Here is a 54,612-nt window from a genome sequence, read left to right as displayed (position 1 = left end):
GTCTGGGAAAAGCCGACCAGCTTCTCGAACTCGGCCTCGGAAATGTCACCGCGTCGGATCTTGGACGACGACACGTCGGTCTGCTCGGAAATGATACGCGTGGCCAGCTGTTCGGAGGACATTTCGAGCGAATAGAAACCGACGACGCCGCCGTTGCGCGCCTTGAACGATCCGTCGGCCTGAACCTCCGGTTCATAGGCATGCGCAACGTTCCAGGCGATGTTGGTGGCAAGCGAGGTCTTGCCCATGCCCGGGCGTCCGGCCAGCACGATCAAGTCGGAACGCTGCAGGCCGCCCATGCGGGCATCGAGCGACTGGATGCCGCTGGAGATGCCGGAAAGGTGACCGTCGCGCTCGAAGGCCTGCCCGGCCATGTCGATCGCCAATGCCACGGCGTCATTGAAAGCCTGGAAGCCACCGTCGTAGCGGCCGGTTTCGGCCAGTTCGAACAGACGGCGTTCGGCGTCTTCGATCTGGCTCTGCGGCGGCATGTCGAGCGGCGCGTCATAGGCGATGTTGACCATGTCCTCGCCGATGGTGATCAGCGAGCGGCGCAGCGCCAGATCGTAGATCGCCCGGCCGTAGTCTTCCGCATTGATGATCGAGACAGCTTCGGAGGCGAGGCGGGCGAGATATTGCGCCACCGTCATGTCGCCGACTTTCTCGTCGGCCTTCAGGAAGGTCTTGATGGTCACCGGATTGGCCGTCTTGCCCATGCGGATGATGTCGCCGGCGACCTCGAAAATCTTGCGGTGCAGGGGTTCGTTGAGATGGACGGGCTTCAGAAAGTCCGAGACTCGGTAGAAGGCGTCGTTGTTGACGAGGATAGCGCCCAGCAACGCCTGTTCCGCTTCAAGGTTGTTCGGCGCCTCGCGATACTGTGCTTCGGCCTGATCCTTGGCGATGGGTGCAAATTTGCGCGCGATCTCGTTCATGGCGTCCCGTCTCTGTCTGTCGTCATTCTCTGGTGTGCTACCGGTGTGCGGGTCTTGCCGCCAAGCGTCAATGACCTGGCTGCAACAGTGGCCGCCGCATTGGCAGCAGTGGCAAGCCGTCACCGTTGTTCACAGGGGCTTATGGTCGAACTCGAAAAATCTGTCGATGGCGCTATTTCCTATTGACCGGATTTCATCCGAATCGGTGTCCGCCAATGGATTTCCGCATTCTAGCCCGGTTGGCGGCGGTTTACACGGTTTTTGGCCCGGACCGGATCAGCGGCTTGAAAGACGGGCATCGTTCAACTAAATAGGATGGAAATAGGTAGTATACTACTAATATGAAAAAGGTACGAAATGCTCAACTCTGCCGTTAACCGCGAACTCTTCGATGCGCTGGCTTCGGTGAACCGCAAGCTGCGGGCGCTGTTTGATGCACGGGTGAAGGAGCGGGGACTGACGCTGTCGCGTGCGAAGGCCCTGTTTGCCCTGTCGAAGCGCGACGGCCTCAACCAGCGCGAACTGGCTGACGAACTCGGCATCGAAACGCCGACGATCGTGCGCCTGCTGGACGGCATGGAGAAGCAGGGGTTCATCGAGCGGCGGGTCGAGGCAACCGACCGGCGGGCCAAGCAGATCCACATGACAGCCCGTGGCCGCGACATCGCCGGCGAAATCGACAAGCTGGCTTGCGAGATCCGCGAACAGGTTCTGGGCGGCGTCGATAACAAGGACAAGGCCATCGCCTTGCAGGTTGTCAGCCTGATGGCCGGCAATCTTGTTTCCATCGGCAGGGATTGAGCGGCAGATGAGCAAGGTGGCCCCAGGCAGCGCGAACGACAACCGCATCGCGCCCGAAGCGCCGGCCGCCGAGCCCGTGCTGCAACCCATTCAGCCACCGCCAGAACCGATGCGCCCGGCAAGGGCCGCCATCTATATGGCGTCATCGCTGCTGCTGTTCCTGACGCAAGGGTTGGGCATGAACCTGCTCAACGCCAACATCTACCAGCTTCAGGGTTCGCTCTCGGCAACGACATCGGAAATCGCCTGGCTCTCGGCCGCCTATATCGCCCCCTATGCGTCGATGTCGATTGCCCTGTTCAAGATCCGGATGCAGTACGGTCTTCGGCGGTTCGCCGAACTCAGCATCGTCTGTTTCGTGCTTGCCTCCGTTCTCAATCTCTTCGTCTCCGACCTGCATTCGGCAACCGTCGTCCGGTTCCTCAGCGGCATGGCCGCAGCGCCTCTGTCGACGCTCGGCTTCCTCTATATGCTTGAAGCGTTTCCGGCGGCCCGCAAGCTGTCGGTGGGTCTCAGCCTTGCCTTGATGAACACGACGCTTTCGGCGCCGATCGCCCGCATCATCTCGCCGCCGCTGATGGATCTCGGCGGCTGGCATGCGCTCTATACGTTCGAAATGGGGCTGGCGCTGATGGCGCTGCCGGTCGTCTACCTTCTGCCGCTGACGCCGCCGCCCCGTGCCAACGTCATCCAGAAGATGGATATCCTCAGCTATCTGCTGCTTGCCATCGGTTTCGGCTGTCTCGCCGTTTTCCTGACGCTTGGGCGGCTCTACTGGTGGTTCGAGGTGCCGTGGCTCGGGCTGCTGTTGGCCGGATCCATCGCCGCGTTGACGCTGATGGTTGCTCTTGAATTGCCCCGCAAAATGCCGTTGATCGATCTGCGCTGGGTCTTCTCGAGAGAGAACATGCACATGGCCGGCATCCTGCTTTTGTTTCGCGTCGTCAGCTCCGAGCAGACGACGACGGCGGCAAATTTCTACATGCAGCTGGGCTTGCTCAACGACCAGACGCAGACCATGTATGCGATCATCCTTCTGGCGTCGATCGCCGGTGGGCTGGTCTGCACGGTTCTGATGCTGACACGCTATGTCGAAACGGCGCATGTGCTGGCACTGGTATTGATCGCCACCGGTGCTTTCCTCGATAGCCAGTCGACCAGCCTCACCCGGCCGGAGCAGATGTACCTCAGCCAGGCGATGGTTGCTGCGGGCGCCGCCATGTTCCTTCCGCCGGTCATGTCGAAGGGATTTGCTACTGCGCTCGCCAAGGGCGCCCCCTTCCTCGTCAATTTTCTGGTGATCTTCCTGTTCACCCAGAGCATTGGCGCCCTCGTTGCGCAGGCAGCACTCGGTACGTTCGTAACGCTGCGGGAAAAGTTCCATTCCAACGTCCTGGTCGAGCATATCCTGCTCACCAATCCCTTCGTCGCCCAGCGCGTGTCGCAACTCTCGGGGTCCTATGGCAAAGTCATCGCCGACAAGTCACTGCTGAATGCCGAAGGCCTGCAATTGCTTGGCCAGCAGGTGACGCGCGAAGCCAATGTCCTTGCCTATAACGACGCGTTCCTGGTCATTGCCATTGCATCCGCTACCGGTCTCGTCCTTCTGCTTAGCCATCTGGCCTGGCAGCGTCTTATTCCGCACACGTCAACTGCACCTGCAGTTGCCGCCCAGTCCTGATCCGTCCAGAGTATATTTGATGCTGAAAACACTGCGTTCCCCAACCACTATCCTGACGCTGCTGGCCGGTTTTGCCGGCGTGCTCCTGGTTCTCTATGCCTGGCGGCTGCCGCCATTCGCCACCACCGTCGAGATGACCGACAACGCCTATGTCCGCGGTTATGTGACCATCGTCAGCCCGCAGCTGTCCGGCTATGTCGCCGCGGTCCCGGTCAAGGACTATGAGGCGGTCAGGGCAGGGCAGGTTCTGCTGAAGATCGACGACCGGATCTATGCCCAGAAGCTGGCGCAGGCCAAGGGCACGCTGGATACGCAGAAGGCGTCGCTGTCAAACTCCTATCAGCAGGAGCTTTCGGCAAAGGCCAGCATCGCTGCCAGCGAGGCGCAACGCGACAGTGCCGTCGCGACGCTGACGCGGGCCCAGCAGGCGTGGGACCGTATCAAGCCGCTGGCGGAAAAGGGCATCGCCACATCGGTCGATCTCGATACGGCACGGGCAACCCTTGAACAGGGAAGGGCAGGTGTCGATCAGGCGACGGCGGCCATCGAAGTGTCCCGCCAGAACCTTGCCACCACCATCGGCTCGCGGGCGGGGCTTGAGGCGGCGGTGCGCAGCGCCGAAGCTGCCGTTCAGCTGGCGCAGATCGATCTCGACAATACCACCATCACGGCACCGCAGGACGGCACGCTCGGCGAGGTCGGTGCGCGGCTCGGCCAGTATGTCACCGCTGGCACGCAGCTGATGGCCATCGTCCCGAAGGATGTCTGGATCATCGCCAATTTCAAGGAAACCCAGCTCGACGGCATGAAGATCGGTCAGCCTGTGGTGTTTACTGTCGATGCGCTCAACAAGGCACGATTGAACGGCCATGTCGAGCGGTTCTCGCCCGCCGCAGGCTCCGAGTTCAGCGTCATCCGCGCCGACAATGCCACCGGCAATTTCACCAAGGTCGCCCAGCGTGTCGGCGTCCGCGTCTCGATCGATCCCGGCCAGCCGCTGGCAGACGCTTTGGCGCCGGGCATGTCGGTGGAAGTTCATATCGACAAGGCGGCCAAGCCGCAGGCCGTCAAGTAACGGCGATCATCCCATGAAATGCGAAAAGCCCGCGATATCAATCGCGGGCTTTTCGTTTTGTCTATGAGGCGAACGGGGCACCGCGAAGGTGCCCGTCGCTCTGACGATTACTCGTCTTCGCCGTCGAATTCGGCTTCCGGGTTGAAGAAGTCTTCCGGCTTCAGGGCATCTTCGTCAACGCCGTAGATGGCGTCGGCCGATGTCAGGCTTTCGCCCTTCTGCTGGCGTTCTGCTTCTTCGGCCGAACGGGCAACGTTGATCTGAATCTTGATTTCGACTTCGGCGTGGAGGTGCAGCACGACTTCGTGCAGGCCAATGGTCTTGATCGGGTTGTTGAGATCGACCTGGTTGCGGCCGATGTTGAAGCCTTCGGCAGCCAGAACGTCGACGATGTCGCGAGCAGCGACCGAACCGTAGAGCTGACCGGTTTCGCCGGCCGAACGGACGACGATGAAGGACTTGCCGCCGAGGGTTTCGGCAACAGTCTGGGCTTCGGACTTGCGCTCGAGGTTACGGGCTTCAAGCGTCGAACGCTCGGCTTCGAAACGCTTCTTGTTGGCTTCGTTGGCGCGCAGGGCCTTGCCGAGCGGCAGCAGGTAGTTACGGGCAAAGCCGTCGCGAACTTTGACGGTCTCGCCCATCTGGCCGAGCTTGGCAACGCGTTCGAGAAGAATGACTTGCATGATAGTGTCCTTTCGTTTGTCTGTTTTAGAGGTCTTTTGTTTCAGTCTCAGTGGTTTTCCCCGCCGGTGACAGCGCGATGGCGCGCCGCGTGTCCATCAGACCCGACAGCAGAAAGAAGAATGCCGGGATCGTGAAGATCAGCACCGACAGATAGCCAAGCCACAACACCGGAAGCCGCCAGGACTTGCCGCGTGTGCGGAAATGAAAGACGGCAAAGCCGGCCAAAAGGAAGCCGGCGCCGAACGTGCCGCAGACGAGTGCGCCGACGATCGCCGGAACGCCGCCCATGAAGGCGAGCAGCAGGCCGCCGAGGAAGGCGAAGATCGAGAAGCGGTGCATGCGCAGCGTCGACGGCATGTCTTCGCGCGGACGCAGGCTCTTGCCGGAGGTCTGGACAATGCGGGTGGCGATGTAGTAGGCGGCAAACAGCATCAGCACCCAGATGGCGCCCTGAACCATCGGCAAAGCGGCGGAAAAGATCGACTTGATCTGGGCGATCGAGGCGGCATCCGGATTGTAGCCGGGTTCCTGCGCCTTCAGCGCGTCCATGACGATATCGATCATCCGGTCGGACATGGTGCCGTCATAGCCGATGATGACGCCGACGATGAGCATGCCGATCGTCACCAGCACGGCGAGATTGGTGAGGATATCGGAGAGCGGATACCAGGCCATCGCCCCATCCGGTCCGCCAAGCTCGGATGCCGGCCGGGCCAGATTGGCAAGGTGGCTGAGCCATGCGGCCGGGATCAGCGTGATGACGGCGATCAATAGGGCGAAATAGGGGGAGACAAGCACGGTGCCCGTCAGGCCGGCGACGACGACGGCGGTGATCGCCGCGGTATTGCCCCAGCCAAGGCCGGCAATCAGGATCGGCAGCGCAGACGCGGCATAGAGCACGATCGCAAACGACGACTGCGTGTTCGCGCCAAGCGAAAGCAAGGCGGCGGTCACGCCGGCGAATGCGCCGGTCAACAGCGATGTCTGGTCCAATGTTTTCACGGTTCGCTGTCCTGCTATCAAGCAGTTAGAGGCGTTTCCTTACTAAGGAACCAAGCCCCAACATGGGTTTTAGCGCTGAATGCGCCGGTGTTTCCGATCCACGCCCAACGCGGAAGGGAGAAGGTGAGGCGACGCCATCGGCTGTTCGCCTCACCTTGAGTCAGTGTCCGTCGGGTCAGAGACCTAACGGATCGTCAAGTCTTAGGACATGACGTAAGGCAGGAGGCCGAGGAAGCGGGCGCGCTTGATGGCCTGGGCCAGTTCGCGCTGCTTCTTCTGGGACACTGCCGTGATACGCGAAGGAACGATCTTGCCGCGCTCGGAAATGTAGCGCTGCAGCAGACGGATGTCCTTGTAGTCGATCTTCGGAGCGTTGGCGCCGGAGAAAGGGCAGGTCTTGCGGCGGCGATGGAACGGGCGGCGTGCCGGAGCGGATAATGTATCAGCCATAATGTCTCTCCTTATGCCCGGTCTTCGCGCGGACGGCGCGGACGGTCTTCACGGTCGCCGAAGCCACCTTCGCGCGGCGGACGCGGGCCACGGTCGCCGAAGCCACCACGGTCAGGACGGTCGCCATCGCGGCGCGGACGGTCGTCGCGATCACGCTTCTGCGTCATGGCGGACGGGCCGTCTTCGTGCTTCTCGACAGCGATGGTCATGTAGCGAAGAATGTCTTCGTTGATGCGCATCTGGCGCTCGATCTCGTGAACGGCCGGTGCCGGAGCATCGATGTCCATCAGAACGTAGTGAGCCTTGCGGTTCTTGTTGATGCGGTAGGTCAGGGACTTGAGGCCCCAGTTTTCGACGCGCCCGACTTTTCCGCCATTAGCTTCCAGTACACCCTTGTACTGTTCGACGAGAGCGTCGACCTGCTGTGCGGAAATATCCTGCCGGGCAAGGAATACATGTTCATAAAGAGCCATGAGGCTTTGCCTTTCTTGCGTTAATCGTCACCCGGAAATCGGCGGCTAAGCCTCAACGACTGTTCAAGTGGCTGCAAGCAGCCGGCAAGAAAGTGTTGTTTCGAGACGGTCGAGAGCGGAGACACGGGAGGCTGGACCCCTATAGGTCCTGACAGGTCTCTTAAGGGAAACCGGCCCTCCGTTCAGCCACCAGCCAGAAGACCGGGTGTTGCGAACAGCGCGCTTATACGCATTTTCGGGCAGGAAGCAAGGGGCGGAGGGAAATTAGGGGGCAGGTGAGGTTTGCCCGGTCTTTCCCTCCCCCCCCTTGCGGGGAGGGTGGCCGGATGGGCAGGCTCCGGGTCGGGAGGGGTTCTCCTGCTGTTTTACCCTCCCCTCGAGGGGAGGGTCGGAGCGAAGCTCCGGGGTGGGGTGATTTGCGGCATAGGCAATTGTCTGTTGTGCTCGCGGTGGTCACCCCCACCCGCGACTGCGTCGCGACCTCCCCCCTCAAGGGGGAGGTGAATTTCCCTCTTCTCCCCGGCAGGGAGAAGAGGGAGTTCGCGGCAGCTTCAACGGCCTATGGCCACGCCCGGAAAATCCGCCGTGGTTTTGCTGATGCTTAATTGGCCGGGGCGCTGGAAAGTGCCGATGACTAAGTAATTTATATGACGCCTTCCGGCGCCCCGTTCAGTGTCTTTTGCCGCGCTTCTCAGGTTCTTCTGCGCTTTCCTCTCTGACAGGAAAGCCTCCAATGCCCCAGCCCGGCCGCTTATCCGCTGGGCTTTTCAATGCGGCGGGGTTTAGCCCTGGACCGTCCGAAGACGGTGTGACCACCCGGCACGCCCGGTCCGCTTTCGCGAACCGGAGGAGAACCGCCTTTCACGCAGCCCCGGGGATTTCGCGCGCGTTTCGCCAAACCATCCGGGCACCGGCCCCATCTCGCCGGCAACGCTTTCCGGTGTATCCGTGGTGGGACGGGAAGAAGTATCGCACGGGTTTTGAGGGCGGGGATTTGCGGGGATGATTCTGGCGCAAGATGATGCTCCGGACCCGGCTGCGCCGCCTGTTGCAGCCATTGTAACCGTAACGTACTTCCCCGTCTGGTGGCAAAGTGCTCCGGTGGATCGGCACCCACAGGAGTACCTGCCATGAGACGGATGTTCCTCGCCACCGCGATCGCCACGGCGATGATTTCGACGGCCGCTTCGGCTTTCACGCCTCAGGAACTGGCTGGCCGCACTATCGAGCGGCGTGCTGTCGAAGCCGCGATCTGGGGTATCCCTGCCGTCAACTACGATCTGATGCTGCAGGAAATGCTTGCCAAGACGAAGGGCAAGGTCAACCAGATCGTCTATTGGTCGCGCCCTCTCGATTGGCACAATCAGACGCTGACGCCCAATCCGGATGCGATCTATCTGATGACCTTCACCAACACGAAGGAGGCCGGGCCCATCGTCATTGAAGTGCCGCCTGCGGACGGCGGCTCGATCAACGGCAACATCGTCACTGTCTGGCAGATGGCGCTTGAAGATGCCGGGCCGTCCGGCGCCGACCAGGGGAAAGGCGGCAAATATCTCGTCCTTCCTCCCGGCTACACGGACGCCGTTCCTGAAGGCTATATCCCGCTCAGGTCGGATACGTTCGGGGGATACGCTCTGCTGAGGTCGAATCTGTCAAGTCATAGCGAAGCCGACATCGCCAAATCGGTCGCGTATGCGAAACGGCTGAAGGTTTACCCGCTTTCACAGGCGGCTAGTCCTCCGGAGACAGTTTTCACCGATGCCAAGGACGTGATTTTCGATTCCACCATCCGCTACGATGCCAGCTTCTTCGAATCGTTGAACAGGATCGTTCAGACCGAGCCGTGGTTGTCCCGCGACCGAGTCATGATCAACCAGCTCAAGTCTCTGGGTATTGAAAAGGGCAAACCGTTCAATCCGACAGCTGCGGTCGGAAAGCAGCTTGAGGCTGGAATCCGCGAGGGCCGTGAATGGCTGGAAACGGCATATGACACGGGCCTGCTTCCCTTTTATGAAGCCAGCAGGTGGAACTATGCCGGAAATCCCGAGCTGGTGAAGAGTGCGCAGGCGTCCTACAACGAACCGGACACCTATCCCGTCGATCTGCGTGCCGTCGCGTATAGTTATGCTTTCGTCGGGCTGAAGCGTCTGGGAACCGGCCAGTTCTACCTGATCTCGATCAAGGACAAGGACGGCAAGGACTTCGACGGAGCAATGACCTACCGGCTCAAGGTACCGGCCAACGTGCCGGTCGAACAATACTGGTCGCTGACCGCCTATGACCGCCAGACCCATGCGCTGATCCGCAACATGAAGCGCGCCAGCCGCTCGTCGCAGATAGCGGACCTGATGAAAAATCCTGACGGTTCGGTCGATCTTTTCCTCGGGCCGAAAGCCCCGCACGGCAAGGACGTGAACTGGATACCGACCGATCCGAAGCGCGATTTCGAGGTGATGTTCCGGTTCTACGCACCGACCAAGGCCTTGTTCGACAAGGCATGGGTCCTGCCCGACATCGAACGGGTCAAAAAATAGCCTGAGACGCAATGTTAGGGAGAAGGCATATGCAGAGAAGATTTCTTTCCGCAGCCGTTTTCGCGGCGCTTGCCACCACGACACCAGTGTCAGCCAAGGACGTTCTGAGCGGGCGCGTTGAAACCCATATCGGACGGATCGAGCTTCAGGGCGGCTATCCCAGCGCCAGCTCCGTCAAGAAGATCTATGACGAGATGGATTTCCAGCGCGCCTCGCAGGCCTATATCTGGGCAACGCCGATCGTGGCCTTGGAAGCCATCAGGCGGGCCAACAAGCGTGACTGGGGCGTCGACTACAACGAAGTCGGCCTTGTCGATGGCTACACCACGCCGGCCGTCATCGCCCTGACCGGCAACAACACCACGATCTATGCAGCGGTGTTTGCCGATCTGCAACGCGATGGCCCGGTCGTTATCGACTCTCCGTTGGGTGTCTATGGGGTTATCGACGACTTCTGGCAGCGGCCCGTCGTCGAAGTGGGACCGTTTGGCCCCGACAAGGGCAAAGGCGGAAAATTCCTGCTTCTGCCTCCGGGCTATACCGGCACCGTTCCAGACGGGTATCTGACTGCGCAGTCGAAGACGAACCAGGTGATTTTCATCGGCCGGGCCTTCGTCAAGGATGGCGATATCAAGTCGGCGGTCAACACGTTGACGGGCATCAAGGCTTATCCGCTTTCAAAGGCCGGAAATCCGCCCGAAACGCGCGTCGTTCGTGCGGGCGAGCGTCCGCTGAATTCCGTCGCTCCCAGAGGTTTCGAATATTGGCAGTTTCTTGCCGATGTTCTCGACCGAGAGACAGTGGATGAGCGGGACCGGTTTTTTCACGCCATGCTGAAGCCGCTCGGCATCGAAAAAGGCAAGCCGTTCAAGCCTGACGCCCGGCAGAAGAAGATCCTGACCGATGCAGCCCAGGTCGGCTTTCTGATGGCGCAGACGATCAGCATGGCGCCGCGTCTGGACAATGCCTCGTCCTATCCCGGTACGCACTGGGAGTGGGTCCTGACCCTCGACCCGACCCAGGAGACGGCAAACTACAGCCAGCTCGACGAGCGGACCGACTACACTTTTGAAGCCATAACCGTCGCTGAAGGCATGGTGAAGCAGATCGTCGGGGCGGGCTCCCAGTATATGAGCGCTGCAAGGGACAAGGATGGCGCATGGCTGCAAGGGGAAAAGAACTACACCTTGCATGTTCCCGCCAATGTGCCGGCCAAGGAATTCTGGGCGGTGACGGTCTACGACGTCCTGACCCGGTCCATGGTGAAGACCGACACGATGACGGCGGGCGTCTCCAGCCAGGACAAGCTGAAGCTCAATGCGGACGGCTCCGCGGATATTCATTTCGGCCCCAAGTCTCCCAGGGGCGGCGGCAACTGGGTCAAGACCATCCCCGGCCGGGGATGGTTCGCCTATTTCCGCTGGTACGGCCCGACGGAACACTTCTTCGACAAGAGCTGGACGTTGCCCGATATCGAGCGGCGGGGATGAACGTCATCGGGGGGCGGTTTGCGAAAAGCGGCCCCTCAGATCGGTGCCGGATAGATCTTGTGCAGCTTGGCAATGCCCTTCAGCACGTCGGCCGGCAGCACCAAATCTTTTGCGCCGATATTGGTCTTCAGTTGTTCCATGCTGGTGGCGCCGATGATCACTGCGGTCATGAAGGGGCGGGTGAGGCTGAAGGCGAGCTGCATCTGGGCGAGGTCGAGACCGTGTTCGCGGGCAAGGTCTGCGTAGGCCTGGACCGCGGGCTCCTGGTACTCGGTGTAGCGGCCGCCAAGGTCGCCGTTGATCGACAGGCGCGATCCTTCAGGATTGGCGCCGTTCAGGTATTTGCCGGAGAGCAGACCGGCAGCCAGCGGCGAATAGGCCAGCAGGCCGACATTCTCGTGGTGGCTGACTTCGGCAAGGTCGAGATCGAAGGCGCGGTAGAGGAAATTGTACTCGTTCTGCAGCGAGGCGATGCGGGGGCTCCCAAGTTTTTCGGCAAGCGCCAGCATCTTCATCGTGCCCCAGGCGGTATCGTTGGACAGGCCGATGGCGCGGACCTTGCCTTCCTTGACGAAGGCACCGAGCGTTTCGACGACGGCGGCGAGGTCTTCGAGCGTCGCTGATGTGTCCTGATGCGAGGGATCGTAGGTCCAGGCCTGGCGGAAATGATAGTGGCCGCGGTTCGGCCAGTGCATCTGGTAGAGATCGACATGATCGGTCTGCAGGCGCTTCAGGCTGGTCTCCAGCGCCTCGCGCATGGTTTTCGGGCTGGCCGGCGTGCCATTGCGAATATAGGGGCGGCCGGGGCCGGCGACCTTGGTGGCGACGACGATCTCGTTGCGCTTGCCGCTCTTCTTCAGCCAAGTGCCGATATAGTCCTCGGTCAGGCCCATGGTTTCGGGACCGGCCGGGGTGACGGGGTAGAGTTCGGCGGTGTCGAAGAAGTTGACGCCCTGGCTGACGGCATAATCCATCTGCTCATGCGCCTCCGCCTCGCTGTTCTGCGTGCCCCATGTCATGGTGCCCAGGCAGATTTCCGAAACCGTGATGCCGGTGCGGCCGAGTGTGTTGTATTTCATGGTGCTCAACGTGCCTCAAAACTTGTTCGGCGGCGAATGTAGAGGCTGTTTGCTGCGGCGCAAGAGAAAAGCGGTTGCCGTGCACAGGAGCGGCCTTTGAGCCTCAAAAGCTTGACTCGCGCGCCAGGAATGTGAATGGAGAGGAAAAAGCCTCTGCCTGCCATATGTTTGCCGGCAACGAGTTGGAATGAAACGGCGCGGCTCGACCGCGCATGACGAGGAAAAACCTCATGGCAATTGCATTTACATTTCCAGGACAGGGCAGCCAGGCGCTCGGCATGGGCAAGGACCTGGCCGATGCTTTTCCCGAAGCAGCTGCCGTCTTTGCCGAAGTCGATGACGCGCTCGGCGAAAAGCTCTCCGACATCATGTGGAACGGCCCGGAAGAAACGCTGACGCTGACGGCCAACGCCCAGCCGGCGCTGATGGCCGTGTCGATCGCGGCTCTCAGGGTCCTGGAAGCCAAGGGGCTCGACCTGAAATCCAAGGTTTCCTATGTCGCCGGCCATTCGCTCGGCGAATATTCCGCGCTCTGTGCCGCCGGCACGTTTTCTCTGGCAGACACGGCCCGGCTGTTGCGCATTCGCGGCAATGCCATGCAGGCGGCAGTTCCTGTTGGTAAAGGCGCGATGGCGGCGATCATCGGGCTCGAGCACCGCGATGTGCAGGCTATCTGTGATGGCGTCGGCGAGATCGGCTCCTGCCAGATCGCCAATGACAATGGCGGCGGCCAGCTGGTGATATCCGGCGAGAAGGCAGCGGTCGAAAAGGCCGCGGCTTTGGCCACGGAAAAGGGCGCCAAGCGCGCCATCCTTTTGCCGGTCTCCGCTCCCTTCCATTCGACGCTGATGGCGCCTGCAGCCGATGCCATGCGCGCGGCGCTAGCAATTGTTTCCAAGCACGATCCGGCCGTGCCGCTGATCGCCAATGTGCGCGCGGCCCCGGTGACCGATGCCGGCGAGATCGCCACGCTTCTGGTCGAGCAGGTCACCGGTCAGGTCCGTTGGCGCGAAACCGTCGAGTGGTTTGCAGCCCATGACGTGACGACGCTGTACGAGATCGGTTCCGGCAAGGTGCTGACCGGTCTTGCGCGCCGCATCGACAAGACAGTTACCGGCATTGCCGTCAATTCTCCCGCCGACATCGACGCGGCGATTCAGACTTTGCTCGCTTGAACTGAGGCGAATAGCGAATAGCGAATAGAAAGCTGACGCGTATTTTCTCTTCCTATTCGCTACTCCCTATTCGCTATTCGCTCTAAAAAGAGGAAACCAACCATGTTCGATCTGTCTGGCCGCAAGGCCCTCGTTACCGGCGCATCCGGCGGCATCGGCGAAGAGATTGCCCGCATCCTGCACGCGCAGGGCGCTATCGTCGGCCTGCACGGCACCCGCGTCGAAAAGCTGGAAGAGCTGGCCAATTCGCTTGGCGAGCGCGTTCACCTGTTCCCGGCAAACCTGGCCGACCGCGATGCCGTCAAGGCGCTCGGCGAAAAGGCGGAAAGTGAACTCGGTGGTGTCGATATCCTCGTCAACAATGCCGGCATCACCAAGGACGGCCTGTTCGTTCGCATGAGCGACGCGGACTGGGATGTTGTTATCGAAGTCAACCTGACCTCGGTCTTCCGGCTGACCCGCGAGCTGACCCATCCGATGATGCGCCGCCGCCATGGCCGCATCATCAACATCACCTCGATCGTCGGCGTCACCGGCAATCCGGGCCAGGCCAATTACTGTGCCGCCAAGGCCGGCATGATCGGCTTTTCCAAGTCGCTCGCCCAGGAAATCGCCACCCGCAACGTCACGGTCAACTGCGTCGCGCCCGGCTTCATCGAAAGTGCGATGACCGGCAAGCTGAACGACAAGCAGAAGGACGCCATCATGGGCGCCATCCCGATGAAGCGGATGGGCACAGGCGGCGAAGTGGCGTCTGCCGTCGCTTATCTGGCTTCGAATGAGGCCGGTTACGTCACCGGCCAGACCCTCCACGTCAACGGTGGCATGGCGATGATATGATCCCTGGTACGGGCCGTCAAAGGCCTGTGCCGCCGCGTTTTCGCATCAATCGCAGACGTGGGGGCGAAATACCGGGAATTGCATGTTGACCAAGCCATTCCCGGCGATTTTCGGACTTTGCGGCAGACTTAAACCGTGTTAAGCGGGCCATGGCTGTGCGCAGTCGATCGGAAGATATGCGGTATACGATGGCTTCGGCCGGCGTGGTTTGCCCGCTTCCGATTGAACGAATTGCCGGGCGGATCGTCTTGATCTACCAGGCGTTAATAGGGTACCGATGTCAGAACGGCATCGTTGAGAAAAACAAAGGTCGAGGAATCCGACATGAGCGACGTAGCAGAACGCGTAAAGAAAATTGTTATTGATCATCTTGGCGTCGATGCCGAAAAGGTTTCGGAAGGCGCAAGCTTTATCGACGATCTGGGCGCTGACTCGCTCGACACCGTCGAATTGGTCATGGCATTCGAAGAAGAGTTCGGCGTCGAAATTCCCGACGATGCAGCGGATTCGATCCTGACGGTCGGCGACGCCGTCAAGTTCATCGAAAAGGCACAGGCCTGATATCAGGCCGTGTTGCGGCGGGCCGCCTCGCGGCCCGCCCTTCGTCCCTGCAAGGGACCGGCTCCCCATTACGGGAGCGAAAGGCGTGGTCAAGGAAAGCCTGATGGCTTCCGTCCCTGAGATCACGCAGTAAAGCATCACGGAAAAGGATGTACGGATCCGGTTTTTTGCGCAAGGGTCCGGTCCGGTTCTGGAACGAACAGGCAGGATGGATCACGGGCATGAGACGTGTCGTTATCACCGGTACCGGCATGGTATCTCCCTTGGGCTGCGGAACTGAGATATCCTGGTCGCGGCTCATCGCCGGCGACAATGCCGCCCGCAAAGTCACCGAATTCGAAGTCGAAGACCTGCCTGCAAAGATCGCCTGCCGCCTGCCGTTCGGCGATGGCAGCAATGGCACCTTCAATCCCGACAACTGGATGGAACTGAAGGAGCAGCGCAAGGTCGACAGTTTCATCATCTATGCGATGGCCGCCGCCGACATGGCGCTTGCCGATGCCGGCTGGCATCCGAAGACCGACGAAGACCAGATCGCCACCGGCGTGATGATCGGCTCGGGCATCGGCGGTCTCGAAGGCATCGTCGAAGGCGGCATCACGCTGCGGGACCGCGGCCCGCGCCGGGTGTCTCCCTTCTTCATTCCAGGCCGCCTGATCAACCTTGCCTCCGGCCAGGTGTCGATCCGCCACAAGCTGCGCGGCCCCAATCATTCCGTCGTCACCGCCTGTTCGACAGGCGCCCACGCCATCGGCGATGCGGCGCGCTTCATCATCATGGGCGATGCCGACGTAATGGTCGCCGGCGGTACGGAATCGCCGATTTCGCGCATCGCGCTGGCCGGCTTTGCCGCCTGCAAGGCGCTGTCCACCCAGCACAACGACGACCCGACCAAGGCATCGCGCCCCTACGACAAGGATCGCGACGGTTTCGTCATGGGCGAGGGCGCCGGTATCGTCGTGCTGGAAGAGCTCGAACATGCCAAGGCGCGTGGCGCCAAGATCTATGCCGAAGTGGTCGGCTACGGCCTGTCCGGCGACGCCTACCACATCACCGCTCCGGCCGAAGATGGCGACGGTGCATATCGCTGCATGCAGATGGCCCTGAAGCGCGCCGGGCTGCCGGCATCCGAGGTCGATTATGTCAACGCCCATGGAACCTCGACCATGGCCGACACGATCGAGCTCGGTGCGGTCGAGCGCGTCATGGGCGCGCATGCAGGCAAGGTCTCGATGTCTTCGACCAAGTCGGCGATCGGCCACCTGCTCGGTGCTGCCGGTGCCGTCGAGGCGATTTTCTGCGCGCTGGCGATCCGCGACAATGTCGCGCCGCCGACGCTCAACCTGGATAACCCCTCGGTCGAAACCGAGATCGACCTGGTGCCGCATGTGGCGCGCAAGCGCGAGATCAATGTCGCGGTGTCGAACTCGTTCGGCTTCGGCGGCACCAACGCCTCGCTGGTTCTGCGCCGCTACGCCTGATCCGGACGTGACGGGCCTGCTGGATGGCGGCCCGTTCGTCAACGCCGTCAGGGGCCGGCGTGGCCCCGCAAACACGATAATTCTCCCGCTATCGTGCTTTTGCCGCATTGCTCGGTTCAAACATGGCATATGGACGATTGCGATTGAGCCGATATCGTCAGTCCATGGCTTTCTGGCCATGCTGACACAAGGCCAGGCGCTTAACGTCGCTGTAATCGTGACAAGGTGATTCTCATTCCTGTTTCTCTTCTGGAGTTCGCATCAGGGATGGAGACGTGCATGACGCGAATTCCAGACCCAGGACACCAGTGAGCGACGCAAACGAAAACAACGCAGCGCCTTTCGGCCGCAACGAGGCGGGCAACAACGGCCCGATCATCCCGAAATCGGCGAGCGAAGCTCTTCGTCCGGAAAAAGTGCCGCAGCCGCCCAGGCGGTCGCGCAAGGCAAAAAGCCAGGTCGTTATCTTTCTGAATTTCCTGATGACGGTGATCGTCTGCCTGACCATCGCTGCGGCCGGGACGGTGTATTATGCGATGTCCGCCTATGAGGACAAAGGTCCGCTGACCGCCAATACCAATTTCATCGTGCGCAACGGCGCCGGCATCCAGGAGATCGCCAGCAGCCTCGAGCGCAACAATATCGTCTCCGACGGCCGCGTCTTCCGTTTCATGTCGGAAGCCTATCTCGAGGACAATGATACGCTGAAGGCCGGCGAATACGAGATCAAGGCCGGCTCCTCGATGCAGGAGATCATGCAGCTGCTGAAATCGGGCAAGTCCATCCTCTACTCGGTGTCGCTGCCGGAAGGCCTGACGGTCAAGCAGATGTTTGCCAGGTTGAGCAGCGATCCGGTTCTGGAAGGCGACCTGCCGGCGCAGGTGCCGGCAGAGGGCACGCTTCGTCCGGATACCTACAAATTCTCGCGCGGCACCAAGCGTGCGGAAATCGTCGCGCAGATGGCGGCGGCGCAAAAACAGCTGGTCGATCAGATCTGGGACCGGCGCGATCCGGACCTGCCGATCGCCAGCCGTGACGAATTCGTCACCCTTGCCTCGATCGTCGAAAAAGAAACCGGCATTGCCGACGAACGGTCGCGCGTCGCGTCCGTCTTCATCAATCGGCTGGAAAAGGGCATGCGCTTGCAGTCCGATCCGACGATCATCTACGGCATCTTCGGCGGCGACGGCAAACCGGCCGACCGGCCGATCCTGAAGTCGGACCTGGAGAAGGACACGCCCTACAACACCTACCTGATCAAGGGCCTGCCGCCGACGCCGATCGCCAATCCGGGCCGGGCAGCGCTTGAAGCGGTTTCCAACCCGTCGCGTACGTCGGATCTCTATTTCGTCGCAGACGGCACCGGCGGGCATGTGTTTGCCGCCACGCTCGACGAGCACAACAACAATGTCCGCCGCTGGCGCAAGATCGAGGCTGAAAAGGCCGCTGCCGCGAAAGCGGCCGAGACGGCACCGGCAGCGGAATAAGTCGACCCCATCAGGCTTGTGGATGACACGGCTCCGGTACGCTTGACCCTTGCGGTTGACCGTACCGGGGCCGTACACATTCATGATCAATTCAACGTTCCGCATCCTCTTCGCCTGTTTTGCGCGCGGACACTGGCGGGGCCGGAGGACAAGACGATGCCGCTGCAATCCATGACGGGATTTGCCCGCCGCGAAGGCACTTGCGGACGCTACCGCTGGGCGTGGGAACTGCGCTCGGTCAACGGCAAGGGGCTGGATCTGCGCCTGCGCCTGCCGGCGGGCACCGAGCATCTGGAGACCGAAGTCCGCAAGCTGGCCGGCGAATGCTTTTCGCGCGGCAACATGCAGGTCAATCTCAATGTCAGCGCCAGCGAGACCGGCGTCGAGCCGGTGATCAACCAGGGTGCCCTTTCCGCCGTCCTGTCGCTGCGCGAGCAGTTGCGCGATGTCATCGATCCGTCACCGCTGCGTCTCGACACGCTGCTGTCCATTCGCGGCATCGTCGATTTCCGCGAGCCGGAGGAACAGGAAGGCGAGCGCGTTGCGCGCGACGGCGATATCCTCTCCGGGCTGCGGCAGGCACTTGCCGATATGACATCGATGCGCGAAGGGGAGGGCGTGGCGCTCTACCGCGTGCTTCTGGAGCAGATCGACAGGATCGAGATGCTGACCGGCGAGATCGATGCCGATCCGTCGCGCAGCGTTGCCGCGATCACCGCCCGCCTTGCCAGCCAGATCGCCTTGGTGATGGACGGCGGCTCGAAGGTCGATCCGGATCGCCTGTATGCCGAGGTGGCGATGCTGGCGGCCAAGGCCGATATCCGCGAGGAGATCGACCGCCTGCGCACCCATGTGACGGCTGCCCGCGACCTTTTGAAAAAAGGTGGGCCCGTCGGCCGCAAACTCGATTTCCTTTCCCAGGAATTTAACCGCGAATCAAATACCATCTGTTCCAAGTCGAATACCGCTGCCGTGACCGCCGCCGGTATCGAACTGAAGGTCGTTATCGACCAGTTCCGTGAACAGGTCCAAAATCTGGAGTGACCATGAGCCCCGCGAGCCAAACCTCTGTCAAAGCCATTCAGCGCCGCGGCCTCATGCTGGTGATCTCGTCGCCTTCGGGCGCCGGCAAATCGACGATTGCGCGCAACCTGCTCGAATCCGACCCGCACATGAGCATTTCGGTCAGCGTGACGACGCGCAAGCGGCGTCCGAGCGAGATCGATGGACGGCATTATTTCTTCAAGTCGATCCGCGAGTTCGAGGGGCTTCGCCAGACCGACGCCCTGTTGGAATGGGCCGAGGTGCACGGCAATTTCTATGGCACGCCGCGCGACGCCGTCGAGGCCGCGATGTCGGAAGGGCAGGACATGCTGTTCGATATCGACTGGCAGGGCGCCCAGCAGCTGCAGGAAAAGATGGGCGGCGATGTCGTCTCGATCTTCATCCTGCCGCCGACCATGGCCGAATTGCAGTCGCGCCTGCACCGCCGCGCCGAGGATACCGAAGAGGTCATCGCCACGCGGCTGGCCAATTCGCGCTCCGAGATCGAGCACTGGCTGGAATACGACTATATCGTCGTCAACGAGGACCTCGACAGCGCCTTTGCCTCCGTCCAGGCCATCGTCGAAGCCGAACGCCTGCGCCGCGACCGCCGCCCCGGCCTGTTCGAATTCGTCAACGGGCTTCTGACGGAAACGCCGAAGATCGCTTGATCAAGCTGATGGCCGAGCCGTCATTTGAGGGGAACGTGCAGTATCCTCTCCCTTCTCCCCAGCGGGGAGAAGGTGGCCCGTAGGGCCGGATGAGGGGGCGGCAGGCTCAGAGCTTGCGGCCCCCTCATCGCCTCGCATCCGCTCGGCACTTCTCCCCGCTGGGGAGAAGAGGGAGACCGGAGCTGCCATCAAAGACAATTCGCCAGCCGGCAGAATTCTTCCACCGACAACGTTTCGGCGCGGCGCTTGGGGTCGATCTCCGCCTTGGCCAGCAAGGCTTCGCCGCCGATCGACTTGACGCTTTGGCGCAGCATCTTGCGGCGTTGGCCGAAGGCGGCCATCGTCACTTTTTCAAGGTCTTTGGACGAGCAGGGGATGGGATTTTCGATCGGCTCCAGATGAACCACGGACGATGTGACCTTCGGCGGTGGCGAGAAGGCCTGGGGCGATACGTCGAAGGCCATGCGGGCATTGGTGCGCCAGCCGCAGAGCACGCCGAGGCGGCCGTAATGGTCGTCATCGGCATCGGCAACGATGCGCAAACCCACCTCGCGCTGAAACATCAGCGTCATCGACTGGTAGAACGGCGGCCATGCCTTTGGTAGCAGCCAGTTGACCAGAAGCTGGGTGCCGACATTGTAGGGCAGGTTGGCGATGATCTTGACGGGGCCTTCGGTGACAAGATCCTCGAACGTTATCTTCAGTGCATCGCCCTCGATCACCTCGAGGCGGCCGGGGTAGAAATCGGCGATTTCGGCAAGGGCCGGCAGGCAGCGGGCGTCGCGCTCGATCGCAATCACCTTCTTGGCACCCAGCGACAGGATGGCGCGGGTGAGGCCGCCGGGACCGGGGCCGACTTCGATGACGGTCACGCCCTCCAGCGGACCGGCCGTGCGGGCGATCTTCTGGGTCAGGTTGAGATCGAGCAGAAAATTCTGGCCGAGCGCTTTGTTCGCGTCGAGCCCGTGGCGCGTTATCACATCGCGCAGCGGCGGCAGGCCGTCGATCGCCGCCATCAGTTTTTCCCTCGCGCGGCGTTGCCGGCCAATTGCTGGGCCATCCGCAGGGCTGCCAGCAGGCTGTCGGCGCGGGCGATGCCCTTGCCGGCAAGGCTGAACGCCGTGCCGTGGTCCGGCGATGTGCGGATGAATGGCAGGCCAAGCGTGACGTTGACGCTGTCGTCGAAACCGAGCGCCTTGGCGGGGATCAATGCCTGATCGTGATACATGCAGATCGCCACGTCATAGGTGGCGCGGGCGCGGTCGTGGAACATGGTGTCGGCGGGCAGGGGACCGGTAATGTCGATGCCTTCGGCCTTCAACCGTTCGATGACGGGGCGGATGATCGCATCGTCTTCCACGCCCAGCGCGCCGTTTTCGCCGGCATGCGGATTGAGACCGGCAACGGCGACACGTGGAGAGGCAAGGCCGAAGCGGTCCTTGAGGTCACGCACGGTGATGACGCAGGTCCGGTAGATCAGGTCGGCGGTCAGCTGTTCAGGCACATCCTTCAGCGGGATATGGATGGTGACGGGCACGGCCATCAGCTTCGGCCCGGCGAGCATCATCACCGGCAGCAGTTCCTCCCCGGTCAGGCGCGCGCCAAGATCGGCGAGAAATTCCGTATGGCCGGGAAATTTGAAGCCGGCGTCGTAGAGCACCGACTTGGCGATCGGATTGGTGACGATGGCAGAGGTCGAGCCTTCCATGGTCAGCCGCACGGCGGTTTCGATGGCCCCGGTGATCGCACCCGCATTGGCAGAAGCCGGGATTCCCGCAGTGACCGGGGCGGCGCACGCCACCGGCAAAACCGGCAGCGCACTCTCAAAGATGGTGGAAGCCTCCGTGCAATTGGTCTCGCGGATCGCGATCTCATGGCCGAGAGCCCAGGCGCGCTGCTGCAGGGCTGCGGGATCGCCGATCAGAATGAACGGCGGTGTCCGCAAGGTCTGCCTGTTGATCCAGGCGTCAAGACTGATGTCGAGGCCAATCCCGGCGGGATCGCCCATGGTCAGGGCGAGCGGCCTGTCGCGCATCTGGCTCATGCTGCTGCTGTTACTTTTCGATGATCTGCGCACGCTTGCGCAGTTCCTCGATGTAACGCTTGCTGTTGGGTTCTTCGCCGTCGGTCTTCTTGCCGAGATCCTCGGCACGGAAAACGATTTCGGCGGCCAGATCGTCGGAAACTTCGCGCTTCTTGCAGATGGCAAGATATTCGACGCCGCGTTCGGTGACGCGCGTTGCGGTCGTGCCGCTGTCGCCGGCCTTTTCGATCAGCGGCTTCCAGTCGGCTGGAAGCTCCTGCGCCATCATCCGGCCCAGATTGCGGATCGATACGTCGCGCATCGTGGCGGCAAACACCTTTGCCTGTTCGCAGCCCGGATATTTCGGCCGCGACGCATTGGCTTCTGCCTGGCGCTTGCCGATGATAGCGTTGCGTTTGGAGGCAGGCACGACGAAGATCACCTGCTGCAGGAAATATTCCGTGGTCACCGGCTTGGTGCCGCCAGCTTCCTGCATGCGCCGGACGAGATCCTCGTTCGACAGGCGTCCACCGCCACCGCCGCCGAAACGGGCGTTGACGACCCGCGGCCAGCTCATGGCGACGGCGACATAATTTCTGAAGTGATCGATGCCGACGCCTGCCTGGTCGAGGACCTGCGACAGCTGTTGAACGGAAAGCTTGTTGCCGGCCGCGAATCGTCCGACGGCACCTTCGACTTCGGTGGTGCTGACGGAAGCACCGACGCGCAGGACTTCCTCGCGCTTGAGCGCTTCATCGATCATTTGCTGGCGGGCCGCGCCTGGGCCACCGCTTTGCCTTTGCAGGCGCATGAAGGCAGCACGCTTGGCGATGTCGCCGGACGTGATCGGCGAACCGTTGACGACGGCAACCACCTTGCTCGCGGCGTAGGTGGCCGGCGCGGAGGAAAGTGCCAGGCCGCAGGCAAGGATCATTGTCGAAACCGTGCGCGTGATCGAAAGCTTCCCGCCCATTCTTTAGTCCTTTTCATCTTCCGCCGGACATCGCGTGTCCGGGGCTATGGTCTTCATGCCAAGCGCCAGCATCCTGCGCATTTCTGTGCAACAGATGCATAATACATGCGGCCGAACAATGACAAGACCTGCCGAACGCCGCAAAATAGCGCCTCGGCCGTCGATTCCCCGCCACAGCGCGTTTAAAAAACGGCTGCCGCAGGAGAGACGAGGGCGCCGTCAGGGCGGCGCACCTCAGTTCAAGCCGTCGAACTTCGTGTCGCCGACATCGATGTCGCCGAGCGTACGGAAACTGATACGCGCGCCGATCGACCAGTCGTTGGCGACGGATTGATCGCTGTCGCGCTCTTCCTTGTAGACCAGCGAGAAGATCGTATCCCGGTCGTCATAGGTAATGCCGATGCCATTGCGGGTGACGACATTGCTGTTCAGATCGTAGGTGACCGAGCCGAACACCGACCAGTAATCGGCGAACTTGTAGGCGGCTGCGGTCTGGATCTCGTCCTGGTCCTTGATCGAGCCGTAGAGCGGTTGTGCCTGGATGCTGGTATAGGTCACCGCCGTCTGCCACAGGATGCCCTGATAACCGAGCGTCGCATCGGCGCGGCGCAAGTCGAGATCGCGCTCGTCGAAACGGCTGCTGAAGCTTGCCGTGAGACCCGATGGGGCATCGATGCCCACCATGGCCACATAGTCGGACCGGTCGGTTTCGAGGCCGGAATTGGCACCGGCCTTGACCAGATCGTCGGTCGCAAACGAGTTCACGCCGCCAAGATGGAACGATTGTCCGGCAATGGCGCGCAGGGCATAGCCGTTACCAAGGGCGCCGGTATAGCGGACGCCAAGGTTGGCGCGGGTTCCGCCTTCGATGCGGTCATAGCCGGAGAACTTGTCGCGGTCGAACAGCGATGTCGCGTCGAACACGAAGCTCTGCGCATCCTCGTTCGGCAGGCCGCCGGCATATTCCTCATTGGGCCGGGCGAAGATCTGGGCGATCGGCTCGATGATGTGGCTGCTGTAGTCCGTCGTCAACAGGATCGGGTAGCGCGCGTCGATACCGGCCGTCAGCATCCGGCGCGTTGCCGCGTCGTCATTGTTGAAGTCACCGGTATAGCCGGTGCCGGGATCGGCCATCGATGATCCGATCAGATCGCCGCGGGCGGCCAGGATCGGCGTCAGCGACAGGCCGCCTGGAACGATGAAGTTGCGCTTCCATTCGAGGTCGGCAGTCAGGCGGTGATAGGTGCCTTCAAGGCCGCGGAAGCGATCGACGATACCCGGTATCTCAAATTCGTCCTCGCGGTTACGATTGACGTTGGTCAGGTTGATATCGGCCGTCAATTCTCCGCCGAACACCGGTTCCGGGTGGGTATAGGAATAGTCGAGAACCTGGGCGACGGCCTGCTTGTTTTCGGCGATGCTGTCCGGATCCGCATCCTGGATATCGAAGTAGAAGGCGCGCGCGTCGAAGGAATTGCGCTTGCCGAGACCCGACAGGTAGACCTGGTTCGTAAAGGTCGTGCCGTCGAAGGTCGAAAGCTCGTAGGTCTTGGCGAAGTTGTTGTCGCTCTGAACGAGAACATCCCAGCCGAAGGTCCAGCGCGGGTTGATCTCGAACTTGGCCTTGGAACCGATCATCCCGCGATTGGTTTCCTGGGCATCGACGGTGTTGCCGGTGAAACTGCTGCGGTTCAGCTGGCTGATGCCGGCCATGCTGAGAATATGTTCGCCGTTTTCGAAGCGCTGGCGGAATTCGCCCTGCAGCAGGAAGCCCTGGCGGGTGAGGCCGGTGCCGGTCACCGTCGCATCCATATAGGGCGAAATCGCCCAGTAGTAGGGAACGCTAACGCCGGCGCCGAGCTTCTGCGTATAGCCGAATTTCGGGAACAGGAAGCCGCTCTTGCGCTTAATCGTCTGGTCCGGAACCTCGAGCACCGGCAGGTACAGGATCGGCCTGCCGAACAGCTCGAACTTGGCATTCTCCATGCGAATCGTATGGGTCTTGCCGTTCTGGACGATGCGTTGCGCCTTGACGTGCCAGAGCGACTTGTGATCGGGATCGGTCGCGCACGGCGTGCAGGCCGTATAGACGGCGTTGTTGAGGATCATCTCCTCGCCATTGCGCCGCTCGCCGGTGACGGCGGCAAGCTTGGTCAGGTCGGTGGTTTCGACCCGCAGACGCTCGATAAAGCCGTTGCCGAAATCATCGGTCACGTCCATCTGGTCGGCATAGACCCTGTTGCCGCCCGGTTCGATCAGCTCGATTTCGCCGGTCGCGATGATGCGCCCGGTCTTCTGGCTGTATTCGACCTGCTGGGCGACCATCTGGTAGCCGCCGTAATTGATCTGGACGGCGCCGCGCACGATCACGCGCTCAGCGTCCTTGTTGTAGACAAGTTCATTGGCCGACAGAAGCATCTTGGCGTCTTCGGGCATTTTCGGATTGAACGAATCGATCTTGGTTTCTTGTGCCCATGCGGGTGCGATCGGGGTCAGCGCCTGGAGCGCAACACCGGAAAGCAGAATGGCCGCCAGCAGCCTGATATGTTTGCGGTTGCCTGCCGCCACTAGCCATCCTCCTCATGCAATAGAATCGTCGAGCCCAGCGCCATCGCTACAACAACTGGCAACCAGGCTGCAACGAACGGAGGCACTATGCCGCTGCTCCCGAATGCTTTGACAAGCACGGTGACGACATAAAGCACGAAGCCCGACAGGATTCCACCGAGAATTACCGGTCTCGATTGGTTAAACCGGCTAAATTTTAACGAGACGCTTGCGGCGATCAGAGTCATGGCGACCAGAAGCAGCGGAAGCGCCAGCATGGAGTGGAATTGGGTTTCCATCGCATTGGTCGGGAAGCCAAAAGACTTGGCGACTGCAATTTTGCGTCTCAAGTCGAAAAATTGAATAGAATCAGCCTTCGTCAACGTTTCCTGGACAAATTCCGGCTTCAGGTGAGTCGGCAATTGTACCGTTGCGAGGCGACGCGGCAGTTCGCCGTTGCGGGTTTCCATCACCCCGTTAAGAAGCCAGTAACCATCTTCCAGTTTTGCCGACGCGGCGTCCTGTCTTAAAACGATCGTGCCGAGCGGATCGAAATGGATCACTGTCACATTGACCAGCGTCTTGCCTTCATCCTGAACGGACCGCGCGCCGATGATCGTATCGTCTTTTCCGTAGATCTGACGCAGCCAGGGGATGGAGATTGCCGATACGGCCGAGGACGAGCTGCCCCATTCGGCCTCAAGCGCCTCGGCCTGTTTCGTCCCCCAGGATGCGATCGGATTGAGCGCAATAACCGTGGCAATACCGAACAGGAACGCGCCGATCACGAAGGGCTGCAGAAACTGCCAGGCGGAGATCCCGGCCGCACGCGTCACCACCAGTTCATAGCGCCGATTGAGCGAGATCAGCGACGCCATGCCGGCAAACAGGGCGACGAACGGCACCGTCTGCTGCAGGATCATCGGAATGCGGAACGTCGTCATCAACAGCGCCCCGGTGACCGAATAGCGCGGCAGTTGCGACATGCGGTTCGACAGTTCGCTGAAGTCGATGATGAAGATCAACGCGAAGATGCCGGCGAGGAACCAGAATGTGGTGATCGCGTAACGCTTGAAAAAATAACGCCCGAGCGTCGTGGAGATCATTTCACCTGGTTCCCGTCAGATGCCGGGTTGGCCTTGGTCAGGCGCAGGCGAACCAGAATCTCGTTGACCTTCTGCTCCAGCGTGAGCGGAATTTCAAGCCGCCTGTTGCCCACCAGCTGGCGTATCGCCAGATAGCCGGTGCCAAGCGGGATCAAATACATGATCGGGATGAAGAACCGCGATTCCTCGGCGCTGTTGGCCGCATAGAATGTGGTCCAGCGAATGAACAGGCATGTCAAAAGCGCCGTGATCATCGGATGCACGCGGGCTTCCCGGTGCGACCGGGCATCGCTGCTGAAGACCAGTGCGATCAGGGCAAACAGCAGGGGATAGGTCCATTCCGTCAAGCGGCGATGCAGTTCCGCGGTGAAGGCTTCCGGATTTTTCTCGTAGACAGGATCCTTCGGATCCGGATTGATCAGGAACGGCAGGTCACGGTCCTTGGCTCTGATCGTCGCCTGGCCGGTCATCTTGGTCATGTCGGTCAGGTCGAAGGCGTAGCTGTCGAATTTGATGATCGAGACATTGCCATCCGGCAGTTTGCGGTGCACCTCGCCGTCTTTCATCACCAGCGCCGAGCCGCTGTCGTCGACCGCGCCTTCGCGGGCGTAATAGACGAGCTCATAGGCGGGATCGCGCGAATCGGCGACGAAGATGCCGTGAAGCACGCCGCCGTTGCGCCGCGAGGCGACCTGGACATAGAGACCATCGGTAATCTTGCGGAAGGTGTTTTCCTGGACGACCGACGACAAGAGATCCGCGTGAGCGGTGGCGATCATCTTGCGCACGGCCATGCGCGAATAGGGCTCGACGAAGTTATCGACGGTGAACGATACCGCGCTGAGTGCAAGGCCGAGATAGATGATCGGCCGGATGATCATCATGCGCGAACTGCCGGCCGCGTTCAGAACTGTCAGCTCCGAATCGGCATTCATCGCCGTCAGCGTCTGCGCTACGCCGATCACCAGCGCGAAGGGCAGGATGAGCGGAATGATCGAGGGCAGGATGAGTGTCGCAAGGCGCATGAAGGCCAGCGTCGACTGGCCGCTATCGGTGACCAGATTGACGCTGGTCAAGGCCTGCGTCGTCCAGACGATCGCCATCAGCGGCAAAAGCGTGGCAAAGAACATGCCCGTTGCCCGCTTCAGGATATAGCGTTCGATCAACTTCATACGGGGTCCTGGCCCATCTTCCTGCCGTTTGTCCGGTTCGCTACCGCCGGCCCGGACATGGCCGAGCCGAATGTCCCTATTGCGCTGAATGAACCGGTTTGCATGTTTTCCACGATAACGAAATTGTAAAGGAGCAGGGCTAAGGCTCGGCAAAGAATGATGGTTAACAGCATGTAAACATAAGGTGGCGCCTTGCCAAGGTCATCGAAACCAACAACGGTGCATGAACCTGTTTCCGGGCTTGCGGTTGATGGCGAATGTTTGCCACTGTAACCCCCATGTAACAGACTGGCGTCGGGCCAGGGCAATTCTGGAGTTCTTCATGTCATTGAAATTCGAAATCGGTTTCAGCAAGTCAGCGCGCCTGTCGGGCGGCCTTGCGATCCTGCTCAAGACTCTTGACGGAAAAGAGGCGGCAGGGGCTGCGGAAGCCGATCCGGATGAAATCATTGCCAAGGCCGCACGCATCGCCAAGTTCAAGGCGAAATCTCTGCGCGCCCTCGACATCGTCGCGCCGCAGGGCGCCCCCGTCGATCGTATTCTGGTGCTCGGTATCGGCGACGGCGCCGGCCTGACGGCGCATGACTGGCTGAAGGCTGGCGGTGCTGCGGCATCGAAAGTCCGTGGTGCCGAAAAGGTGGCGATTTTCCTCGATGCGCCCGGCGTCGAAGTGTCCGGAAAGGCTGCCGCCGATTTTGCCCTGGGCATGGAAATGAACGCCTACAGCTTCGACACCTACAAGACGACGAAGAAGGATGATGACGACCAGAAAGGACTGCCGAAGCCGATAAAAGTGACGATCGTCACCGGCGCGGCGATCGCCGCCAAGAAGGCGGCCACCCATTCGCAGGCGATCGCCGAAGGTGTGTTCATCGCCCGCGACCTCGTCAACGAACCGGCCAATATTCTCGGGCCCGTCGAATTCGCAGCCAAGGCGAAGGAGCTGGAAAAGCTCGGCGTCGAGGTCGAAATCCTCACCGAACGGGACATGAAGAAGCTCGGCATGGGCGCGCTGCTTGGCGTGGCACAGGGCTCGGTGCGGCCGCCACGGCTGGCGATCATGCAATGGAAGGGCGGCAAGCCGAAGGACCGGCCGGTCGCCTTCGTCGGCAAGGGCGTGGTGTTCGACAGCGGCGGCATCTCGATCAAGCCGGGCGCCGGCATGGAGGAGATGAAGGGCGACATGGGCGGTGCGGCCGCCGTCACCGGCCTGATGCATGTTCTGGCAACCCGCAAGGCCAAGGCGAATGTCGTCGGGATCATCGGCCTTGTGGAAAACATGCCGGATGGCAACGCCCAGCGTCCGGGCGACATCGTCACCTCGATGTCCGGCCAGACCATCGAGATCATCAACACCGATGCGGAAGGCCGGCTCGTGCTCTGTGACGCGCTGTGGTATTGCAACGACCGCTTCAAGCCGCAGTTCATGATCAATCTGGCCACCTTGACCGGCGCCGTCATGGTGGCGCTCGGCAGCCATTATGCCGGCCTGTTCACCAATGACGACACGCTGGCCGGCCAGCTGACGGCGGCGGGGCTGACGACGCAGGAAAGGCTTTGGCGCCTGCCGCTCGGCAAGGAATATGACAAGATGATCGACAGCAAGTTTGCCGACATGAAGAACACCGGCGGCCGCTATGCCGGCTCGATCACCGCCGCCCAGTTCCTCAAGCGCTTCGTCAAGGACACGCCCTGGGCGCATCTGGATATTGCCGGTACGGCGATGGGCTCGCCGACCGACGAGATCAACCAGTCCTGGGCCTCCGGTTTTGGCGTGCGGTTGCTCGATGAACTCGTTCGCTCCAATTACGAGAGCTGACGGCGACGTGACCGAAATCCTGTTCTACCACCTGACGGAATCCAAGCTCGAAGACGCGCTGCCGCCGCTGCTCGACCGCTGTGTCGAGCGTGGCTGGCGCGTCGTCGTGCAGACGGTGGCCGACGAGCGCCGCGACATGCTCGACAATCACCTCTGGACCTATCGCGACGACAGTTTTCTCCCGCATGGCACCGACGCGACGGAGTTTTCGAGCGATCAGCCGATTCTCTTGACCGCTGGCGAAGATAACGGCAACAACGCCACCGTCCGCTTCATCATCGACGGCGCCGTGCCGCCGCCGGTCGGCGCCTACGAGCGGGTGGTGTTCATGTTCGACGGCTATGACCAGGCCCAGCTGGAAGGCGCGCGGGCGCACTGGAAGGTGCTCAAGGGCGAGGGCCATGCGCTGACCTATTGGCAGCAGAATCAGGACGGGCGCTGGGTGAAGAAGGCTTGATCAACCGTTTCGAAGAATGCTCAGTCCTCTTGAGAGAATGTAACATTCCTGCCGCGATGGAATATGCGCATGATGGTGACAACATCACCCTTGATGCGGAAGGCTATGGTTGCCCGGCGGCGGAAGCCCACTAAGCGCAAACCCGTCCTTCTATCCGAACGGCTGCCTCGTTCGGGAAAGGTGGCGAAAGACACGCAGTAATCAACGATCTCGTTAATATACACTCTGGCGTCACGCGGTCCGGCGCGCGGCAGCAGATAGTCATATAAGTCGCTGAGATCGGCCTCTGCCGCCACGTCGAAGATAATGGCGTGGCTCATGGGCGGCCAGGTTGTTTTTGTTCCTGACGTGCATCCATATGATCATGAAGCCGCTTTCGGACCTCTTCAACGGAAAGCGCGCGGCTCGGGTCGGCATCATGAGCGTCAATGGTCGGCACGACCTCCTCGATCAGCCATTTCTCGATGGCCGCGTCGCGCGCGGCAAGCGTGCGCAATCCATCCCGGATCACTTCGCTTTCGCTGGCATATTCGCCCGACGATACTTTCGCCTTGACCATTTCGGCCATTTCGATGGGAAGGGTTATGCTGAGGGCTTGTGTTGTTCGCATTGCCTGATCCTCCATTTCACAGGATTTTAGCATGCAGTACGATTTAATCATATTACGCCTGTCACAAAAAAAGGCCGCGCACCGAACGGTGCGCGGCCTTCATGATTCTTGAAACGCTCAATCGAAGAACGCATCCACGAACTTGCGACGACCGAGCATGAAGGCATCGGCGACGTGCCGCAGCGGCGCCAGATCGACGTCTGACGTCTTTGCCTTGATGATATCGGCGAAGCGGGCGTAGAGCGCCGGGTATTCCTGTTCCGGCTCGTCATGAACCAGCTTGCCGTCGATCGACAGCTTGGCGCCGCCTTCGGAGAGGACCATCATGCCGGCATCGGTTTCGGCAACGATGTCCCAGCTCTGATGGCCGGTCTGGCGCCAGTCGAATTCGGCCGAAACCGGCAGGTTTTTGGCGTCGCTGAAGACGATAGAGGCGGCGATCGGCGCGTCGCGGTTTTCCGGGAACTCAAGGGTTGCCGAGGTGATGAACAGCGGGTTCGGCAGGATATGGGTGACGATTGACAGGGCGTTGATACCGGGATCGAAGACGCCGAGGCCGCCGGCGGCCCAGATCCAGTCCTGGTTCGGATGCCAGTGGCGCACGTCTTCCTTCCAGATCACCTTGACGTCGTTGATCCTGGTCGAGGCAAGGAATGCCTTTGCGGCCTCGACGGCGGGCGCATAGCGCGAATGCCAGCTGGCAAACAGCGACAGGCCCTTTTCGTCGGCCAGCGCCTGAAGGTCGGCGACTTCGCTCAGCGTCGCACCCGGCGGCTTTTCGAGGAAGACGTGCTTGCCGGCTTCCAGCGCCGTGCGGGCTGCGGCATAGCGGAACTGCGGCGGCATGCAGAGCGACACCGCATCGATCGCCGGAACCGCGTCGAGCATCGCTTCGATCGACTTGAAATTGTCGATGCCATCGACGACGCCGTGGCGGCTGGCGGCAGCGATCAGCTTGTAATCCGCATTCTTGGCGATGGAAGGAAGATGCTGGTCGCGGACGATCTTGCCGACGCCGACGATCGAGATATGGATGGGGCTCATGGTGCTTCGCTCGATTTGTATGACTTTTATGGTGGGCTTTTGTAGCAGAAAGACAGTCCCGGGCAAGCCGTCCGGCGCGGCCGTTATGCCAGATCCGTTTTCGTGAAGTCGTCGCCGACAAACAGCATCGGCACATGCGCCGCCTTGCATGCAGCATAGGAAAAACAGTCGCCGAAATTCAGCTGGGCCGGATGCCCGCGCCCTTTGCCGTATCGCGCAAAGGCGTCGATGGCGGCAAAGCCTATTTCGGGCGTGATGGGGATGACGCTCACGTCCATCGCTTCCAGAAAATCCAGGAGCAAAGTCTTGGTCTCGGCAACGGAACACTTGCGCTTGCGAGACAAAACAACAGCCGCTTCGAACAGAACGGTCGGTGCGGTCACAAGCGGCGATGTCGTAGCGCTCAAACGGTCAGCCATCTCGTTGGCGCGCGGCTCTTCTGCTATGTATTCGACGATTGCCGAGGTTTCGAGGAACATTATTCGTTGCCCCACATCTCGTCCAGATACGCCTTCTCGTCGAAATTTTCGACAGGTTCGCCAAGAGCGCGAAAACGATCCTGAAAAACCTTCAGTCGCTCCTGTAAGGTTTCAGGTGGGGCATCTCTGTGGACGACGCGCTCCAGCGCAATCCGGATCGCTTCCGTCTTCGTTTTGGTTTTGAGCAAACGCTGTGCCTGCGTAGCCAGATCATTCACGGTCTCGTCCCGGACGTAGAGCGGCATTTGAATATTCCGATTTGAACAATTGAATATTCACTATAGATAAGACCGGACGATTGTAAAGTTTGCGGAAGTTTTGCCCATGCCTCCTATCATCCGAAAAGCCGACCGCGCCGATCTCGATGTCCTGATCGACTGGGCCGCCAAAGAGGGCTGGAATCCGGGTCTCGACGATGCACCGGCTTTCTGGGCAGCGGACCCGGACGGCTACTGGATTGCCGAGGAAGACGGCATCATGGCCGCAGCATTGTCGCTGGTGCGTTACGACGAGACCTATGCGTTCCTCGGGTTCTACATGGCGCATCCGGATTATCGCGGGCAGGGGATCGGTCTTGCGCTTTGGCAAAAGGCGCTTTCGGAAGCGGGAGACCGGACGGTCGGGCTGGATGGGGTGGTGGCCCAGCAGGACAATTACCGCAAGTCGGGCTTCGTTTACGCCCATGCCAATTTCCGCTATGGCGGCGAGGTCCAGTGCACCGAGCCGCCGGGCACCGAACTGGTCTCGGTCTCGCCCGTGCTGGTGCCGATGCTCTCCGATTACGATGCGCGATTCAATCCGGCCCGGCGCAACGCCTTCCTGCGCGAATGGCTGAAGGCTATGGACACGCGCGAAAGCTTCGCCCTGCTGCGCAATTCCGAGGTTGCCGGCTACGGCACCATCCGGGCCTGCCGCGAAGGCCACAAGATTGGCCCGCTGTTTGCCGACAGCGAAACGAATGCCGACCTGATTTTCCGCAAGCTGGTGACCAGTGTTGGCGGCGGCCAGGTCTATCTCGATATCCCCGAGCCCAACGCGGCAGCCCGAGGGCTGTGCGATCGCTACAATCTGAAGCCGGTGTTCGAAACGGCGCGGATGTATCGCGGACCGGTGCCGGACCTGCCGCTCGGGCAGATCTACGGCATCACCACGTTCGAATTGGGATAGGGCGCATCAGTTCCAGAACGGCAAGCTGCGATGGCTGCCGAAGATGACGATGCTGGCGAAGACGGCGATCACCAGCAGCACGACGAGAACCCAGAACAGGCGGCTTGATGCCTGAGCCTCTTCGACGAAAACCGGCTCCTTGTTGCGCAACGCGTTCATCGCGTGGCGGGGATCGCCCCATTTGACGCGCCGGAACCGGAAGGCATTTTGGGTTTCGTTGTTCATGGAAAAGGACGTTAAAGCCTCGATTTGAACGGTGGCTTAAAGGTTTTGGTAAAAATTTAGCGTTTGCTTGTGGATAGTGTCCGACCGCGATCTGCAGCGACTGCCTACCGCTTTTTCGTCATGGCCTTGTGCAGCGCCGTGAAGATGCGGTCGTCCTGGGATTGCGAGACATTGAACCGCAAAAAACTGGTCGCCGATTGCGACAGGCTGAAGACGTTGCCGGGGGCAAGAACGATGTTGTCGGCCAGCGCTTCGCGGGCGATATCTGCCGAATCAAGGCCGTCCGGCAGTTGGCTCCAGAGAAACATGCCGGCCTGCGGCTCGATCCAAGATTCGAGCCCGAGGTTTTTTAGCCGGGCGCTGACATTGGTCATGGCGCGCGAAAGGCGCAGGCGCAGTCCCTCCATGTGCTTGCGGTAGCTGCCGTCGCGCAGCACATTCAGCACCAGCTCGGCGGTGAGCCGTCCGCCGCCGAATGTGGTGGCGATCTTCAGGTCGATCAGCCCCTCGATCCAGTCGGGGCGGGCGGCGATGAAGCCGCAGCGCGCCGATGCCGACAGGGTTTTGGAAAAGCTGCCGATATGGATGACCCGGTCAAGACCGTCGAAGGCGGCAAGTCTCGGGGCGGCAACATGCTCGAAATCGGCAAAGATATCGTCCTCGATGATGGTCAGCCCGGCCTGTTCGGCGAGCTTCAGCACCCGGTGCGCCGTCACCGGCGACAGCGTCGCCCCGGTCGGGTTGTGGATGGCGGAGTTGGTGATGTAGAGGCGCGGCTTGTGCTCCTGCAGCACTTTGGCGAACTGCTCGATATCAGGCCCGGTGGGCGTGTAGGCAACGCTGACGATGCGGGCGCGGTGGGCGCGCAGCAGCGCATGGAAATTGAAATAGCAGGGATCGTCCACCATGACGGTGTCGCCCGGTTCCAGCAGAAACCGGCACATGAGATCGAGCGCCTGCGTTCCCGATTCCGTCAGCATGATCTGGTCCGGCGAAGCGTCGATGCCGTGGTCGGCCATTCTGCGCGCGATCAGCTGGCGCAAGGGCGGCAGGCCGAGCGGCGTGCCATAGTCGGCAAGCGACGCGCCATCGGCGCGCGACATGGTCCGCAAGGCGCGGCGCACGCCGTCGTCCGGCAGCCACGAGGGCGGCAGCCAGCCGCATCCCGGTTTGAGATCATCGCTGCCTGCATCCAGCGACTGGCGCGATACCCAGAAGGGATCGACCGCCCGGTCCAGTTTCGGCCCGATTTCCGACAGAGCGAGGGGGGCGGTCTGGCTTGCCACGTAAAAGCCCGAGCCCGGACGCGGCTGGATCACGCCTTCGGCGGCAAGCCTGTCATAGGCTTCGACCACGGTGGAGGTGGAGACCTGCAAGGTTCGCGCAAACGCCCGGATCGACGGCAGCTTGTCGCCTGCAGTCAGGCTGCGGCCGGCAATGCGCTGCCTGATGGCGGCGATCACCGTGGCGATAAGGGTGCCGCTCTTCGTTTCGTCGAGCATCCGTACGTGATCCGATACCATAACAGTTTTGCTAAACCGTACATGACTGTTACTGGCATTGCCAGCCGCCGCCGCCGATAAGAAGGAAACCAAGGAGCTTTGAATGGACCGGATGGCGAGCGGATGGATCAACGGATTGATCGGCGTGGTGATCTTCAGCGGTTCGCTGCCGGCGACCCGCGTAGCGGTGATGCAGCTGGACCCGGTGTTCTTGACCGTTGCGCGCGCGGCGATTGCCGGCCTCTTGGCACTTTGTCTGCTTCTCGTCTTCCGGCAGAAGCGGCCGTCGCGCGGCGATATCGTCTCGCTGGTTGTCGTCGCCCTCGGTGTTGTCGTCGGCTTTCCGCTGTTGACGGCATTGGCGCTCCAGCATGTCACCTCGGCGCATTCCATCGTTTTCGTCGGCCTGCTGCCGCTGGCGACGGCGATCTTCGGCGTATTGCGCGGCGGCGAGCGGCCAAAGCCGGCCTTCTGGATATTCTCGACGCTCGGCAGTGCGCTGGTCGCCGGTTTTGCGCTTGTACAGGGTGGAGCGACATCCCCTCTCGGCGATGGATTGATGCTTGCCGCGATCATCGTCTGCGGGCTCGGTTATGCCGAAGGCGCAAGGCTGTCGCGCACGCTGGGCGGCTGGCAAGTGATCTGCTGGGCGCTGGTCCTGTCGCTGCCGGTGATGATTGCCCTGTCGCTTGTCTTAAGACCGGACACGTTTTCCGGCGTTGCGCTGCCCACCTGGCTCAGCCTTGCCTATGTGTCGCTGTTCAGCATGCTGATCGGTTTCATCTTCTGGTATCGCGGCCTCGTGCAGGGCGGCATCGCCGCCGTCGGCCAGCTCCAACTGCTGCAGCCCTTCTTCGGCCTGGCGCTGGCGGCAACTTTGTTGCATGAGCCGGTGAGCTCAACGATGCTGGCGGTCACTGTTGCAGTCATCCTTTGCGTTGCTGGTGCGCGAAAGTTCGCCCGGTAGGAGCGGGGCGGCCGGAGACTTTTCCCAAGAGAGCTTTTACACTTCGGTCTTCATCGAAGCATTCCGGCGTCAAGGTCGATATAGCAGGATGGAATTTGGCAATCCTTCTGATGTGAGACGATCATGACACCGGACACGATAAATCTGAAAAAGGAACTGGCGCTGCTGCTGGCGCTCGCAACGCTCTGGGGCGCCTCCTACACCTTCATCAAGATCGGCGTAGAGACCATTCCGCCGATCACGCTGATTGCCACCCGCACCCTGATCGCCGGCCTGCTGCTTTTGGCAGTCCTGCGTGTCCGGGGGCTTTCCCTGCCGAAGGACAAAGCGACGTGGGGACGGTTTCTGTTTCAGGCCTGCCTGAACAGCGCAATCCCCTTCACGCTGATCGCCTGGGCGGAACAAACCGTCGATGCTGGTCTCGCCGCCATCCTGAATTCGACGACGCCGATCTTTGCCTTTCTGCTGACAGCCCTTCTCACCCGCCATGAACCGGTGACGGGACGCAAGCTGTTCGGCGTCGTCGCCGGGATTGCCGGGATTACCCTTGTCGTCGGCTTGGAAGCGTTGAACGGTGCCGGTGACCAGCTACCGGCCCAACTCGCCATCGTCGCCGCAACGATCTGCTATGCAGGCGCTGCCATTTTCGGCCGCGGTTTCAAATCGCTCGATCCGATGATGCCGGCGGCCGGGTCGCTGATCTGCGGCGCGGTTATCCTGATGCCGCTCAGCCTGGCGATCGAACAACCTTGGACATTGGCGCCGTCCACAGGCTCGATCCTCGCCTTGCTGGGCCTATCGGTATTTTCGACAGCACTCGCCTTCGTCATCTATTTCCGGCTGGTGCACACGCTTGGCTCTGTCGGGACGACGGCGCAGGCCTATCTGCGCGTTCCGATCGGCGTGGCGATCGGCGTCATCTTTCTGGGAGAAAGCATCAGCAGCACGGCACTTGTGGGTCTTGCCTGCGTCATCAGCGGCGTCATGGCCATGACCATCCCGGCCCGCAAGCGTGTTCCTGCCTGATCAGGCGGTGCCGTCCGTTTGGGCCTCGGTGTGCAGCCAGTGGATGAAATTCCTCGCCGGTGGATTTTGCATCATGCCGGGTGAAAAGATGGCAAAATAGGCGAAGGTCAGCGGGCCGCCGATCGACAGCGCAAACGGCCGGACAAGCCGTCCGGCCGCCAGGTCATCGGCCACAAGAGCCTACATCGTTGCCATGCTGTCGGTGTTGACGATCCCGCTTTCCCCGCGCGTCATGTTCGGTACGGAGGAAACGGCGGCAGGGGAGCCCCAACCGTTCTGAGTCACGGCTATGACGATAGCGGCGCGGAAAGGGCATTGTCTGCTTGAAGGGAAGGCCCGTGCGGTTTGATCCGGTGGGCACCTCATACTCCGTCTTCCTCTCCTCGGGTTTAACCCGAGGACTTGTGGCGGGGGTACAGCAGCGGCGCGTCTGCGCCGCTAGAGAAGTCTTTTCACGCGACGGACGTTGCGTGGCTGGATTCCCGTGACAAGCACGGGAATGACGGGGAACCTAGTGGCCCGTGTTCCCAATCACAGGTCGATGACTGAAAACGCCTTGTTCAGTTGACCGCCGCCGATCAGCTTGCCATTGCCTGTTCGTATTCGTCGGACAATGTCATCCAGTGCTCTTCGGCCTTGGCGAGCCTGGCCACGACTTCGGCGCGTTCCTTGACCTTGGCTGCGGCCTTTTCCGGAAACTTGTCGTAGAGGTCCTGGTCTTCAAGCTCCTTGTCGAGGGCTTGAATCTGTTTGTTCAGTTTTGCCGTCAAGGATTCGACATCGTTGATCTTTTTCTTCAGCGGCGCGAAGGTGGCGCGCTTGTCGGCATTGGCCTTGCGCTGCTCGGCCTTGCTCAGCTGCTCCTCGCCGCCGTTACCCTTGCTCTTGCCGCCCTTACCCTTGGAACTCTGGACGATGGTTGCGCGGTAATCCTCAAGGTCGCCATCATAGTTGGAGACGGTACCGTCCTTCACCAGCCACAGCCGGTCGGCCGTCGCCTCGATCAGGTGGCGATCGTGCGAGATCAGGATGACAGCGCCGGTATATTCGTTCAGCGCCTGGATCAGTGCGTTGCGGCTGTCGATATCCAGATGGTTGGTCGGCTCATCGAGGATCAACAGGTTCGGCGCATCGAAGGCGGCAAGGCCCATCAGCAGACGGGCCTTTTCACCACCGGAGAGGTCCTTGGCCGGCGTGCTCATCTTGGCGGTCGCAAGGCCCATCTGGGCGACGCGGGCGCGCACCTTGCCTTCGGTGGCGCCGGGCATGCGCTGGCGCACATGCTCGACGGCATCGTGTTCGGGGATCAGGTCGTCGAGCTGGTGCTGGGCGAAGAAGCCGATCTTCAGGCCCGGCGCCGTCTGGACCGAGCCGCCGGTGGCGGGAAGGCGGCCGGAGATCAGCTTGGCAAAGGTGGACTTGCCGTTGCCGTTCGAGCCGAGCAGGGCGATGCGGTCGTCGGTATCGATGCGCAGCGACATGTGCTGCAGGATCGGCTTGCCCGGCGTATAGCCGACGGTGCCGTTTTCCAGCGCGATGATCGGCGATGCGGCTTCCTTCTCCGGATCGGGGAACTTGAAGCCCTGAACGTGATCCTCGATGACGGACGAGACCGTGCCCATGCGCTCCAGCGCCTTCACGCGGCTCTGCGCCTGGCGGGCTTTGGAGGCCTTGGCCTTGAAACGGTCGATGAACGCCTGCAGGTGCTTCCGCGCCGCATCGTTCTTGACCTTGGCCTTGGTCTGCAATTCCATCGCCTCGGCGCGCTGGCGCTCGAACTGGTCGTAGGAACCGCGATAGAAGGTCAGCTTCTGCTGGTCGAGATGGACGATGGCATTGACGGCGGTATTCAAGAGGTCGCGGTCATGGCTGATGATGATGACCGTGTGCGGGTACTTGCTGATATAGTCTTCAAGCCAAAGCGTGCCTTCAAGGTCGAGATAGTTGGTCGGCTCGTCGAGCAGAAGCAGGTCCGGCTCGGAAAACAGCACGGCAGCAAGAGCCACGCGCATGCGCCAGCCGCCGGAGAACGACGAGGCGGGGCGCAACTGCGCGGCGGCATCGAAACCGAGGCCGGCGAGAATGCTGGCGGCGCGCGATTCGGCCGAATGCGCCTGGATATCGGCAAGCCGCATGTGGATATCGGCGATCCGGTGCGGGTCGGTGGCGGTCTCGGCTTCGGCGAGAAGCGCCTCGCGCTCCTTGTCGGCCTTGAGCACGATCTCGATCAGCGGCTCCTCGGTGCCGGGGGCTTCCTGCGCCACCTGGCCGATGCGGGCATTCTTCGGGATCGAGACCGAACCGGTCTCGGCTTCCATGTCGCCGGTGATGATTTTGAACAGGGTCGACTTGCCGGCGCCGTTCTTGCCGACGAGGCCAGCCTTGATGCCGGCCGGAAGCGCAACGCTGGCCTGGTCGATGAGAAGGCGTCCGACAATGCGGGCCGAAAGATTATTGAGCGTGATCATGGCGGCGTTTTGGCCGAACTCGGCCGAGAAGGCAAGGGTTTGCCGCAGTGCAACAGGGTCAGGCGGCGTGTGGAGAGTAGGTTTTTTTCGTCCGGCCGCCGATTGCGGCGGAAAACACCAAAGTTCCCGGCTTGCCGCCGCTGCGAACCGCCCTCAAAGCCAGTTCGGCCTGGGTGAACAGATCGACGCCGCCGGATGCGGTAAACGCCATGGCGATGCCGGTGGAGAGCGATAGAGCCTGCGTCGTGAACGCCCGGTTGGGCAGGGCGACCTGCACGCCTTCGACGGAGGTGCAGATGCGTTGAGCGATGGCTTCGGCATTGTCGGCCGAGACGTCGTGGAAGACGAAGGCAAATTCGTCGGTGCCGATGCGGGCGACGAAATCGTTTTTCTTGACGGATTTGCGGAATTCCGGCGCCAGTTTCTTCAGCGCTTTTTCGACGGTTGCGGCGCCATGGCGCTCGCCCATGTCACGCAGGCCCTCGACGGTGACCAGCGCCAGCGCTGCCGGTCCGACAGCCTTGCCGTCGTCATAGAGTGCCGTGAGCTTCGCCGAGAAGGCGATGCGGTTCGGCAGGCCGGTGACGGGATCGCGGGTGGCGGCCTTGCGCATCGTCTCGATATCGCTGTCGATGCCGCCAAGCTGCGTCACGGTCTCGTTCATCGCGGCGGCAAAGGCCTTTTCCTCGCGCTCGAACACCGCCACCGCATCGCGCAGGTGCGCGGCATCATCGGCGAAGTCCGACATGCCGGCGACCGGATCGGTTTCCAGCCGGGTGATGAAGCTGCGCAGCATCGCGGCAAAGACTTCCTTCTTGGCGATGCTGTCCTTCAGCACATGGCTGACGGCGGAGATCGAGCGGGCCGTATCGGCGCGGATCGTATCCGCCTCGATCGCGGCAAAGCCGGACAGGTGATATTGGATGCCGATCTGCTCGATCTGGTTCTGCATCGGGTGCGCGCCGAGTGCCGCCACGTCGCGCGTCAATTGCGGATTGTTGCCGGACAGCGCCTCGTAGAACAGTTCGTAATTGCGGGGGAAAGCGGCAACGCCAAGCTTGGCCATGGTCTGGGCGACCCTGAGCAGGATCGCGGCGTTCTGCGCCTGATTGCCGTCGTGCTGGGGCTTGTCCGTCATTGCGCATCCCTCACAAAACCGCGGAAAGCGCGGTGGTTGCAAGAGAAAGCTGATAAAGCATCGGGATTAAAAGACTGTCAAAGGCAAGAGCGTTTTGACAAAGCACAACTGCCCGGCTGCAGACATTATCGGGCCGGGCATGGCCATCTCGCCTGCATGGCCATTTGGACCAGCATATCGGCGCTGCGACCATGTTCCTTCGGATGGGCGGCGACAAAGGCGCAGACGATCCGCACCTGCTCCTCAAGCATGATTGTGTCGGGATCGCAGACATTGGCACGGATTTTCTCCGTCACCGGGACCTTGCTGTCCGGCCGGTTGTTTTCCTTATCGACGACATCGGACATTTCGGCATGATGCAGATCGCGCGACCAGCGGTCGAGCACGCCGGCAACATAGCCGACGACCACCGGGTGTTTCTGCCGGCAGAACGTGTTGAGGTCGTCGGCATCCATGAACTGCGCCTGGCTCGCCGAAGCAAACATCAGACCGGCTGTCATCGCAAGCATCCGTCTTTTCATGCGACGCCTCCATCAGCGATCACGTATCGGGCAAGCTTACAGGAGGTCGGCCGATATGGGCAACGGATTGTCCGTTCCGTCTGTCATCGGCGCCGTTGCCGGCTGCGGGCGGCGCTCTATATCTCGGCAAAATCAAGCAGGACAAACATCATGCGCAGAGATGGTGGAACCAAAAGCAGCGGCGAACATATCGGCACCGGCGGCAAAAACGGAGCGTCTCATGCCGGTTAAGCGTCCGAATTGGCTGCGCACAGAAGAGCCCGACCAGACCAGCGCCAGTTTTCCCGAACTGTTCTTCGATCTGGTCTTCGTTTTCGCGCTCGTGCAGCTGTCGCATACGCTGGCTTCCGATTTCGGGCCGACGGCGGCATTCGAATCCATGCTTTTGGTCCTGGCGATCTGGTGGGTCTGGATCAATACGACCTGGGTCACCAATCTTTTGCACACCGGCACGGAAGCCGTCAGGCTGATGCTGTTCTGCCTGATGTTCGGCGGCGTGCTGCTGGCGCTGGCGCTGCCGGAAGCCTTTGGCGAGCATGGGCTGATGTTCGCGCTGATCTACTGCGCCATGCAGGTCGGCCGCTCGCTCTTCACGCTCTATGCCTATCGGGGTGTCGACGACGCATCCTTCACCACCTTCGTGCGGATCACGCTCTGGACGCTGGCCTCGTCCGTCTTCTGGCTGGCCGGCGCGATGATGGAGCTGGAAGGCCGGATCGCGCTGTGGAGCTTCGCTTTGATCATCGACTATGCCTCGCCCGCCGTCCGCTACGCCGTGCCGGGCCTTGGAAAATCGCCGCCGGAAACGCTGGATGTCTCGGGCGAGCACATGGCCGAACGCTGCGCCCTGTTCGTCATCATCTGCCTGGGCGAAACCATCCTGACCACCGGCAAGAACGCCGCCGAGCATATGAACTCGAACACGACCTTTGCGGTGTTCTGCAGTGCCTTCCTCAGCACCGGCTTCATGTGGTGGATCTATTTCCATCATGGACAGGCGGATGCGGCCGACAAGGCGGAAAACACCTCACGCCCCGAGAGCGTTGCGCACAACCTGTTCACCTACGGCCATCTGCCGATCATCGCCGGCATCATCCTGACGGCGGTCGGCGAGGATTTCAGCCTGTCGCATGCGCAGGAGGATAGCTCGCTGAAAAACGCTCTGGCGATGATCGGTGGCCCGATCCTGTTTCTCGCCGGCAATATCTGGGTGAAGATGGCGGTTGCTCGGAAAATTCCGGTGTCGCATCTCGCCGGGCTGGTTCTGCTTGCGGCAACCGCCGGGCTCGTGCCGTTCTGCAGCAATTATATCATCCAGATCACCGCGACCGCAGTGCTGTTCGTTGTCGCTGTCTGGGAATATTGGGCTTTGCGGCACGCCACAGGCGCTGCCGCATAACCGGGGCAGGCGTCAGAACGAGGCCGAGACGATCTGCTTTGCGCTGTCGGGCAGCGCCGAGAACAGGGCAGAGAGGTCCTGCCAGCCATCGGGGCGGCGTCCCGACACATTCTCCGGCCAGTGGCAGATGCCGTCGTCATGGATGTAGCCGACCCAGCGCTGCTCGTCCTGATTTTCAAAATGCAGCACGGCAAGCTTGCCGGCCTCAAGCGCTTCGATGGGATACCAATCCATGGCGTCGTCCTGCTCCATTCTTAAAATATGAACGGACTATGACGCGGCTGACTTGCTCAAGCCTTGTGACATTGCTGTGACATCAGCGAAGAACCAAATGATTTCCGGTGCTTGCCTCACTCCGCATAATGCCGGTATTCCGGCGCCCGCAGGAAATAGCTCATGTCCAGAGCAAGGCTCGGCCCGCCCAGCGCCGTCAGCGTCATATGGCACTGGCCGCGATGGTGGGTCTGGTGGTTGAAGAAGTGGGCGAGCGGCGGGGCGAGACGCTGGGTGACGGGGATAGGGTTGCTGACCGGCGTATAGGTAAAGCGGCCGGCGAGAGCCTGTTCGGTGAGGCTGGCGACAAAGGCGACGATGCGCGTGTCCTCTTCGGTTCGAGCAGCCGAGAGCTCGGTGAAATTACCGAACAGGATGCCGTCAAGTGTTTTCGGCGCTTCGCCGGTGCCGGTAAAACGCTTCATCCAGATCCGGTCGGCTGATAGCACGTGGTTGAGCGTCGCGTGCAGCGAGCCGAAGAAGGCGCCCTTGTTTTCGCGGTATCGCGCGTCGTCGAGCTTGCCAGCCGCGTCAAAGACAAGCCGGTTGGCCCAGCGATTATAGTCGGCAAACATCCGGTAGTGATCGAGCATCGCGGTAGTCCCCAAGGTTTTGCGCAGTCTAGCGCCAAAACGCATCGCGATGGGTGATGCGATCCATGAAATTTACTGATTTGATTGTTGGCTGTCTGTGGTTTCGAATGCCCATGTTGCCATGCTTTTGGTTGCCATGCCTTTGAAGGAGACGACATGACCCGCACCCTCTATACGCTCTGCGGCGCAGACCGGAGCCGGCCGTTTTCGCCCCATACGTGGAAGACGGTCCTGTCGCTTGCCCATAAGGGCCTGGATCACCAGACCATGCCGGTGGGCTTCACCCAGATCCCGGTGATCGAGAACGCGGCAACGAAGATCGTACCCTTGCTGCGCGACGGCGATCAATTGGTCAGTGACAGTTTCGAGATCGCGCTCTATCTGGAGAAGACCTATCCGGATCGTCCATCGCTGTTTGGCGGCGAGGGCGGCAAGGGGATGGCACGGTTCATCGAGAGCTGGTCGCTGATGACACTGCACACATCGCTTGTGCGCATCATCCTCATGGACATTCACGACAGCCTGGAGCCGGTCGATCAGGCCTATTTCCGCACCTCCCGCGAAGCCCGCTTCGGCATGAGCCTCGAGGCGGTGGCGGAAACCGGGATAGAGGAACTAAAGACCTTCGCGGCAAAGCTTGAGCCGTTGCGCACGATGCTGAAGAAGCAGCCGTTCATCGGCGGCGAGACACCATTGTTTGCCGACTATATCGTCTTCGGGCCACTGCAATGGGCGCGCATCGTCTCGACGAAGCGGATTCTCGAGCCGGGCGATCCGGTGATCGAGTGGTTCGAGCGTTGCATCGATCTGCATAACGGTGCCGGGCGCTGCGTGACAGCGGCGTGAAACTTCGCGTCTCCCCCTTGTTTTGCACGGAATTGGCGGCTATTGAACCGCAAAATTCGCGGAAAAACCCCCGATTTATGTAAGCAAAGGGAATTGAGACAATGGCGATTGAACGCACATTTTCGATGATCAAGCCGGACGCAACCAAGCGTAACCTGACGGGCGCCATCACCAAGATGCTCGAAGACGCAGGTCTGCGCGTCATCGCTTCCAAGCGCGTCTGGATGAGCACCCGCGAAGCCGAAGGTTTTTACGCCGTTCACAAGGAACGTCCTTTCTTCGGCGAACTGGTTGAAGGCATGACCTCCGGCCCGACCATCGTCCAGGTTCTGGAAGGCGAAGGCGCCATCCTGAAGAACCGCGAAATCATGGGCGCGACCAACCCGGCCAACGCCGACGAAGGCACGATCCGCAAGACCCACGCTCTGTCGATCGGCGAAAATTCGGTTCACGGTTCGGACGCTCCGGAAACCGCTGCCCAGGAAATCAAGTACTGGTTCTCCGACACCGAAATCGTCGGCTGAATCAATCTCTGAGGGTTTTGACCCGAAGAATTTGAAAAGACTGTAAAAAGCCGGGGCGGAAACGCTCCGGCTTTTTTATATTATGGCGTCTCAGGTAGGACACTTCGCAGTCCGGAAATGTTCCGGGGCCTTGCCGTTCTTGAAGACGTCCGGGTTCTTGTCATAGGCCGGGCCGACCACCAGGGCTTCTGCAGGCATGATGTCCTGGTCGAGGTTGGAAATGACCGAGGTTTTCAGTGTCTGCAGGATGGTGCCGTCGGGGCCTTTGACCTCGATCGTCACCGCATAGGGTTTTTGTCTCTTCACGCAGGTGACGTCGGGGCTTTCAAGGACGATCTTGTCGAGCGTTGGAAACAGCTTGCGGTCGAGCGTCAGGGGCGGACCGCCGGATGGGTCTTCGAATGTGGCGACAACGGTGCTGCCGTCGGCAACCTGTTCGGTCTTCGTCAGCGTGATCATGTAGGTTGCATAGGCGAGGCGGTAGTTGAAGATGAACATCTTGCCGGTCAACTGAAGCGGGTCGGGGCCGGTCTCGCGCTGGCAGGCAGGCAGAACGGCCATAACGGCAAGAAGCGTCGCGGCAAGGGTAAGGTGCCGGGTGCTCATGCGGCAAACTCCTTCTTCTGGCGCTGGTAGTGGCGGTTGGCCTTGGCGCGGTTGCCGCAGACGGTCATGTCGCACCAGGTGCGGCTGCGGTTGCGGCTGCGGTCGAGAAACAGCCATTGGCAATTGGGGCAGATTTTCAACCGCTCGGGCTCAGCGAATGTCGCCAGCATCAGCGCCGAGTGCGCCGTGGCGGCATCCAGCGGCGTTCGCGCGGTTTCCGCCTTATGCCTGCGGATGATGGCGGACGCCGCGTCGAGCAGGTCGGCCAGGTCGTCTCCGGTGGAGGCGCCGAGCACGCGGGCGCGAAAATGCCGGTCGGCGGCCTCGCGCAGATCCAGAAACGCCTCGCGGTTTTCCAGGGCAACCGGCTCCAGCACCCCGAACAGCTGCTGTTCAGCAGAGAACCGGTTTGCAGCAGCGGCAAAGTCGCGCATCGCAACGGGATCGGCATAGCGGTCGATCCGCCGCTCGGCGTCGAAACGCAGAATCACCGAATTGGCGACATCGAGAGCGAGTGCGCCACCGGAAAAACGGTGCTGGGTCCAGGAAAACGTCATGCAATATCCTAACTGGTAAAACGTATTTTACCAGTTATAATGATTTTGTCATCAGTGGATATATCATGGCCTATTTTCTGCAGCAGCTTGCCAGCGCCCTGCCTATCGCGGCTCTTTATGCGCTGCTCGCCTTCGGCTATTCCGTCGCCTTTTCCGTTACCCGGCGAGCGGATCTCACCTATGGCGCACTGTTCGGCTTTGCCGGGCAGATTTTCCTGCTGTTTGCCGATTTTGCCTGGAACCGCCTGTGGCTGGTGCTGCCGGCAGCGCTTGCGGTCGGTGCGGTCTCGGCTCTGGTCTATACGCTCGGCGCCGGCCTGTTGATCGGCCGCTCGGTCATGCACAGGCTGGCGGCAACCTCGGCCAACACGGTGGTGGTCGTCTCGCTCGGCATCGCGCTGGTGCTGATGGAAGTGTCGCGAATCGCGGCGCAGACGCGCAGCCTCTGGCTGCCGCCGTTTCTCAATACGCCGGTGACGCTCTGGTCCGATCCGCGGTTTCCGGTGACGCTGACGGTGGTGCAGCTTGTCAACACGGCCCTGATGCTGGCCATCATCGGGGCAGGGCAGCTGTTCCTCGCGCGCTCGGCCTGGGGCCGTGCGTGGCGGGCCGTGTCCGACGATGCGGGCGCTGCGGCATTGTGCGGCGTGGATGGCCGCCGCATCTTCATCGCCGCCTACGGATTTTCGGCCCTTTTGGCGGCGATCGCGGGCATTCTGGCGACCGCCTATTACGGCACGATGGATTTCGGGGCCGGTCTGGTGTTCGGCGTCAAGGTGCTGTTCATTGCCGCCATCGGCGGCCAGACCGCGCCTGTCCTGGCGGCGTTGGGGGCAGCGGTGATGGGATTGAGCGAAACCCTGTGGAGCGCCTATGGGCCAATGCTGTGGCGGGATTTTGTGATCTTTTCGTTCCTGGTGCTGCTTTTGGTGCTGACGCGCAAGGAACAGTTTCAGCCCTGACAGATTGGCCTGGTCAGTCCGACCAGCGGTCCCTTGCGCTGTCGTCCTCGTCCTTGGCGCTGACCCAGCCACCCACAGTACCATCGGTGCCATGTTCCTTCTTCCAGAAGGGCGCCGCGGTTTTCAAGAAATCCATGATGAAATTAGCGCCATCGAAGGCCGCCTGCCGGTGCGGCGAGGCGGTGATGACAAGCACGATGTTTTCGCCGGGCGCGATCTTGCCGTAGCGATGGATCGCGGTGACGGCCTGAAGGCTAAAGCGGGTGATGGCTTGCTGGCAGATACGGGTGATTTCGGCTTGCGCCATGCCTGGATAGTGCTCGAGTTCAAGCGCGCTCAGCGTTCCGGCTTCATCGCGGCAAAGCCCGGAAAACGTCACCACGGCGCCGATATCGTGGCGGCCGGCCGACAGTGCCTGTACTTCCGATGCCAGATCGAAATCGCCACGCTGGACGCGAACCGTGACGGGAGCACGCGTCACCGTCTCAGCCTCCAGTCATCGGCGGGAAAAGCGCGATTTCCCGCGCACCGGTGATCGTCTCGTCGTGATCGACATGTTCCTGGTTGATGGCGACGCGGATGACGTTTTCATGCTCCAGCGCCGTCTCGTATTCTTCGCCCAGCGTCTTCAGGTGGGCGAGCAGGTCGCCTGCCGTGACCACGCTGTCCGGAAGCTCCAGCGTTTCTTCGCCCCTGCCGATCCGCTCGCGCACCCAGGCGAAATAGACGAGGTTGACGCTCGCCATCAGTCGACCATGTGTTTCAGGCCGGCGCGAAAATAGTCGTAGCCGGTATAGAGCGTGATGGCGGCAGCCAGCCAGAGCAGGCCGATGCCCATTTCGGTCGTGTAGGGCAGCACCTTGTCGCCGGCAGGGCCGGCCAGCAGGAAGGCGATGGCAACCATCTGGATCGTCGTTTTCCATTTGGCGATGCGGGTTACCGGCACGCTGACCTTCAGGGCGGCGAGATATTCGCGCAGGCCGGAAACGAGGATTTCACGGCACAGAATGATGATCGCAGCCCAGATCGACCAGCCGGCAATCGTGCCATCGGCGGCGACCAGCAGCAGAACCGAAGCGACCAGCAGCTTGTCGGCGATCGGATCCAGCATGCGGCCGATATTGGAGGTCTGTTTCCAGATGCGCGCCAGGTAACCATCGAAGAAATCGGTGATCGAGGCCACGGCAAACAGCCCCAGCGCCGTCCATCGGGCAAAATCCGAGCTCTGCAGCCTGCCTTCGACAAAGAAACACAGGACGATCAGCGGCACGGCCAGAATACGGGCATAGGTCAGGAGATTGGGAATGTTGTAAGCGGCAGGCGTGGTGGACATCGATTCGGGTTCTCTGCGAGTTCTTTGACGACAGATGAAAGACTTTGTGACTGCGGCGTCAACCAGTCATTAGAGATCGGCCTGAATTATGGCGGAATTCGTCTGAACGCAGGGTGAACTGAAAGCCCCATTTTTGGTCTGTTCACGCATTGCGCTTGGCAAAAGCTCCGTCCTTAGGGCATCATCGAATAAATGCTCCAACGCAGAGCAAATAATGTCCGATGACATGACGCTGATCGACAGGATTTACGAAGCCGCAGTTATTCCCGAGCTGTGGCCGGATGTCTGCGCCAGTCTGGCTGAGGAAGTCTCCGGGTTTTCCGCTGGCATCCTGACCATTGATACGGATTCGACGATGCGATGGGTGTGTTCGCCGAACATCGCGGAACAGATGGAGCGGTATGCGGCGAGCGAGGTGAAACTGCCGAACCCGCGGCCCGAGCGCTCGATGCAGTTATCGCCGATGGCGTTCGCCCGGGATGTCGATCTGATGACCGCCGAAGAAATCGCGGCTGATCCCATCTACAACACATTTTTACGGCCGGTTGGTCTCGGCTGGAGCATGGGAGCGGTGCTGACCGAGCCGTCGGGACACACCCTGATCTTCGACATGATCGGCCGCAGCAGTGACGGGCCTTTCTCGATCGCGGCTCTCGATCGTGCCAACAGCTTGAAAGGCGATCTTGCCCGCGCCACGCTGATCGCGTCGCGTATGTTTTTCCGGCAGGCGGAAAGCATCGCGGCAACGCTTGCGTTGATCGGTCTTCCGGCCGCAGTTCTTGGCAACGACAATCGGGTGCTGGCGATGAACGATGATATGGAAGCGCTCTCGCCGCGCATTCGCACCGGTGCCGCCAATAGAATTTCACTGAAAAACCCTACGGTCAACGGACTGGTTCTGGCGGCGCTGGATCAGTTGGTTGTCGCGCAGGCATCCAACGTCCAGTCCATTCCCCTGGCGGCGGAACAGGGCATGCCGGCCCTGATCCTCCATCTGCTGCCGGTGAGGCGCAATGCGCGCGACATCTTTTCCAAGAGCCTTGCGGTGCTGATCGCCACACCGGTCGGCCAGGCAGGGCCGCCGGATATGCGGGTGCTGAGCGGCCTGTTCGACCTGACGCCCGGAGAGGCCCGTGTGGCCCGGGAACTTGCCTCCGGCGCAAGCCTGGAGGCCGTATCCGTCAAGCTCGGCCTGAAGCTGGAAACGGTCCGAACCTATCTGAAACGCATTTTCCTCAAGACCGGCACGCGGCGTCAGGCGGAGTTGACCTATATGCTGTCCGGGCTGGGGCGGCTGGCACCCTGATTGCAACGTCACAATACGGTCACAGAAATGGGATTTTTTCAGTACGGGATTGGGATTAGAAGCCATTCTTTTTCAGCTGTTTTTCACCCACTATTCTGGAGAACGTCCTGTGGCACAAGTTCCGACAATTCTTCTCGTTCACGGCTTCTGGGGTGGGGCTGCGCACTGGAGCAAAGTCATCGTCGAACTGACCCGCTTGGGGCATACGTCCATCAAAGCGGTCGAGATGCCGCTGACATCCCTGGCGGATGATGCCGAGCGCACCCGCAAGATGATTGCGCAGTTAGACGGGCCTGTTCTGCTGGTCGGCCATTCCTATGGCGGGGCCGTCATTACCCAGGCGGGCAATCAGCCGAATGTCACAGGGCTTGTCTATATCGCTGCATTTGCACCTGACGCCGGCGAGAGCCCAGGCGGCATCACCGCCAAAAATCCGCCGGCCGGAGCTGCCAATCTGGCGCCGGATAGCGACGGTTATCTCTGGGTCAAGCCGGAGAAGTACCACGAGAGCTTCTGCCAGGATCTGACCGCCAGCGAAGGCCTTGTCATGGGAATCACCCAGAGGGCGCCGCTTGCCAGCACATTCGGCGACGTGATCAGCAATCCGGCATGGAAGAACAAGAGCAGCTGGTACCAGATTTCCAGCGAGGACCACATGATCCATCCCGACAACCAGCGCTGGATGTCGGGCCGACTCGGCGCAAAGAAGGTGATCACGCTGAAGGCCAGCCATGCCTCGCTGGCCTCGATGCCCGTCGAAGTCGCAGCCCTCATCGATGAAGCCGCAAAGGCCTAGTCGCCGGTCGCGCTCATCCCTGGACTGGATGCCAATGGCGGCGGGCAATGATGCCCGCCGCCATTGGCTATTTCGTGCCGTCCTCATGGAAATGATCGTAGACCAGCCGCGCCACCGCTTCGGAAATGCCCTCGACGGCGGTCAGGTCGTTGATCCCGGCGCGTGAGACGGCCTTGGCGGTGCCGAAATGATGGAGCAGGGCGCGCTTGCGGGTCGGGCCGATGCCGCCGATCTCGTCGAGCGGGTTCTTGACCATCTCCTTCTTGCGCCGCGCCCGGTGCGTGCCGATGGCAAACCGGTGCGCTTCGTCGCGCATGCGCTGGATGAAATAGAGCACGGGATCGCGCGGCGGCAGCGAAAACCCGTCACGGCTGCCGCCCGGCGGAAAGAACCGCTCGCGGCCGGCCTCTCGATCGACGCCCTTGGCGACGCCGATGGCGGTGACGCAATCCTCGATATCCAACTCTTTGAGAATGGCGCGCACCGCCGTCATCTGGCCCTGGCCGCCATCGATGAGGATCACATCCGGCCAGGCCGGGAACGCGCTGTCCTCGTTGGTCTCGACACTGCGGTCGGGTTTTCCCTCTTCCTTCAAAAGCCGCGAAAACCGTCGCGTCATCACTTCCTTCATCATGCCAAAATCGTCGCCTGGGGTGATGTCGGTCGATTTGATGTTGAACTTCCGGTATTGGCTTTTGACGAAACCTTCCGGCCCCGCCACCACCATACCGCCGACGGCATTGGTGCCCATGATGTGGGAATTGTCGTAGATCTCGATGCGGCGCGGGGCGCGCTCGAGCTTGAACGTCGTGGCAAAGCCGTCCAGCAGCCGTGATTGCGAGGCGGTTTCGGCCAGTTTGCGGCCATGCGCCTCGCGGGCATTGGCAATGGCATGCTCGACCAGATCCTTCTTCTCGCCACGCTGCGGCACCAGAATGACGACCTTGTAGCCGGATTTTTCGCTGAGTGCTGCGCCGAGCAGCTCCTGCTCCTCGACTGTCTCGCAGAGCAGGAGTTGCCGGGGACAGGGCTTGTCGTCGTAGAACTGAGCAAGGAACGCGCTGAGCACTTCGGCTGACGTGAGCGTTGGGTCGGCCTTGGGGAAATAGGCGCGGTTGCCCCAGTTCTGGCCGGTGCGGAAGAAGAATACCTGGATGCAGGAGACGCCGCCTTCGTGATGGATGGCGAAGACATCGGCTTCCTCGACCCCGGACGGATTGATACCCTGGTGGCTCTGGACATGCGACAGCGCCGCCAGCCGGTCGCGGTAGAGCGCTGCCCGCTCGAAATCGAGATTTTCGGAGGCCTCGCTCATCGCCGCCGAAATCGTCGCCTTCACCGCCTGGCTCTTGCCCGAGAGGAAATCCTTGGCCTCGGTCACCAGCTCGGCATAGTCGGCGTCGCTGACCTCATGGGTGCAGGGTGCGGCGCAGCGCTTGATCTGATGCAGCAGGCAGGGGCGGGTGCGGCTTTCAAACACGCTGTCGGTGCAGGTGCGCAGCAGAAAGGCGCGCTGCAGCGAATTGATGGTGCGGCCGACGGCGCCGGCCGAGGCGAAGGGACCAAAGAAATCGCCCTTGCGGCTACGCGCGCCGCGATGCTTGTACAGCGCCGGTGCGCGGCTGTCGCCCGTCACCAGAATATAGGGAAACGACTTGTCATCGCGCAACAGCACGTTGAAGCGCGGCCGCAGGCGCTTGATCAGGTTGGCTTCAAGCAGCAGCGCCTCGATCTCGGTGCGCGTCGTGACGAATTCCATATGGGCGGTTTCGCGCACCATCTTGGTCAGGCGGTTGGAATGCAGCCGTCCTTGCGCATAGTTGCTGACGCGCTTCTTCAGATTTCGTGCCTTGCCGACATAGAGCACGTCGCCGGCTTCGTTGAACATGCGGTAGACGCCGGGGCTGTTGGGCAAGAGCTTGACAAAGGCCTGGATCAGGTCGGCACCGCGCAAGCCGTCGGGAATGGCGCTGGTCTCCGCCCAGTCGAGGATCGGCGCCGGCGCAGCCGGATCCGTTCCCTCGATCAGGTCTTCGTCGTCTCTGGCATTTTCATCATAGAGAATGCCGCCATCGTTGGGCACGCGCCCGTTCATTCCACAATCTCCAAAATATCCGGCGTTTCCCAGGCCAGATGCTGGCCGCCGTCAAGCGCGATCATCTGGCCGGTGATCGACGGCGTGTCGAACAGGAACCGGATCGCCCGGCCGAATTCGTCAAGCTGCGGACCACGCTTCAAGATCAGCGCCTCGATCTGCGTGTCGAAATCCGTCGTATTCTGCCGTTCGTTCGGCAGCGTCGGGCCGGGGCCGATGCCGTTGACGCGGATTGCCGGAGCTAAGGCCTGCGCCATCGTTTTCGTCGCCGTCAAAAGCGCCGACTTCGACAACATATAGGAATAAAATCTCGGATTGGGAGCCCAGACCCGCTGATCGATGATGTTGACGACCAGCCCGGACTCCGCAGGCGGCAATTGCGCGGCAAAATCACGGGCCAGCAGGGACGGGGCTTTGACGTGCAGGGCGAAATGCCGGTCCCATATCGCTTCGTCAAAGTCTTCAAGGCTGTCTTTCTTGAACAGCGAGGCATTGTTGACCAGCAGGCCGATCGGTCCAAGCGCTGCGACGGCTTTTTGCATCAATGCCTGGGTCGAGGCCGTATCGGCCAGGTCCGCCATGATTGCCGACGCGGTGCCGCCGTTTGCGCGTATCGTGGCTGCAAGCGCCTCCGCCTGCGCCAGCGACGTGTTGGCGTGAATGGCCACGGCAAAGCCGTGCCGGGCAAGATCCTCGACGATAGCCTTGCCAATGCGTTTGGCACCACCGGTGACCAGCGCTGTTTTCAAAGGCGTGCTCCGGGTGCCGTTATGCGATTCGTATTTTTGCATGCCGCAAGGATATAGGAGGAGGGGCGTTATTGTGAAACGGCCCGATGCATTCGTTTCGGAAAAATTAATGCAAAAGCGGTAAATTGAATTATTTCGCGTTGTTGTAGTATATATTTTATTAATACTCTTTCATGGTTAATAATTACCATGTGGCTGCGAAGCAACATCGAATTTTAGCCATGCTTCTGCCTCTAAAATTTCACAATTTAGCTCTTGAGAATCCGCATTTGATTGTCAATTTCTCCATCAACCGGGCGGGGTTAAATAGAAATTTCCCGATGTATCAGTTTGGGACCGCGAGGGTCCGGAACATCGGTTCGTAAAGGAGACTTTAATGCGTACTCTCATCACCACTCTTATGGCATCTGCCGTATCCCTCATCGCTTTTTCCGCCGTGCAGGCTGCCGACGCGATCGACGAAGTTCCGGCCGCTCCGGCTGCAGAATATAACGAACCGGCTGTCAAGAACTGGTCGGGCGCCTATGTCGGTGGTACCGCCAACTGGGCTCGTGGCGAGTATGGCGCGACCGGCGGCCGTGGTGCGGCCGGCTTCGGCGGCGGTCTCTATGGCGGCTACAACATGCAGAGCGGCAACATCGTTTACGGTGCGGAAGCCGATATCAACTACGGCGACAACGACGCGCGCAACTCCGACCGCCGCATGGAACAGGGCGTCAACGGCTCGGTTCGCGGCCGCGTCGGTTACGACCTGAACCCGGTTCTCGTCTATGGTACGGCCGGTGTCGCTGCATCCAGCGTCAAGGCCACTGGCAATGCAGGCGGCTCGGACAAGAACACGCTGCTCGGCTGGACGGCCGGTGCCGGTGCCGAAGCCTTCGTGACCGACAATGTCACGGCGCGCGTCGAATACCGCTACTCGGACTACGGTTCGAAGGATTTCAACCTGCCGGGCGGCAGGGTTTCGTCGGGCTACGACGAACACAGCGTCCGCGTCGGTATGGGCGTCAAGTTCTGATCCATCAGACTGCACATGACAAAAAGGCCGGAGCGATCCGGCCTTTTTGCATTTTAATCAGTGATCTCGGCGGTCTCAGACCTTGAACTGGGCGTAGTCCGGGAAGAACTTTTCGAACTTCTGCGGCCAGTTCTTCAGCTTCGGGCGGCCCTTCTGCCATTCACCGGCAAAACGCAACTCGAGATAGCGCAGCAGCGCGGCAAGCGCGAAATGACCCGCATGCAGCTTGGCCCCGGTTTTCGGCATGTTGGCGTTGAGGAGGTCGAGGCCGCGGCCGGCCTTTTCCCACTGCCTGTCGATCCAGGGCTGGTGGACCTTTTCCGGCGGATGGAAGCGCTTTTCATAGACGATCGCCAGAAGGCAGTCGCAGATGCCGTCGCACAAGGCTTCCAGTATGTCCACGTCGGTGCGCTTCTCAGCGTTGCGCGGATAAAGCTTGCCCTTGGTCTCGCGGTCGATGAAATTCATGATCACGCGGCTGTCGTAGATCGCCTTGCCCTCGTCGGTCACCAGCGTCGGGATCTTGCCGAACGGGTTGCTGGCGATCAGGTCCTGCGGATTGCCGTTGGTGTCGGTCAAAACGTTTTCGGTCTCAAGGCCCGCGTAGCGCGCCGCCATGCGCACCTTGTTGGAATAGGGGGAGGTGGGGGAGTAGAAGATCTTCATGCGGACTTTCTTTCGTTGCATGGTCATTGATGGGAAGATCAAGGGATCGCCGGAAGCTTGAGGCTTTTCACCTTGCAGCCGGCGCGATCGATCTCGCCGCAGGCGCGGAAACTGAGATCCTTGTTGAAGCAGATGCGGACTTCATCGACGCGGCCGGAGGCACAGGTGACCGCCAGCGC

At 61.1% G+C, this 54,612-nt stretch carries 58 protein-coding genes (2 of these 58 running past the window's edge); 24 read left to right on the top strand and 34 right to left on the bottom strand.

Features of this window, described 5'->3' with window-relative positions:
* Window positions 1-935: the 5' portion of a replicative DNA helicase gene (locus ACP7E6_RS22080; protein ID WP_426231862.1), read on the bottom strand. Its footprint begins 568 nt before the window's first position; only the first 935 of its 1,503 coding nucleotides appear in the window; its start codon is at window positions 933-935; the stop codon falls past the left edge of the window.
* Between the two features lie 357 nt (window positions 936-1,292).
* Between ACP7E6_RS22080 and ACP7E6_RS22075 the strand changes: the two genes are divergently transcribed.
* Genes ACP7E6_RS22075 through ACP7E6_RS22065 form a run of 3 tightly spaced genes read left to right on the top strand, consistent with a single transcriptional unit; the run spans window position 1,293 to window position 4,492 of the window.
* Window positions 1,293-1,736 carry a MarR family winged helix-turn-helix transcriptional regulator gene (locus tag ACP7E6_RS22075; RefSeq protein ID WP_426231861.1) on the top strand — a complete coding sequence of 148 codons (444 nt, stop codon included), beginning with the start codon at window positions 1,293-1,295 and terminating at the stop codon, window positions 1,734-1,736.
* A 7-nt stretch (window positions 1,737-1,743) separates the two neighbouring features.
* Window positions 1,744-3,417, top strand: a complete 1,674-nt coding sequence (locus tag ACP7E6_RS22070; protein WP_426231860.1) for an MFS transporter — start codon at window positions 1,744-1,746, stop codon at window positions 3,415-3,417.
* A gap of 19 nt (window positions 3,418-3,436) precedes the next feature.
* Window positions 3,437-4,492: an HlyD family secretion protein gene (locus tag ACP7E6_RS22065; RefSeq protein WP_426231859.1), complete on the top strand. Its 1,056-nt coding sequence runs from the start codon at window positions 3,437-3,439 to the stop codon at window positions 4,490-4,492.
* A gap of 107 nt (window positions 4,493-4,599) precedes the next feature.
* Here ACP7E6_RS22065 and rplI read toward each other — a convergent pair whose 3' ends face one another.
* The 4 genes from rplI to rpsF form a co-directional block, all read right to left on the bottom strand.
* Complete coding sequence (gene rplI / locus ACP7E6_RS22060; RefSeq protein WP_426231858.1) at window positions 4,600-5,175, bottom strand: 50S ribosomal protein L9; 576 nt, start codon at window positions 5,173-5,175, stop codon at window positions 4,600-4,602.
* A gap of 25 nt (window positions 5,176-5,200) precedes the next feature.
* Window positions 5,201-6,178: a DUF2232 domain-containing protein gene (locus ACP7E6_RS22055; RefSeq protein WP_426231857.1), complete on the bottom strand. Its 978-nt coding sequence runs from the start codon at window positions 6,176-6,178 to the stop codon at window positions 5,201-5,203.
* A 201-nt stretch (window positions 6,179-6,379) separates the two neighbouring features.
* The gene (gene rpsR, locus ACP7E6_RS22050; protein ID WP_037107250.1) at window positions 6,380-6,628 is read right to left on the bottom strand and encodes a 30S ribosomal protein S18; all 249 of its coding nucleotides are present in this window, start codon (window positions 6,626-6,628) and stop codon (window positions 6,380-6,382) included.
* An 11-nt stretch (window positions 6,629-6,639) separates the two neighbouring features.
* Entirely contained in the window at window positions 6,640-7,101 is a 462-nt protein-coding gene (rpsF, locus tag ACP7E6_RS22045) for a 30S ribosomal protein S6 (RefSeq protein WP_113246009.1), read from the bottom strand.
* A gap of 1,130 nt (window positions 7,102-8,231) precedes the next feature.
* Between rpsF and ACP7E6_RS22040 the strand changes: the two genes are divergently transcribed.
* Complete coding sequence (locus ACP7E6_RS22040) at window positions 8,232-9,638, top strand: DUF1254 domain-containing protein (RefSeq protein WP_426231856.1); 1,407 nt, start codon at window positions 8,232-8,234, stop codon at window positions 9,636-9,638.
* Window positions 9,639-9,667: 29 nt separating this feature from the next.
* Complete coding sequence (locus ACP7E6_RS22035; RefSeq protein ID WP_426231855.1) at window positions 9,668-11,128, top strand: DUF1254 domain-containing protein; 1,461 nt, start codon at window positions 9,668-9,670, stop codon at window positions 11,126-11,128.
* 35 nt (window positions 11,129-11,163) lie between these two features.
* Here the strand turns inward: ACP7E6_RS22035 and ACP7E6_RS22030 are convergent, their stop codons facing one another.
* Window positions 11,164-12,207, bottom strand: a complete 1,044-nt coding sequence (locus tag ACP7E6_RS22030; RefSeq protein ID WP_426231854.1) for an aldo/keto reductase — start codon at window positions 12,205-12,207, stop codon at window positions 11,164-11,166.
* A 230-nt stretch (window positions 12,208-12,437) separates the two neighbouring features.
* Here ACP7E6_RS22030 and fabD point away from each other — a divergent pair, with 230 nt between their 5' ends.
* The 7 genes from fabD to gmk all read left to right on the top strand — a co-directional run bounded on the left by fabD (window position 12,438) and on the right by gmk (window position 19,466).
* The gene (gene fabD / locus ACP7E6_RS22025) at window positions 12,438-13,382 is read left to right on the top strand and encodes an ACP S-malonyltransferase (protein ID WP_426231853.1); all 945 of its coding nucleotides are present in this window, start codon (window positions 12,438-12,440) and stop codon (window positions 13,380-13,382) included.
* A 102-nt stretch (window positions 13,383-13,484) separates the two neighbouring features.
* The gene (gene fabG / locus ACP7E6_RS22020) at window positions 13,485-14,222 is read left to right on the top strand and encodes a 3-oxoacyl-[acyl-carrier-protein] reductase (RefSeq protein ID WP_426231852.1); all 738 of its coding nucleotides are present in this window, start codon (window positions 13,485-13,487) and stop codon (window positions 14,220-14,222) included.
* Between the two features lie 324 nt (window positions 14,223-14,546).
* The gene (locus ACP7E6_RS22015; RefSeq protein WP_018327362.1) at window positions 14,547-14,783 is read left to right on the top strand and encodes an acyl carrier protein; all 237 of its coding nucleotides are present in this window, start codon (window positions 14,547-14,549) and stop codon (window positions 14,781-14,783) included.
* 221 nt (window positions 14,784-15,004) lie between these two features.
* Complete coding sequence (gene fabF / locus ACP7E6_RS22010; protein WP_426231851.1) at window positions 15,005-16,264, top strand: beta-ketoacyl-ACP synthase II; 1,260 nt, start codon at window positions 15,005-15,007, stop codon at window positions 16,262-16,264.
* Between the two features lie 308 nt (window positions 16,265-16,572).
* Window positions 16,573-17,751 (top strand): endolytic transglycosylase MltG, encoded by a 1,179-nt coding sequence (mltG, locus tag ACP7E6_RS22005; protein WP_426231850.1) that lies wholly within the window; start codon window positions 16,573-16,575, stop codon window positions 17,749-17,751.
* A gap of 156 nt (window positions 17,752-17,907) precedes the next feature.
* On the top strand, window positions 17,908-18,795 hold the full coding sequence (locus ACP7E6_RS22000) for a YicC/YloC family endoribonuclease (protein WP_426231849.1): 888 nt from the start codon (window positions 17,908-17,910) through the stop codon (window positions 18,793-18,795).
* Between the two features lie 2 nt (window positions 18,796-18,797).
* Entirely contained in the window at window positions 18,798-19,466 is a 669-nt protein-coding gene (gene gmk / locus ACP7E6_RS21995) for a guanylate kinase (RefSeq protein WP_426231848.1), read from the top strand.
* A 188-nt stretch (window positions 19,467-19,654) separates the two neighbouring features.
* On the opposite strand, the gene rsmA is transcribed toward gmk, so the two are convergent.
* The 6 genes from rsmA to lptF form a co-directional block, all read right to left on the bottom strand.
* The gene (gene rsmA / locus ACP7E6_RS21990; RefSeq protein WP_426231847.1) at window positions 19,655-20,482 is read right to left on the bottom strand and encodes a 16S rRNA (adenine(1518)-N(6)/adenine(1519)-N(6))-dimethyltransferase RsmA; all 828 of its coding nucleotides are present in this window, start codon (window positions 20,480-20,482) and stop codon (window positions 19,655-19,657) included.
* The gene (pdxA, locus tag ACP7E6_RS21985) at window positions 20,482-21,510 is read right to left on the bottom strand and encodes a 4-hydroxythreonine-4-phosphate dehydrogenase PdxA (protein WP_426231846.1); all 1,029 of its coding nucleotides are present in this window, start codon (window positions 21,508-21,510) and stop codon (window positions 20,482-20,484) included. The genes rsmA and pdxA overlap by 1 nt, the downstream gene beginning before the upstream one ends.
* 10 nt (window positions 21,511-21,520) lie before the next feature.
* On the bottom strand, window positions 21,521-22,462 hold the full coding sequence (locus ACP7E6_RS21980) for a peptidylprolyl isomerase (RefSeq protein WP_426231845.1): 942 nt from the start codon (window positions 22,460-22,462) through the stop codon (window positions 21,521-21,523).
* A gap of 234 nt (window positions 22,463-22,696) precedes the next feature.
* Entirely contained in the window at window positions 22,697-25,030 is a 2,334-nt protein-coding gene (locus tag ACP7E6_RS21975; protein WP_426231844.1) for an LPS-assembly protein LptD, read from the bottom strand.
* Window positions 25,030-26,115, bottom strand: coding sequence for an LPS export ABC transporter permease LptG (lptG, locus tag ACP7E6_RS21970; protein WP_426231843.1), 1,086 nt, complete (start codon window positions 26,113-26,115; stop codon window positions 25,030-25,032). Before lptG ends, ACP7E6_RS21975 begins: the two co-directional genes overlap by 1 nt.
* A complete protein-coding gene (gene lptF / locus ACP7E6_RS21965; RefSeq protein ID WP_426231842.1) occupies window positions 26,112-27,287 on the bottom strand; it encodes an LPS export ABC transporter permease LptF in 1,176 nt (391 codons plus the stop codon). Before lptF ends, lptG begins: the two co-directional genes overlap by 4 nt.
* A 322-nt stretch (window positions 27,288-27,609) precedes the next feature.
* Between lptF and ACP7E6_RS21960 the strand changes: the two genes are divergently transcribed.
* On the top strand, window positions 27,610-29,106 hold the full coding sequence (locus ACP7E6_RS21960) for a leucyl aminopeptidase (RefSeq protein WP_426231841.1): 1,497 nt from the start codon (window positions 27,610-27,612) through the stop codon (window positions 29,104-29,106).
* Window positions 29,107-29,113: 7 nt separating this feature from the next.
* Window positions 29,114-29,563 carry a DNA polymerase III subunit chi gene (locus ACP7E6_RS21955; protein WP_426231950.1) on the top strand — a complete coding sequence of 150 codons (450 nt, stop codon included), beginning with the start codon at window positions 29,114-29,116 and terminating at the stop codon, window positions 29,561-29,563.
* Window positions 29,564-29,583: 20 nt separating this feature from the next.
* On the opposite strand, the gene ACP7E6_RS21950 is transcribed toward ACP7E6_RS21955, so the two are convergent.
* The 5 genes from ACP7E6_RS21950 to ACP7E6_RS21930 all read right to left on the bottom strand — a co-directional run bounded on the left by ACP7E6_RS21950 (window position 29,584) and on the right by ACP7E6_RS21930 (window position 31,941).
* The gene (locus tag ACP7E6_RS21950; protein ID WP_426231840.1) at window positions 29,584-29,883 is read right to left on the bottom strand and encodes a type II toxin-antitoxin system RelE/ParE family toxin; all 300 of its coding nucleotides are present in this window, start codon (window positions 29,881-29,883) and stop codon (window positions 29,584-29,586) included.
* Entirely contained in the window at window positions 29,880-30,173 is a 294-nt protein-coding gene (locus ACP7E6_RS21945) for a ribbon-helix-helix domain-containing protein (RefSeq protein ID WP_426231839.1), read from the bottom strand. Before ACP7E6_RS21945 ends, ACP7E6_RS21950 begins: the two co-directional genes overlap by 4 nt.
* A gap of 117 nt (window positions 30,174-30,290) precedes the next feature.
* Window positions 30,291-31,217, bottom strand: coding sequence for a Gfo/Idh/MocA family protein (locus ACP7E6_RS21940; protein ID WP_426231838.1), 927 nt, complete (start codon window positions 31,215-31,217; stop codon window positions 30,291-30,293).
* A gap of 83 nt (window positions 31,218-31,300) precedes the next feature.
* Complete coding sequence (locus tag ACP7E6_RS21935) at window positions 31,301-31,696, bottom strand: type II toxin-antitoxin system VapC family toxin (RefSeq protein ID WP_426231837.1); 396 nt, start codon at window positions 31,694-31,696, stop codon at window positions 31,301-31,303.
* The gene (locus ACP7E6_RS21930) at window positions 31,696-31,941 is read right to left on the bottom strand and encodes a type II toxin-antitoxin system VapB family antitoxin (protein WP_426231836.1); all 246 of its coding nucleotides are present in this window, start codon (window positions 31,939-31,941) and stop codon (window positions 31,696-31,698) included. The genes ACP7E6_RS21935 and ACP7E6_RS21930 overlap by 1 nt, the downstream gene beginning before the upstream one ends.
* A 79-nt stretch (window positions 31,942-32,020) precedes the next feature.
* Here ACP7E6_RS21930 and ACP7E6_RS21925 point away from each other — a divergent pair, with 79 nt between their 5' ends.
* The gene (locus ACP7E6_RS21925) at window positions 32,021-32,863 is read left to right on the top strand and encodes a GNAT family N-acetyltransferase (RefSeq protein ID WP_426231835.1); all 843 of its coding nucleotides are present in this window, start codon (window positions 32,021-32,023) and stop codon (window positions 32,861-32,863) included.
* Between the two features lie 6 nt (window positions 32,864-32,869).
* Here the strand turns inward: ACP7E6_RS21925 and ACP7E6_RS21920 are convergent, their stop codons facing one another.
* Together ACP7E6_RS21920 and ACP7E6_RS21915 are read right to left on the bottom strand one after the other, a co-directional pair.
* Window positions 32,870-33,088, bottom strand: coding sequence for a hypothetical protein (locus tag ACP7E6_RS21920; RefSeq protein ID WP_426231834.1), 219 nt, complete (start codon window positions 33,086-33,088; stop codon window positions 32,870-32,872).
* Window positions 33,089-33,192: 104 nt separating this feature from the next.
* Window positions 33,193-34,590 (bottom strand): PLP-dependent aminotransferase family protein, encoded by a 1,398-nt coding sequence (locus tag ACP7E6_RS21915; RefSeq protein ID WP_426231833.1) that lies wholly within the window; start codon window positions 34,588-34,590, stop codon window positions 33,193-33,195.
* Between the two features lie 103 nt (window positions 34,591-34,693).
* On the opposite strand from ACP7E6_RS21915, the gene ACP7E6_RS21910 reads away from it, so the two are divergent.
* Both ACP7E6_RS21910 and ACP7E6_RS21905 read left to right on the top strand, forming a co-directional pair.
* Window positions 34,694-35,557: a DMT family transporter gene (locus tag ACP7E6_RS21910; RefSeq protein WP_426231832.1), complete on the top strand. Its 864-nt coding sequence runs from the start codon at window positions 34,694-34,696 to the stop codon at window positions 35,555-35,557.
* A gap of 123 nt (window positions 35,558-35,680) precedes the next feature.
* Window positions 35,681-36,583 carry a DMT family transporter gene (locus ACP7E6_RS21905; RefSeq protein ID WP_426231831.1) on the top strand — a complete coding sequence of 301 codons (903 nt, stop codon included), beginning with the start codon at window positions 35,681-35,683 and terminating at the stop codon, window positions 36,581-36,583.
* Here the strand turns inward: ACP7E6_RS21905 and ACP7E6_RS21900 are convergent, their stop codons facing one another.
* The 4 genes from ACP7E6_RS21900 to ACP7E6_RS21885 all read right to left on the bottom strand — a co-directional run bounded on the left by ACP7E6_RS21900 (window position 36,584) and on the right by ACP7E6_RS21885 (window position 40,710).
* Window positions 36,584-36,757, bottom strand: coding sequence for a hypothetical protein (locus tag ACP7E6_RS21900; protein ID WP_426231830.1), 174 nt, complete (start codon window positions 36,755-36,757; stop codon window positions 36,584-36,586).
* A gap of 404 nt (window positions 36,758-37,161) precedes the next feature.
* Entirely contained in the window at window positions 37,162-39,051 is a 1,890-nt protein-coding gene (locus ACP7E6_RS21895) for an ATP-binding cassette domain-containing protein (protein ID WP_426231829.1), read from the bottom strand.
* 58 nt (window positions 39,052-39,109) lie between these two features.
* Window positions 39,110-40,189, bottom strand: a complete 1,080-nt coding sequence (locus tag ACP7E6_RS21890; RefSeq protein WP_426231828.1) for a GGDEF domain-containing protein — start codon at window positions 40,187-40,189, stop codon at window positions 39,110-39,112.
* 125 nt (window positions 40,190-40,314) lie between these two features.
* Window positions 40,315-40,710 carry a Rap1a/Tai family immunity protein gene (locus ACP7E6_RS21885; RefSeq protein ID WP_426231827.1) on the bottom strand — a complete coding sequence of 132 codons (396 nt, stop codon included), beginning with the start codon at window positions 40,708-40,710 and terminating at the stop codon, window positions 40,315-40,317.
* A 220-nt stretch (window positions 40,711-40,930) separates the two neighbouring features.
* Between ACP7E6_RS21885 and ACP7E6_RS21880 the strand changes: the two genes are divergently transcribed.
* Window positions 40,931-42,109, top strand: coding sequence for a low temperature requirement protein A (locus tag ACP7E6_RS21880; protein ID WP_426231826.1), 1,179 nt, complete (start codon window positions 40,931-40,933; stop codon window positions 42,107-42,109).
* A 12-nt stretch (window positions 42,110-42,121) separates the two neighbouring features.
* Here the strand turns inward: ACP7E6_RS21880 and ACP7E6_RS21875 are convergent, their stop codons facing one another.
* Both ACP7E6_RS21875 and ACP7E6_RS21870 read right to left on the bottom strand, forming a co-directional pair.
* On the bottom strand, window positions 42,122-42,343 hold the full coding sequence (locus tag ACP7E6_RS21875; RefSeq protein WP_426231825.1) for a hypothetical protein: 222 nt from the start codon (window positions 42,341-42,343) through the stop codon (window positions 42,122-42,124).
* Between the two features lie 116 nt (window positions 42,344-42,459).
* Window positions 42,460-42,975, bottom strand: coding sequence for a DinB family protein (locus ACP7E6_RS21870; RefSeq protein ID WP_426231824.1), 516 nt, complete (start codon window positions 42,973-42,975; stop codon window positions 42,460-42,462).
* 156 nt (window positions 42,976-43,131) lie between these two features.
* Here ACP7E6_RS21870 and ACP7E6_RS21865 point away from each other — a divergent pair, with 156 nt between their 5' ends.
* Window positions 43,132-43,821: a glutathione S-transferase family protein gene (locus ACP7E6_RS21865; RefSeq protein ID WP_426231823.1), complete on the top strand. Its 690-nt coding sequence runs from the start codon at window positions 43,132-43,134 to the stop codon at window positions 43,819-43,821.
* A 101-nt stretch (window positions 43,822-43,922) separates the two neighbouring features.
* Entirely contained in the window at window positions 43,923-44,345 is a 423-nt protein-coding gene (gene ndk / locus ACP7E6_RS21860; RefSeq protein ID WP_113245315.1) for a nucleoside-diphosphate kinase, read from the top strand.
* A 90-nt stretch (window positions 44,346-44,435) separates the two neighbouring features.
* Here ndk and ACP7E6_RS21855 read toward each other — a convergent pair whose 3' ends face one another.
* Together ACP7E6_RS21855 and ACP7E6_RS21850 are read right to left on the bottom strand one after the other, a co-directional pair.
* Window positions 44,436-44,951 carry a hypothetical protein gene (locus ACP7E6_RS21855; RefSeq protein ID WP_426231822.1) on the bottom strand — a complete coding sequence of 172 codons (516 nt, stop codon included), beginning with the start codon at window positions 44,949-44,951 and terminating at the stop codon, window positions 44,436-44,438.
* On the bottom strand, window positions 44,948-45,508 hold the full coding sequence (locus ACP7E6_RS21850) for a CGNR zinc finger domain-containing protein (protein ID WP_426231821.1): 561 nt from the start codon (window positions 45,506-45,508) through the stop codon (window positions 44,948-44,950). The genes ACP7E6_RS21855 and ACP7E6_RS21850 overlap by 4 nt, the downstream gene beginning before the upstream one ends.
* Before the next feature lie 65 nt (window positions 45,509-45,573).
* Here ACP7E6_RS21850 and ACP7E6_RS21845 point away from each other — a divergent pair, with 65 nt between their 5' ends.
* The gene (locus ACP7E6_RS21845) at window positions 45,574-46,470 is read left to right on the top strand and encodes a branched-chain amino acid ABC transporter permease (protein ID WP_426231820.1); all 897 of its coding nucleotides are present in this window, start codon (window positions 45,574-45,576) and stop codon (window positions 46,468-46,470) included.
* Window positions 46,471-46,483: 13 nt separating this feature from the next.
* On the opposite strand, the gene ACP7E6_RS21840 is transcribed toward ACP7E6_RS21845, so the two are convergent.
* The 3 genes from ACP7E6_RS21840 to pgsA are packed head-to-tail and all read right to left on the bottom strand — an operon-like array spanning window position 46,484 to window position 47,803.
* Complete coding sequence (locus tag ACP7E6_RS21840) at window positions 46,484-46,951, bottom strand: molybdenum cofactor biosynthesis protein MoaE (RefSeq protein WP_426231819.1); 468 nt, start codon at window positions 46,949-46,951, stop codon at window positions 46,484-46,486.
* Window positions 46,952-46,955: 4 nt separating this feature from the next.
* A complete protein-coding gene (gene moaD, locus ACP7E6_RS21835) occupies window positions 46,956-47,216 on the bottom strand; it encodes a molybdopterin converting factor subunit 1 (RefSeq protein WP_426231818.1) in 261 nt (86 codons plus the stop codon).
* Window positions 47,216-47,803, bottom strand: coding sequence for a CDP-diacylglycerol--glycerol-3-phosphate 3-phosphatidyltransferase (pgsA, locus tag ACP7E6_RS21830; protein WP_113317923.1), 588 nt, complete (start codon window positions 47,801-47,803; stop codon window positions 47,216-47,218). The genes moaD and pgsA overlap by 1 nt, the downstream gene beginning before the upstream one ends.
* Before the next feature lie 214 nt (window positions 47,804-48,017).
* Between pgsA and ACP7E6_RS21825 the strand changes: the two genes are divergently transcribed.
* Together ACP7E6_RS21825 and ACP7E6_RS21820 are read left to right on the top strand one after the other, a co-directional pair.
* Entirely contained in the window at window positions 48,018-49,109 is a 1,092-nt protein-coding gene (locus ACP7E6_RS21825) for a helix-turn-helix transcriptional regulator (RefSeq protein ID WP_426231817.1), read from the top strand.
* Window positions 49,110-49,218: 109 nt separating this feature from the next.
* Entirely contained in the window at window positions 49,219-49,905 is a 687-nt protein-coding gene (locus ACP7E6_RS21820; RefSeq protein WP_426231816.1) for an alpha/beta hydrolase, read from the top strand.
* A 67-nt stretch (window positions 49,906-49,972) separates the two neighbouring features.
* Here the strand turns inward: ACP7E6_RS21820 and uvrC are convergent, their stop codons facing one another.
* A complete protein-coding gene (gene uvrC, locus ACP7E6_RS21815) occupies window positions 49,973-52,000 on the bottom strand; it encodes an excinuclease ABC subunit UvrC (RefSeq protein WP_426231815.1) in 2,028 nt (675 codons plus the stop codon).
* Entirely contained in the window at window positions 51,997-52,791 is a 795-nt protein-coding gene (locus ACP7E6_RS21810) for an SDR family oxidoreductase (protein WP_426231814.1), read from the bottom strand. Before ACP7E6_RS21810 ends, uvrC begins: the two co-directional genes overlap by 4 nt.
* Before the next feature lie 334 nt (window positions 52,792-53,125).
* Here ACP7E6_RS21810 and ACP7E6_RS21805 point away from each other — a divergent pair, with 334 nt between their 5' ends.
* The gene (locus tag ACP7E6_RS21805; protein ID WP_426231813.1) at window positions 53,126-53,767 is read left to right on the top strand and encodes an outer membrane protein; all 642 of its coding nucleotides are present in this window, start codon (window positions 53,126-53,128) and stop codon (window positions 53,765-53,767) included.
* 75 nt (window positions 53,768-53,842) lie between these two features.
* Here the strand turns inward: ACP7E6_RS21805 and ACP7E6_RS21800 are convergent, their stop codons facing one another.
* Window positions 53,843-54,433 carry a glutathione S-transferase family protein gene (locus ACP7E6_RS21800; protein ID WP_426231812.1) on the bottom strand — a complete coding sequence of 197 codons (591 nt, stop codon included), beginning with the start codon at window positions 54,431-54,433 and terminating at the stop codon, window positions 53,843-53,845.
* Between the two features lie 38 nt (window positions 54,434-54,471).
* Window positions 54,472-54,612, bottom strand: partial view of a ribonuclease T2 family protein gene (locus tag ACP7E6_RS21795; RefSeq protein ID WP_426231811.1) — the 3' portion only. 618 nt of this gene lie beyond the right edge of the window; the window shows 141 of its 759 coding nt (coding positions 619-759); its start codon lies beyond the right edge, outside the window; the stop codon is at window positions 54,472-54,474.

This window comes from Pararhizobium sp. DWP3-4 (assembly GCF_049898205.1).
GTDB lineage: Bacteria > Pseudomonadota > Alphaproteobacteria > Rhizobiales > Rhizobiaceae > Pararhizobium.
This window is presented reverse-complemented; position numbering and strand designations above follow the sequence as displayed.

Excerpts from the sequence above, each read along its gene's own strand:
- ACP7E6_RS22075 (WP_426231861.1), top strand. The coding sequence starts at position 1,293 with ATGCTCAACTCTGCCGTTAACCGCGAACTCTTCGATGCGCTGGCTTCG.
- ACP7E6_RS22070 (WP_426231860.1), top strand. The coding sequence starts at position 1,744 with ATGAGCAAGGTGGCCCCAGGCAGCGCGAACGACAACCGCATCGCGCCC.
- ACP7E6_RS22065 (WP_426231859.1), top strand. The coding sequence starts at position 3,437 with ATGCTGAAAACACTGCGTTCCCCAACCACTATCCTGACGCTGCTGGCC.
- rplI (WP_426231858.1), bottom strand. The coding sequence starts at position 5,175 with ATGCAAGTCATTCTTCTCGAACGCGTTGCCAAGCTCGGCCAGATGGGC.
- rpsR (WP_037107250.1), bottom strand. The coding sequence starts at position 6,628 with ATGGCTGATACATTATCCGCTCCGGCACGCCGCCCGTTCCATCGCCGC.
- rpsF (WP_113246009.1), bottom strand. The coding sequence starts at position 7,101 with ATGGCTCTTTATGAACATGTATTCCTTGCCCGGCAGGATATTTCCGCA.
- ACP7E6_RS22040 (WP_426231856.1), top strand. The coding sequence starts at position 8,232 with ATGAGACGGATGTTCCTCGCCACCGCGATCGCCACGGCGATGATTTCG.
- ACP7E6_RS22035 (WP_426231855.1), top strand. The coding sequence starts at position 9,668 with ATGCAGAGAAGATTTCTTTCCGCAGCCGTTTTCGCGGCGCTTGCCACC.
- ACP7E6_RS22030 (WP_426231854.1), bottom strand. The coding sequence starts at position 12,207 with ATGAAATACAACACACTCGGCCGCACCGGCATCACGGTTTCGGAAATC.
- fabD (WP_426231853.1), top strand. The coding sequence starts at position 12,438 with ATGGCAATTGCATTTACATTTCCAGGACAGGGCAGCCAGGCGCTCGGC.
- fabG (WP_426231852.1), top strand. The coding sequence starts at position 13,485 with ATGTTCGATCTGTCTGGCCGCAAGGCCCTCGTTACCGGCGCATCCGGC.
- ACP7E6_RS22015 (WP_018327362.1), top strand. The coding sequence starts at position 14,547 with ATGAGCGACGTAGCAGAACGCGTAAAGAAAATTGTTATTGATCATCTT.
- fabF (WP_426231851.1), top strand. The coding sequence starts at position 15,005 with ATGAGACGTGTCGTTATCACCGGTACCGGCATGGTATCTCCCTTGGGC.
- ACP7E6_RS22000 (WP_426231849.1), top strand. The coding sequence starts at position 17,908 with ATGCCGCTGCAATCCATGACGGGATTTGCCCGCCGCGAAGGCACTTGC.
- gmk (WP_426231848.1), top strand. The coding sequence starts at position 18,798 with ATGAGCCCCGCGAGCCAAACCTCTGTCAAAGCCATTCAGCGCCGCGGC.
- rsmA (WP_426231847.1), bottom strand. The coding sequence starts at position 20,482 with ATGGCGGCGATCGACGGCCTGCCGCCGCTGCGCGATGTGATAACGCGC.
- pdxA (WP_426231846.1), bottom strand. The coding sequence starts at position 21,510 with ATGAGCCAGATGCGCGACAGGCCGCTCGCCCTGACCATGGGCGATCCC.
- ACP7E6_RS21980 (WP_426231845.1), bottom strand. The coding sequence starts at position 22,462 with ATGGGCGGGAAGCTTTCGATCACGCGCACGGTTTCGACAATGATCCTT.
- lptG (WP_426231843.1), bottom strand. The coding sequence starts at position 26,115 with ATGATCTCCACGACGCTCGGGCGTTATTTTTTCAAGCGTTACGCGATC.
- lptF (WP_426231842.1), bottom strand. The coding sequence starts at position 27,287 with ATGAAGTTGATCGAACGCTATATCCTGAAGCGGGCAACGGGCATGTTC.
- ACP7E6_RS21960 (WP_426231841.1), top strand. The coding sequence starts at position 27,610 with ATGTCATTGAAATTCGAAATCGGTTTCAGCAAGTCAGCGCGCCTGTCG.
- ACP7E6_RS21950 (WP_426231840.1), bottom strand. The coding sequence starts at position 29,883 with ATGAGCCACGCCATTATCTTCGACGTGGCGGCAGAGGCCGATCTCAGC.
- ACP7E6_RS21945 (WP_426231839.1), bottom strand. The coding sequence starts at position 30,173 with ATGCGAACAACACAAGCCCTCAGCATAACCCTTCCCATCGAAATGGCC.
- ACP7E6_RS21940 (WP_426231838.1), bottom strand. The coding sequence starts at position 31,217 with ATGAGCCCCATCCATATCTCGATCGTCGGCGTCGGCAAGATCGTCCGC.
- ACP7E6_RS21935 (WP_426231837.1), bottom strand. The coding sequence starts at position 31,696 with ATGTTCCTCGAAACCTCGGCAATCGTCGAATACATAGCAGAAGAGCCG.
- ACP7E6_RS21930 (WP_426231836.1), bottom strand. The coding sequence starts at position 31,941 with ATGCCGCTCTACGTCCGGGACGAGACCGTGAATGATCTGGCTACGCAG.
- ACP7E6_RS21925 (WP_426231835.1), top strand. The coding sequence starts at position 32,021 with ATGCCTCCTATCATCCGAAAAGCCGACCGCGCCGATCTCGATGTCCTG.
- ACP7E6_RS21920 (WP_426231834.1), bottom strand. The coding sequence starts at position 33,088 with ATGAACAACGAAACCCAAAATGCCTTCCGGTTCCGGCGCGTCAAATGG.
- ACP7E6_RS21915 (WP_426231833.1), bottom strand. The coding sequence starts at position 34,590 with ATGCTCGACGAAACGAAGAGCGGCACCCTTATCGCCACGGTGATCGCC.
- ACP7E6_RS21910 (WP_426231832.1), top strand. The coding sequence starts at position 34,694 with ATGGACCGGATGGCGAGCGGATGGATCAACGGATTGATCGGCGTGGTG.
- ACP7E6_RS21905 (WP_426231831.1), top strand. The coding sequence starts at position 35,681 with ATGACACCGGACACGATAAATCTGAAAAAGGAACTGGCGCTGCTGCTG.
- ACP7E6_RS21895 (WP_426231829.1), bottom strand. The coding sequence starts at position 39,051 with ATGATCACGCTCAATAATCTTTCGGCCCGCATTGTCGGACGCCTTCTC.
- ACP7E6_RS21890 (WP_426231828.1), bottom strand. The coding sequence starts at position 40,189 with ATGACGGACAAGCCCCAGCACGACGGCAATCAGGCGCAGAACGCCGCG.
- ACP7E6_RS21885 (WP_426231827.1), bottom strand. The coding sequence starts at position 40,710 with ATGAAAAGACGGATGCTTGCGATGACAGCCGGTCTGATGTTTGCTTCG.
- ACP7E6_RS21880 (WP_426231826.1), top strand. The coding sequence starts at position 40,931 with ATGCCGGTTAAGCGTCCGAATTGGCTGCGCACAGAAGAGCCCGACCAG.
- ACP7E6_RS21875 (WP_426231825.1), bottom strand. The coding sequence starts at position 42,343 with ATGGATTGGTATCCCATCGAAGCGCTTGAGGCCGGCAAGCTTGCCGTG.
- ACP7E6_RS21870 (WP_426231824.1), bottom strand. The coding sequence starts at position 42,975 with ATGCTCGATCACTACCGGATGTTTGCCGACTATAATCGCTGGGCCAAC.
- ACP7E6_RS21865 (WP_426231823.1), top strand. The coding sequence starts at position 43,132 with ATGACCCGCACCCTCTATACGCTCTGCGGCGCAGACCGGAGCCGGCCG.
- ndk (WP_113245315.1), top strand. The coding sequence starts at position 43,923 with ATGGCGATTGAACGCACATTTTCGATGATCAAGCCGGACGCAACCAAG.
- ACP7E6_RS21855 (WP_426231822.1), bottom strand. The coding sequence starts at position 44,951 with ATGAGCACCCGGCACCTTACCCTTGCCGCGACGCTTCTTGCCGTTATG.
- ACP7E6_RS21850 (WP_426231821.1), bottom strand. The coding sequence starts at position 45,508 with ATGACGTTTTCCTGGACCCAGCACCGTTTTTCCGGTGGCGCACTCGCT.
- ACP7E6_RS21845 (WP_426231820.1), top strand. The coding sequence starts at position 45,574 with ATGGCCTATTTTCTGCAGCAGCTTGCCAGCGCCCTGCCTATCGCGGCT.
- moaD (WP_426231818.1), bottom strand. The coding sequence starts at position 47,216 with ATGGCGAGCGTCAACCTCGTCTATTTCGCCTGGGTGCGCGAGCGGATC.
- pgsA (WP_113317923.1), bottom strand. The coding sequence starts at position 47,803 with ATGTCCACCACGCCTGCCGCTTACAACATTCCCAATCTCCTGACCTAT.
- ACP7E6_RS21825 (WP_426231817.1), top strand. The coding sequence starts at position 48,018 with ATGTCCGATGACATGACGCTGATCGACAGGATTTACGAAGCCGCAGTT.
- uvrC (WP_426231815.1), bottom strand. The coding sequence starts at position 52,000 with ATGAACGGGCGCGTGCCCAACGATGGCGGCATTCTCTATGATGAAAAT.
- ACP7E6_RS21810 (WP_426231814.1), bottom strand. The coding sequence starts at position 52,791 with ATGCAAAAATACGAATCGCATAACGGCACCCGGAGCACGCCTTTGAAA.
- ACP7E6_RS21805 (WP_426231813.1), top strand. The coding sequence starts at position 53,126 with ATGCGTACTCTCATCACCACTCTTATGGCATCTGCCGTATCCCTCATC.
- ACP7E6_RS21800 (WP_426231812.1), bottom strand. The coding sequence starts at position 54,433 with ATGAAGATCTTCTACTCCCCCACCTCCCCCTATTCCAACAAGGTGCGC.